The sequence below is a fragment of the Streptomyces sp. NBC_00683 genome (assembly GCF_036226745.1).
GTDB lineage: Bacteria > Actinomycetota > Actinomycetes > Streptomycetales > Streptomycetaceae > Streptomyces.
In genome coordinates this window covers 3,559,034-3,615,085 of the sequence record NZ_CP109013.1, presented here as the reverse complement: position 1 = coordinate 3,615,085, position 56,052 = coordinate 3,559,034, and the positions used below count along the sequence as shown (strand labels likewise).

Here is a 56,052-nt window from a genome sequence, read left to right as displayed (position 1 = left end):
TTCAAGTCCCTCCGGCCCTGCTACACACTCCTTCGCCAGGATGTGTGCGCATGTACGTACTTCAATGCATCGCCGTGCGGCTCCACCGGGCGCGGCACGGCCACGACCCGGAATCAGGTGAGTAGCGTGACGGACGCCGTGGGCTCCATCGACATGCCTGATGCCGATGATGAGGCCCCCGAGTCGAAGAAGAAGACCCGGAAGGGCGGCAAGCGCGGCAAGAAGGGCCCTCTGGGCCGGCTCGCGCTGTTCTACCGCCAGATCGTTGCCGAGCTGCGCAAGGTCGTCTGGCCCACTCGCAGCCAGCTGACGACCTACACGGCCGTGGTGATCGTGTTCGTGGTCGTCATGATCGGTCTCGTTACCGTGATTGACTTCGGTTTCGCGCGGGTCATCAAGTACGTCTTCGGCTGATCCCGCGGAGGGCGCCTCACAGGCGCCCCTTTCGCATGTTCCACCCATTTGTATCCAGGAAGAAGCAGCCATCGTGTCTGACCCGAACCTGAACGACGACGCCGAGCCCACGGCGAGCGCCGTCGAGTCCGCCGAGGACGAGCTCGACATCGTCGAGGCGGCGGACGCCGTGGCCCCGGACCAGGTCGAAGCTGCTGACGACGCCGCGGGCGAGCCCGCCGAGCAGGACGCCGTGCACGTCGAGTCCGACGAGGAAGCGGAGGCCGAGGAGGCCGCCGAGTCCGACGAGGCCGCTGACGACACGGACGCCGCCGAGGACGCTGACGCCGCCGAGTCCGACGAGGACGCCGAGGAAGAGGCCGAGCCGGCCGCCCCCGTCGACCCCGTCACCGCCCTGCGCGACGAGCTGCGCGGTCTGCCCGGCGAGTGGTACGTCATCCACACGTACGCCGGTTACGAGAAGCGCGTGAAGGCCAACCTGGAGCAGCGCGCCGTCTCGCTCAACGTCGAGGACTTCATCTACCAGGCCGAAGTGCCCGAGGAAGAGATCGTCCAGATCAAGAACGGTGAGCGCAAGAACGTCCGTCAGAACAAGCTCCCGGGATACGTCCTGGTGCGCATGGACCTGACGAACGAGTCCTGGGGCGTCGTCCGCAACACGCCCGGCGTCACCGGCTTCGTGGGCAACGCCTACGACCCGTACCCGCTGACCCTGGACGAGATCGTCAAGATGCTCGCCCCGGAGGCCGAGGAGAAGGCCGCCCGCGAGGCCGCAGAGGCCGAGGGCAAGCCGGTTCCGGCCCGCAAGGTCGAGGTCCAGGTGCTGGACTTCGAGGTCGGCGACTCGGTCACCGTCACCGACGGCCCGTTCGCGACGCTGCAGGCGACGATCAACGAGATCAACGCCGACTCGAAGAAGGTCAAGGGCCTCGTCGAGATCTTCGGTCGCGAAACCCCGGTCGAGCTGAGCTTCGACCAGATCCAGAAGAACTAGCGGTTTCCGCAGCTTCCGGACACATGCCTACCGAGCAGGTCAGACCGGCTTCGCAGCCTGTCTGACCTGCTCGGTTTTTGGTCGCGCAGCTATACCCGTTATCGTTGTGCGGTATGCCTCCATCCGGATGACCGGAATGGCGGCGAAACACTCTCACTAGGACCCGGAGAGAGCAATGCCTCCCAAGAAGAAGAAGGTCACGGGGCTTATCAAGCTCCAGATCAACGCCGGTGCGGCCAACCCGGCCCCGCCGGTCGGCCCCGCACTGGGCCAGCACGGCGTCAACATCATGGAGTTCTGCAAGGCCTACAACGCCGCGACCGAGTCGCAGCGTGGCATGGTCGTGCCGGTGGAGATCACGGTCTACGACGACCGCTCCTTCACCTTCATCACGAAGACTCCGCCGGCCGCCAAGCTGATCCTCAAGGCTGCGGGCGTGGAGAAGGGCTCCGGCGAGCCGCACAAGACCAAGGTTGCCAAGCTGACGGCTGCCCAGGTCCGCGAGATCGCCACGACGAAGCTCCCCGACCTGAACGCCAACGACCTCGACGCCGCGTCGAAGATCATCGCTGGCACCGCCCGTTCCATGGGCATCACGGTCGAAGGCTGATTCAGCCCCGTAAGCCCTCAGTGGTAGGACCAAGCGCTGGTCCGCACCACGACTCCACACTCTGATAACCACAGGAGTAGAAGTGAAGCGCAGCAAGAACCTCCGCGCTGCGGACGCGAAGATCGACCGGGAGCGCCAGTACGCCCCGCTCGAGGCCGTCCGTATCGCCAAGGACACCGCCTCCACGAAGTTCGACAGCACCGTCGAGGTCGCGTTTGCCCTGGGTGTAGACCCGCGCAAGGCCGACCAGATGGTCCGTGGCACCGTGAACCTCCCGCACGGCACCGGCAAGACCGCCCGGGTCCTGGTCTTCGCGACCGGTGACCGTGCTGCGGCCGCGGAAGCCGCGGGCGCCGACATCGTCGGCGCCGACGAGCTCATCGACGAGGTGGCGAAGGGCCGTCTGGACTTCGACGCCGTCGTCGCGACCCCGGACCTCATGGGCAAGGTCGGCCGCCTGGGCCGCGTGCTCGGTCCGCGTGGTCTGATGCCGAACCCGAAGACCGGCACCGTCACCCCCGATGTCGTCAAGGCTGTCAACGACATCAAGGGCGGCAAGATCGAGTTCCGCGTCGACAAGCACTCGAACCTGCACTTCATCATCGGAAAGACCTCTTTCGATGACACGAAGCTGGTCGAGAACTACGGCGCGGCGCTCGAGGAGATCCTCCGTCTGAAGCCGTCCGCCGCCAAGGGCCGCTTCATCAAGAAGGCGACCCTGAGCACGACGATGGGCCCGGGCATCCCGCTGGACGCCAACCGCGTGCGCAACCTCCTCGTCGAGGAGGACCCGGCCGCCGTCTGAGCCCCCGTGCTCACCCGGTAGTCGGTTTCACGGCATGGGACGGGCCCCGCGACCTTTTGAGGTCGCGGGGCCCGTCCTCGTGTGTGCGGGAGCGTCCGCGAGCACGGCAGGGCTGCTCGTACCCCCGAGAGCGCCGAAAGGCCCGCGAAGGACAGCGGCAGGGCCCGTCGGCGGGCTCGCCGCGGGCAGGGCGGCAAGGACGGCGCCGGACGCCGGGCAGCGCGGCTCGGGCGGCACCGCCGTTGCCTCCTGATACGCGGCCCAAACCTCTCGCACCGGTCGAACCGGGACGGATTTGCTCCGGGGCGCCCCGGTCGCGTACGCTCCTCAGGAAGCCAAAGACCGCTGGTCGTTGCCGCGCTCTCGCAAGAGGGACGGTGACCGAAGGATCCGTCGAGAACGGACGACCTGCGCAGGTGACTGTGGAAAGCTCCCGAATTCATTCGGTCGAGCTACGCCCTGGCGCCTGCGCCGGGGCGTTTCGTCTTTCCCGGCCCCTTCTGAGCGGTCCTCATCACCCGGAAGGAGGCCGACGCTCATGGCAAGGCCCGACAAGGCTGCCGCGGTAGCCGAGCTGACGGACCAGTTCCGCAGCTCGAACGCCGCTGTGCTGACCGAGTACCGGGGTCTCACCGTGGCACAGCTCAAGGAGCTGCGCCGTTCGCTCGGTGAGAACGCCCAGTACGCCGTGGTGAAGAACACGCTGACCAAGATTGCGGCCAACGAGGCCGGGATCAACACGCTGGACGACCTGTTCTCGGGTCCGACGGCGGTTGCCTTCGTCACCGGTGACCCGGTGGAGTCGGCGAAGGGTCTTCGTGACTTCGCCAAGGACAACCCCAACCTCATCATCAAGGGCGGTGTCCTTGACGGTAAGGCGCTGTCTGCCGATGAGATCAAGAAGCTCGCGGACCTCGAGTCCCGCGAGGTTCTGCTCGCCAAGCTGGCCGGCGCCATGAAGGGCAAGCAGACTCAGGCTGCGCAGCTCTTCCAGGCTCTGCCGTCGAAGTTCGTCCGCACCGCGGAAGCGCTTCGCGCCAAGAAGGCCGAGCAGGGCGGTGCCGGTACGCCGGCTCCCGCCGACGCCGAGGTGTCGGAGTAACACTCCGCCCCCACGGCTCGCAGCGGGCCCGTACGCCCGCCTACATATACATCCGGCACCTGCCGAATTAGTGGAAGGACGCCATCATGGCGAAGCTCAGCCAGGAAGACCTGCTCGCCCAGTTCGAGGAGCTCACCCTCATCGAGCTCTCCGAGTTCGTTAAGGCGTTCGAGGAGAAGTTCGACGTCACCGCCGCCGCCGCGGTCGCCGTTGCCGGCCCCGCCGGCCCGGGCGCCGCTGCCGAGGCCGTCGAGGAGCAGGACGAGTTCGACGTCATCCTCACCGGTGCCGGCGAGAAGAAGATCCAGGTCATCAAGGTCGTGCGTGAGCTGACCTCCCTGGGCCTCAAGGAGGCCAAGGACCTCGTGGACGGCGCCCCGAAGCCCGTCCTCGAGAAGGTCGCCAAGGAGGCCGCCGAGAAGGCTGCCGAGTCCCTCAAGGGCGCCGGCGCCTCCGTCGAGGTCAAGTGACCCTGCGAGTCATCTGACTCCTCAGGACCGTCCCTGCCGCGAGGCAGGGATGTCACATCGCAAAGGGCGATCACCCATTCGGGTGGTCGCCCTTTGGCGTACCCCCTGACGCTGCCTTGATCTTCCGTCGGCGACGAGTAGGGTGATCTTCGCCGTGCGTCTCCCAGGGGGCGTCAACGGGCGTCCTGGGGGCCCAGGTGAAGATCGCAGGATGTCCGTCCTGGACTCGGGGGCCTTGACGAACCGCACGCGGCGCGCAATTCTCAGGACGCGTCGTCATCTCGATCCGCATCCGAGGCATGGATCGAGAACGAAGAGGGCAGTAAAGAAGAGCGCACACCGCGCGAGGGCTATTCATAGGTGTTGAGAACAGCTGTTGAGAGCAACGTGGGTCTCTGAGAACCCCGACTGGACATCAGTGTGCCGCTTGGCTACACTGACCCTTTGCGCTGCCTGTTAGCTGCCTCCTGCCCGTCACCAGGGGCATGCCCACGCCTAGCACCGATGACCGACTTTTCCCTGACCTTGGGATTTCTGTCTCTGTGTGCGGCTTGGGGCCGGTACGCGCGTAGTGAGTCCGAGCCCTCGGAAGGACCCCCTCTTGGCCGCCTCGCGCAACGCCTCGACCTCGAATACGAACAACGGTGCCAGCACCGCCCCGCTGCGCATCTCTTTTGCAAAGATCAGGGAGCCCCTCGAGGTTCCGAACCTCCTCGCGCTGCAGACCGAGAGCTTTGACTGGCTCCTCGGTAACGCCGCCTGGAAGGCTCGCGTCGAGGCTGCTCTGGACAGCGGACAAGACGTCCCCACCAAGTCCGGCCTGGAGGAGATCTTCGAGGAGATTTCGCCGATCGAGGACTTCTCCGGGTCGATGTCGCTCACGTTCCGCGACCACCGCTTCGAGCCCCCGAAGAACTCCATCGACGAGTGCAAGGAGCGCGACTTCACGTTCGCCGCGCCGCTCTTCGTCACGGCCGAGTTCACCAACAACGAGACCGGCGAGATCAAGTCCCAGACGGTCTTCATGGGCGACTTCCCGCTCATGACCAACAAGGGCACCTTCGTCATCAACGGCACCGAGCGTGTCGTCGTGTCGCAGCTGGTCCGCTCGCCGGGTGTCTACTTCGACTCCTCCATCGACAAGACGTCCGACAAGGACATCTTCTCCTCCAAGATCATCCCTTCCCGGGGTGCCTGGCTGGAGATGGAGATCGACAAGCGCGACATGGTCGGTGTCCGCATCGACCGCAAGCGCAAGCAGTCCGTCACCGTTCTCCTGAAGGCTCTCGGCTGGACCACCGAGCAGATCCTCGAGGAGTTCGGCGAGTACGAGTCGATGCGCGCCACCCTGGAGAAGGACCACACCCAGGGCCAGGACGACGCGCTGCTCGACATCTACCGCAAGCTGCGCCCGGGCGAGCCGCCCACGCGTGAGGCCGCTCAGACGCTGCTCGAGAACCTCTACTTCAACCCGAAGCGCTACGACCTCGCGAAGGTCGGCCGCTACAAGGTGAACAAGAAGCTCGGCGCCGACGAGCCGCTCGACGCGGGTGTCCTCACCAGCGACGACATCATCGCGACCATCAAGTACCTGGTGAAGCTGCACGCCGGGGAGACCGAGACGGTCGGCGAGAGCGGTACCCAGATCGTCGTCGAGACCGACGACATCGACCACTTCGGCAACCGCCGTCTGCGCAACGTCGGCGAGCTCATCCAGAACCAGGTCCGCACGGGTCTGGCTCGTATGGAGCGCGTCGTGCGTGAGCGCATGACGACCCAGGACGTCGAAGCGATCACGCCGCAGACCCTGATCAACATCCGGCCGGTCGTCGCCTCCATCAAGGAGTTCTTCGGCACCAGCCAGCTGTCGCAGTTCATGGACCAGAACAACCCGCTGTCGGGTCTCACCCACAAGCGCCGCCTGTCGGCTCTTGGCCCGGGTGGTCTGTCCCGTGAGCGGGCCGGCTTCGAGGTCCGAGACGTGCACCCGTCCCACTACGGACGCATGTGCCCGATCGAGACCCCTGAAGGCCCGAACATCGGTCTGATCGGTTCGCTCGCCTCGTACGGACGCGTCAACGCGTTCGGTTTCGTCGAGACGCCGTACCGCAAGGTCATCGAGGGTGTCGTCACCGACGACGTCGACTACCTGACCGCCGACGAGGAAGACCGCTTCGTGATCGCCCAGGCGAACGCGACGCTGTCCGAGGACATGCGGTTCACCGAGCCGCGCGTCCTGGTCCGCCGTCGTGGCGGAGAGGTCGACTACATCCCCGGCGACGACGTCGACTACATGGATGTCTCGCCGCGCCAGATGGTGTCGGTCGCGACCGCCATGATCCCGTTCCTCGAGCACGACGACGCCAACCGTGCCCTCATGGGCGCGAACATGATGCGTCAGGCCGTGCCGCTGATCACGTCCGAGGCTCCGCTCGTCGGCACCGGCATGGAGTACCGCTGCGCGGTCGACGCCGGTGACGTCATCAAGGCGGAGAAGGACGGTGTGGTCCAGGAGGTTTCCGCGGACTACATCACCGTCACCAACGACGACGGCACGTACACCACGTACCGCATCGCCAAGTTCTCCCGCTCGAACCAGGGCACCTCGGTCAACCAGAAGGTTGTCGTCGACGAGGGCGCCCGGATCGTCGAGGGCCAGGTCCTCGCGGACGGTCCGGCGACCGAGCAGGGCGAGATGGCGCTCGGCAAGAACCTCCTCGTGGCGTTCATGCCGTGGGAGGGCCACAACTACGAAGACGCGATCATCCTGTCGCAGCGTCTGGTGCAGGACGACGTCCTCTCCTCGATCCACATCGAGGAGCACGAGGTCGACGCCCGTGACACCAAGCTGGGCCCGGAGGAGATCACCCGGGACATCCCGAACGTCTCCGAAGAGGTCCTCGCGGACCTCGACGAGCGCGGCATCATCCGTATCGGTGCCGAGGTCACTGCCGGTGACATCCTCGTCGGCAAGGTCACGCCCAAGGGTGAGACCGAGCTGACCCCGGAGGAGCGTCTGCTCCGTGCGATCTTCGGTGAGAAGGCGCGCGAGGTGCGCGACACCTCGCTGAAGGTCCCGCACGGCGAGATCGGCAAGATCATCGGCGTCCGCGTCTTCGACCGCGAAGAGGGCGACGAGCTGCCGCCGGGCGTGAACCAGCTGGTCCGCGTCTACGTCGCGCAGAAGCGCAAGATCACCGATGGTGACAAGCTCGCCGGCCGTCACGGCAACAAGGGCGTCATCTCGAAGATCCTGCCGATCGAGGACATGCCGTTCCTGGAGGACGGCACCCCGGTCGACATCATCCTCAACCCGCTGGGTGTCCCGTCCCGAATGAACCCGGGACAGGTCCTGGAGATCCACCTCGGCTGGCTCGCCAGCCGCGGCTGGGACGTCTCCGGCCTCGGTGACGAGTGGGCCAAGCGCCTGCAGTCCATCGGCGCCGACCAGGTCGCCCCCGGCACCAACGTCGCGACCCCGGTCTTCGACGGCGCCCGCGAGGACGAGATCACCGGCCTCTTCGAGGCCACGATCCCGAACCGCGACGGCAACCGGCTGGTCCAGCCCTCGGGCAAGGCCAACCTGTTCGACGGCCGCTCCGGTGAGCCGTTCCCCGAGCCGGTCTCGGTCGGCTACATGTACATCCTCAAGCTGCACCACCTGGTCGACGACAAGCTCCACGCGCGTTCGACCGGACCGTACTCCATGATCACGCAGCAGCCGCTGGGTGGTAAGGCACAGTTCGGTGGGCAGCGATTCGGTGAGATGGAGGTGTGGGCCCTTGAGGCTTACGGCGCCGCATACGCCCTCCAGGAACTGCTGACGATCAAGTCCGACGACGTGACCGGCCGCGTGAAGGTCTACGAGGCGATCGTCAAGGGCGAGAACATCCCCGAGCCCGGCATTCCCGAGTCCTTCAAGGTGCTCATCAAGGAAATGCAGTCGCTCTGCCTCAACGTGGAGGTGCTGTCCTCGGACGGTATGTCCATCGAGATGCGTGACACGGACGAGGACGTCTTCCGCGCGGCGGAGGAGCTCGGTATCGACCTGTCCCGGCGCGAGCCGAGCAGCGTCGAAGAGGTCTGACGGGTTGGCCGGCCGGATCCCTGTGATCCGGCCGGCTCTCCCCGGACCCGTTCAGACCATTGCTGAAGTGCCCCGATTTCTCGCTCAGGCGAGGGGGCTCGAACCCCCGAAAGAGGGATTGACGACAAGTGCTCGACGTCAACTTCTTCGACGAGCTGCGGATCGGCCTTGCCACCGCGGACGACATCCGGACCTGGTCCCACGGCGAAGTGAAGAAGCCGGAGACCATCAACTACCGCACGCTCAAGCCCGAAAAGGACGGACTCTTCTGCGAGAAGATCTTCGGTCCGACCCGGGACTGGGAGTGCTACTGCGGCAAGTACAAGCGTGTCCGCTTCAAGGGCATCATCTGTGAGCGTTGTGGCGTCGAGGTCACGCGCGCCAAGGTGCGCCGTGAGCGTATGGGCCACATCGAGCTTGCCGCTCCCGTAACCCACATCTGGTACTTCAAGGGCGTCCCGTCGCGCCTGGGCTACCTGCTGGACCTCGCGCCGAAGGACCTCGAGAAGGTCATCTACTTCGCCGCGTACATGATCACGTTCGTCGACGAGGAGCGCCGCACGCGCGACCTCCCGTCGCTGGAGGCGCATGTCTCCGTCGAGCGCCAGCAGGTCGAGAACCGCCGTGACTCGGACCTCGAGAACCGTGCCAAGAAGCTCGAGACCGACCTGGCCGAGCTCGAGGCCGAGGGTGCCAAGGCCGACGTGCGCCGCAAGGTGCGCGAAGGTGCCGAGCGTGAGATGAAGCAGCTGCGCGACCGTGCGCAGCGCGAGATCGACCGTCTCGACGAGGTGTGGAGCCGCTTCAAGAACCTCAAGGTCCAGGACCTCGAGGGCGACGAGCTGCTCTACCGCGAGCTGCGTGACCGTTTCGGCACGTACTTCGACGGCTGCATGGGTGCTGCTGCCCTGCAGAAGCGCCTTGAGTCCTTCGACCTCGACGAGGAGGCCGAGCGCCTCCGCGAGATCATCCGTACCGGCAAGGGCCAGAAGAAGACCCGTGCGCTCAAGCGCCTCAAGGTCGTCTCCGCGTTCCTGCAGACCAGCAACAAGCCCAAGGGCATGGTGCTCGACTGCGTGCCGGTCATCCCGCCGGACCTGCGTCCGATGGTGCAGCTGGACGGTGGCCGCTTCGCGACCTCCGACCTGAACGACCTGTACCGCCGTGTGATCAACCGCAACAACCGCCTCAAGCGTCTCCTTGACCTCGGTGCCCCCGAGATCATCGTGAACAACGAGAAGCGGATGCTGCAGGAGGCCGTCGACGCACTGTTCGACAACGGCCGCCGCGGTCGCCCGGTCACCGGTCCCGGTAACCGTCCCCTGAAGTCCCTCAGCGACATGCTGAAGGGCAAGCAGGGCCGTTTCCGTCAGAACCTCCTCGGCAAGCGTGTGGACTACTCCGCGCGTTCCGTGATCGTCGTCGGTCCGCAGCTCAAGCTGCACCAGTGCGGTCTGCCGAAGGCGATGGCGCTGGAGCTCTTCAAGCCGTTCGTGATGAAGCGCCTGGTGGACCTGAACCACGCGCAGAACATCAAGTCGGCCAAGCGCATGGTCGAGCGTGGCCGCACCGTCGTGTACGACGTCCTCGAAGAGGTCATCGCCGAGCACCCGGTGCTGCTGAACCGTGCGCCCACCCTGCACCGCCTCGGCATCCAGGCCTTCGAGCCCCAGCTGGTCGAGGGCAAGGCCATCCAGATCCACCCGCTCGTCTGCACCGCGTTCAACGCGGACTTCGACGGTGACCAGATGGCCGTGCACCTTCCGCTCTCCGCGGAGGCGCAGGCCGAGGCCCGCATCCTGATGCTGTCCTCGAACAACATCCTGAAGCCGGCCGACGGCCGTCCCGTCACCATGCCTACCCAGGACATGGTGCTGGGCCTCTTCTTCCTCACCACGGACGAGGAGGAGCGCAAGGTCATCGGTCAGGGCCGTGCGTTCGGTTCGACGGCTGAAGCGATCATGGCCTTCGACGCCCGCGAGCTCTCGCTCCAGGCGCGGGTCGACATCCGCTTCCCGGTGGGCACCATCCCGCCGCGTGGCTGGGTGCCGCCGGTCGCCGAGGAGGGCGAGCCCGAGTACCAGCCGGGTGACACCTTCCGGCTGCGTACGAGCCTGGGCCGCGCGCTCTTCAACGAGCTGCTGCCCGAGGACTACCCGTTCGTCGACTACTCGGTGGGCAAGAAGCAGCTCTCCGAGATCGTCAACGACCTGGCAGAGCGCTACCCCAAGGTCATCGTGGCGGCGACGCTCGACAACCTGAAGGCAGCCGGCTTCCACTGGGCGACCCGTTCCGGGGTCACCGTCTCTGTTGCCGACATCGTCGTCCCCGAGGCCAAGAAGGCCATCGTCAAGGGCTACGAGGAGCAGGACGAGAAGGTCCAGAAGCAGTACGAGCGCGGTCTGATCACCAAGGACGAGCGCACGCAGGAGCTCATCGCGATCTGGACCAAGGCGACCAACGAGGTTGCCGAGGCGATGAACGCGAACTTCCCGAAGACGAACCCCATCTTCATGATGGTTGACTCGGGTGCCCGAGGAAACATGATGCAGATGCGTCAGATCGCGGGTATGCGTGGTCTGGTGTCGAACGCGAAGAACGAGACCATCCCGCGTCCGATCAAGGCGTCCTTCCGTGAGGGCCTCACCGTTCTGGAGTACTTCATCTCCACGCACGGTGCCCGTAAGGGTCTGGCGGACACCGCCCTGCGTACCGCCGACTCGGGTTACCTGACCCGTCGTCTGGTGGACGTCTCGCAGGACGTCATCATCCGCGAGGAGGACTGCGGCACCGACCGCGGCCTCAAGCTGAAGATCGCCGTCAAGGGTGCGGACGGTGTGCTCCGCAAGACGGAGGACGTCGAGACCTCGGTCTACGCCCGCATGCTCGCCGAGGACGTCGTCGTCGACGGCAAGGTCATCGCGCCTGCCAACGTCGACCTCGGTGACGTCCTGATCGACGCCCTGGTGGGCGCCGGCGTCGAGGAGGTCAAGACCCGCTCGGTCCTGACCTGTGAGTCCGCGGTCGGCACCTGTGCCTTCTGCTACGGACGCTCGCTCGCCACCGGCAAGCTGGTCGACATCGGTGAGGCGGTCGGCATCATCGCCGCCCAGTCCATCGGTGAGCCCGGTACCCAGCTGACGATGCGTACCTTCCACACCGGTGGTGTGGCGGGTGACGACATCACGCAGGGTCTGCCCCGAGTCGTCGAGCTCTTCGAGGCCCGTACGCCCAAGGGTGTCGCCCCGATCTCGGAGGCCAAGGGCCGTGTCCGGATCGAGGAGACCGAGAAGACCAAGAAGCTCGTCGTCACGCCGGACGACGGCAGCGAGGAGACGCCGTTCCCGATCTCCAAGCGTGCCCGTCTGCTGGTCGGCGAGGGCGACGCGGTCGAGGTGGGCCAGAAGCTCACCGTCGGTGCCACGAACCCGCACGACGTGCTGCGGATCCTCGGTCAGCGCGCGGTCCAGGTCCACCTGGTCGGCGAAGTCCAGAAGGTCTACAACTCGCAGGGCGTGTCGATCCACGACAAGCACATCGAGATCATCATCCGGCAGATGCTGCGCCGAGTGACGATCATCGAGTCCGGCGACGCTGAGCTGCTGCCGGGCGAGCTCGTCGAGCGGTCGAAGTTCGAGGTCGAGAACCGTCGTGTGGTCACCGAGGGCGGTCACCCCGCCTCCGGCCGTCCGCAGCTGATGGGTATCACCAAGGCCTCGCTCGCCACCGAGTCGTGGCTGTCGGCGGCGTCCTTCCAGGAGACGACCAGGGTTCTGACCGACGCGGCGATCAACGCCAAGTCGGACTCCCTGATCGGCCTCAAGGAGAACGTCATCATCGGTAAGCTCATCCCGGCCGGTACGGGTCTGTCCCGCTACCGCAACATCCGGGTCGAGCCGACCGAGGAGGCCAAGGCCGCGATGTACTCGGCCGTCGGCTACGACGACATCGACTACTCGCCGTTCGGCACGGGCTCCGGCCAGGCCGTTCCGCTGGAGGACTACGACTACGGTCCGTACAACCAGTAAGCGAGTCGCTTGATACGACCGAAGGGCGGTCACCCCGTTTCGTACGGGGTGGCCGCCCTTCGGCGTGCGGGCCGGCGGACCGTGAGGTGCCTCACCCGGGGCGGCGGTACCGGGTGAGGGTCCGGCGTGGGGCGCGTGCGCCGGCGGGCGGGCGCGCGGTGGGCCGTTTACGCTGGTGGGAAGCGCTGTACCGGCCGTACGGGTGCGGCCGGGCCCCTGGCGTCCGGGGGATGCGCACCCGGTGGCGGAGGCCGGTGCGGGCCTCTGTGTGCCCTGTGGCGACAGGCAGGGCTTCGGGCCGGGCCGTGCCCCGGGGCATTTGTTTTGACCGGAGTCCGTGAGGTAGGTACGCTCAAGCCTTGTGCCTGGGGTGTGCCTGGGCTCGGGTGCGTGTCCTCAACCGCATCGCGAGTCCGTAAGTGGCCACCGCAATCTGCGCTCCTTCTGCCTCAGGGCAGGAGCTTGCAGTATTCGACACACCCGACCGCGTGGGTCGGCGAGTGTTCCAGGTTAGTTTCACCGACGGCACACAGAAACCGGAGAAGTAGTGCCTACGATTCAGCAGCTGGTCCGGAAGGGCCGGCAGGACAAGGTCGAGAAGAACAAGACGCCCGCGCTCGAGGGTTCGCCCCAGCGTCGCGGCGTCTGCACGCGTGTGTTCACGACCACCCCGAAGAAGCCGAACTCGGCCCTCCGTAAGGTCGCGCGTGTGCGTCTGACCTCCGGCATCGAGGTCACGGCCTACATTCCGGGTGAGGGACACAACCTGCAGGAGCACTCCATCGTGCTCGTGCGTGGTGGCCGTGTGAAGGACCTGCCGGGTGTTCGTTACAAGATCATCCGCGGCTCCCTTGACACCCAGGGTGTCAAGAACCGCAAGCAGGCCCGCAGCCGCTACGGCGCCAAGAAGGAGAAGTAAGAATGCCTCGTAAGGGCCCCGCCCCGAAGCGCCCGGTCATCATTGACCCGGTCTATGGTTCTCCTCTTGTCACCTCGCTGATCAACAAGATCCTGCTCAACGGCAAGCGTTCCACTGCCGAGCGGATCGTGTACGGCGCCATGGAAGGCCTCCGCGAGAAGACCGGCGCTGACCCGGTCATCACGCTGAAGCGCGCGCTTGAGAACGTCAAGCCCTCGCTCGAGGTCAAGTCCCGCCGTGTCGGTGGCGCCACCTACCAGGTGCCGATCGAGGTCAAGCCCGGTCGCGCCGCCACCCTCGCTCTGCGCTGGGTCGTCGGTTACTCCCGCGCCCGTCGCGAGAAGACCATGACCGAGCGCCTCATGAACGAGCTGCTCGACGCCTCCAACGGTCTTGGCGCAGCTGTCAAGAAGCGCGAGGACACCCACAAGATGGCCGAGTCGAACAAGGCCTTCGCGCACTACCGCTGGTAGTCGCTTACCCCATCGAGACCGAGAGAAGATTGAGCCTTATGGCCACCACTTCGCTTGACCTGGCCAAGGTCCGCAACATTGGGATCATGGCCCACATCGACGCGGGCAAGACGACCACCACCGAGCGGATCCTCTTCTACACCGGCGTTTCGTACAAGATCGGTGAAGTCCACGACGGCGCAGCCACGATGGACTGGATGGAGCAGGAGCAGGAGCGCGGCATCACGATCACGTCGGCCGCGACGACCTGTCACTGGCCGCTCAATGAGGTTGATCACACGATCAACATCATTGACACCCCGGGTCACGTCGACTTCACCGTCGAGGTGGAGCGTTCGCTCCGCGTCCTCGACGGTGCCGTCACCGTGTTCGACGGTGTGGCGGGCGTCGAGCCCCAGTCCGAGACTGTCTGGCGTCAGGCGGACCGCTACGGCGTGCCGCGTATCTGCTTCGTCAACAAGCTCGACCGCACCGGTGCAGAGTTCCACCGCTGCGTCGACATGATCATCGAGCGCCTCGGCGCTGTTCCGCTGGTCATGCAGCTTCCCATCGGCGCCGAAGCCGACTTCAAGGGTGTCGTCGACCTCGTGTCGATGAAGGCCTTCGTGTGGTCGGAAGAAGCCGCCAAGGGCGAGATGTACGACACCGTCGACATCCCGGACACGCACGTCGAGGCAGCCGAGGAGTGGCGCGGCAAGCTGCTCGAGGCCGTCTCGGAGAACGACGACGCGATGATGGAGCTGTACCTGGAGGGCGTCGAGCCCACCGAGGAGCAGCTGCACGAGGCGATCCGTCGGATCACCCTCGCGTCGAAGGGCACGGCCGACTCCGTCACCGTGACCCCCGTGTTCTGTGGCACCGCGTTCAAGAACAAGGGCGTTCAGCCCCTGCTCGACGCGGTCGTCCGCTACCTGCCTTCCCCCCTGGACGTCGAGGCCATCGAAGGCCACGACGTGAAGGACCCGGAGCAGGTCATCAAGCGGCAGCCTTCGGACGACGAGCCGTTCTCCGGCCTGGCGTTCAAGATTGCGAGCGACCCGCACCTGGGCAAGCTCACCTTCGTCCGGATCTACTCCGGTCGCCTCGAGGCCGGCACCGCGGTGCTGAACTCGGTCAAGGGCAAGAAGGAGCGCATCGGGAAGATCTACCGCATGCACGCGAACAAGCGTGAGGAGATCCCCTCGGTGGGCGCCGGTGACATCGTCGCCGTCATGGGCCTGAAGCAGACCACCACCGGTGAGACGCTGTGTGACGACAAGAACCCGGTCATCCTGGAGTCCATGGACTTCCCGGCGCCGGTCATTCAGGTCGCCATCGAGCCCAAGTCCAAGGGTGACCAGGAGAAGCTGGGTGTAGCCATCCAGCGTCTCTCGGAGGAGGACCCCTCCTTCCAGGTGCACTCCGACGAGGAGACCGGCCAGACCATCATCGGTGGTATGGGCGAGCTTCACCTCGAGGTGCTCGTCGACCGCATGAAGCGCGAGTTCCGCGTCGAGGCGAACGTCGGCAAGCCCCAGGTCGCGTACCGCGAGACGATCCGCAAGACCGTCGAGCGCATCGACTACACGCACAAGAAGCAGACTGGTGGTACCGGCCAGTTCGCGAAGGTGCAGATCGCCCTCGAGCCCATCGAGGGTGGCGACGCCTCCTACGAGTTCGTCAACAAGGTCACCGGTGGCCGCATCCCCCGTGAGTACATTCCCTCGGTGGACGCGGGTGCCCAGGAAGCCATGCAGTTCGGCATCCTGGCCGGTTACGAGATGGTCGGCGTCCGCGTCACCCTTCTCGACGGTGGTTACCACGAGGTCGACTCCTCGGAGCTCGCCTTCAAGATCGCCGGTTCGCAGGCGTTCAAGGAGGGTGCCCGCAAGGCGTCCCCCGTGCTCCTCGAGCCGATGATGGCCGTCGAGGTCACCACGCCCGAGGACTACATGGGCGATGTCATCGGCGACCTCAACTCCCGCCGTGGCCAGATTCAGGCCATGGAGGAGCGCAGCGGCGCTCGCGTCGTGAAGGGCCTCGTGCCCCTCTCGGAGATGTTCGGCTACGTCGGAGACCTCCGCAGCAAGACCTCGGGTCGCGCAAGCTACTCGATGCAGTTCGACTCCTACGCCGAGGTTCCGCGGAACGTCGCCGAGGAGATCATCGCGAAGGCCAAGGGCGAGTAACTCTTCCGAGTCAACGCTTTAGGCTTGTCACCGGAGCCTGGCCGGGCATTCGTCGCAGCGCGCAAGCAATGCGGCGAATGCCCCCGGCACCGGCATTCCAGCAAAGATCACCTGGCGCCGATGAAGCAAGGCGTACAGAACCACTCAGGAGGACCCCAGTGGCGAAGGCAAAGTTCGAGCGGACTAAGCCGCACGTCAACATCGGCACCATCGGTCACATCGACCACGGTAAGACGACCCTCACGGCCGCCATTACCAAGGTGCTGCACGACGCGTACCCCGACCTGAACGAGGCCTCGGCCTTCGACCAGATCGACAAGGCTCCCGAAGAGCGCCAGCGTGGTATCACGATCTCGATCGCTCACGTTGAGTACCAGACCGAGTCGCGTCACTACGCCCACGTCGACTGCCCCGGTCACGCGGACTACATCAAGAACATGATCACGGGTGCCGCGCAGATGGACGGCGCGATCCTCGTGGTTGCCGCCACCGACGGCCCGATGCCGCAGACCAAGGAGCACGTGCTCCTGGCCCGCCAGGTCGGCGTTCCCTACATCGTCGTCGCCCTGAACAAGGCCGACATGGTGGACGACGAGGAGATCCTGGAGCTCGTCGAGCTCGAGGTCCGTGAGCTCCTCTCCGAGTACGAGTTCCCGGGCGACGACCTTCCGGTCGTCAAGGTCTCGGCGCTCAAGGCGCTCGAGGGCGACAAGGAGTGGGGCCAGACCGTTCTGGACCTCATGGCCGCCGTCGACGAGTCCATCCCGCAGCCCGAGCGTGACGTCGAGAAGCCGTTCCTCATGCCCATCGAGGACGTCTTCACGATCACCGGTCGCGGTACGGTCGTCACCGGCCGCATCGAGCGTGGTGTCCTGAAGGTCAACGAGACCGTCGACATCGTCGGTATCAAGACCGAGAAGACCACCACCACGGTCACCGGCATCGAGATGTTCCGCAAGCTGCTCGACGAGGGCCAGGCCGGTGAGAACGTCGGTCTGCTTCTTCGTGGCATCAAGCGCGAGGACGTCGAGCGCGGCCAGGTCATCATCAAGCCGGGTTCGGTCACGCCGCACACCGAGTTCCAGGCGCAGTCCTACATCCTGTCGAAGGACGAGGGTGGCCGTCACACCCCGTTCTTCAACAACTACCGCCCGCAGTTCTACTTCCGTACCACGGACGTGACGGGCGTTGTGACCCTCCCCGAGGGCACCGAGATGGTCATGCCGGGTGACAACACCCTCATGGACGTCGCGCTGATCCAGCCGGTCGCCATGGAAGAGGGCCTGAAGTTCGCCATCCGTGAGGGTGGCCGGACCGTGGGCGCCGGCCAGGTCACCAAGATCATCAAGTAATTACTTGATCGTCTGACCTGGTAGCTCCGCACAGAGCACCAAGAAGGGCCCCGGCCCGCCGCGCAAGCGGTGGACCGGGGCCCTTCGGCATGCCCGGGATTCCGTGACGGCCGTTCCGTCCGCCTACGGCCGCCAGATCCACGGCACGGCGTCCGGTCCCAGGCCCACCACCGCGGGGCGGCCGTCCGCGCCGAGGTGGAGCGCGGTTCCGTCGAGGGCCGCGGGCCCCCGGGTCCGTACGGAGAGGCCCCGGCCGGTACGGAGCTGGATCAGGCCCTCCTCGGTGCGGCCGAGCAGCATCGGGCCGAGCGGGGCGGGGGCGGCGGCCACGGGCCCGTACCCGTCGAAGTCGTCGCGGTCCGCGGCGGCCCCCGCCCGCACCGCCGTCAGCCGGGACGACGCGCGGGCCCGGTAGAACAGCTCCACGGACCCGTCGGCGCCCACGAGCGCGGTCGGCGGGTCTCCGGGTACCGGCGCCCCGGTGAGCTCGGCGCGGGCGGTCAGCCCGTCGCCGGGCGCGTCCTGGGTCCAGTGGTGCACGGCGTGACGGCCGGCCGCGTGGACGTGGACGCGGCCCGCTCCGTCCACCGCCGTGCTCAGCCCGTCCTGGACCGCGCCGCCGCCCAGGTCCCGCCAGCCGCTCCAGCGGCCCGCCGCGTCGCGCACCCGCGTGCTGAGGCCCTTCTCGGCGTTCCTCACGAAGAGGTGGACCCGCCCGTCGGGGGCCGTGACGGCCACCGGGACGCCGATGCGGCGCCCGTGGTCCTGACCCCGGGCGGGGTTGCCGAGGCCCCGCCAGGCACGGAAGCCGCCGCCGGGGGAGCGCTGCTCCAGCAGCACTATCTCGCGCTCGTTGTCGCTGCCGTGGCCGCCGAGCGCGGCGAAGCGCAGCCCGAGGAGCAGCTGCCTGCCGTCGGGCAGCACCGCCGAGCCCAGGGACGGGGCGAGCGGGCCGCCGCCGAGGTCGTCCGGTTCGTCCCAGACCCCGCTGCCGGGTGCGCTCTCGCGCCACCGGACCGCGCGCAGCCCCAGTACCCCGTAGGCGACGAGTCGCCCGTCCGGCTCGGCGGCGACGGCGGGGCGGGCCCCCGGGTAGCGGTGGTGGGTGGAGCGGACCCAGCCCTTCCTGTTGGTCAGGGGGCGGTCGCCGCCGACGTTGTAGTCCCCGCACCCGGACGGATTGCCGCACTCCCAGTCCGGGGACCCGCCGTACGGGACGAGGTGGCCGGCCTTCTCGGCCAGCACACCGGGCGGCAGGTTCTTGGGCCAGTGGCGGTTGTAGTACCCGCGGAACGAGGTGACGGCGAAGCCGGGTACGGCACCGCCGTCCCCGGTCGACCGCGCCACCCAGCGGATCATCGCCGCCCAGGCGAAGCAGCCGGCCGCCGTGTGGTCGGCGTGGTCGGAGTAGCCGCGCTGCTCGCTGTCCCGCCGGCGGACCGCCTCGGGGCTGTGCTGGATGTCCGGGTCGGGGTCCAGGGTGTGGACGACGGTGGGCCGGTAGCGCTCCAGGAGCCCGGCGATGACGTCGACGAGACCCTCGTACGTGTAGGAACCGGCCCTGCGCAGCGGTGAGTCGGCGGCGACGACGGTACGCAGGACGAGGTGGCGGTCCCGCCAGAGGCTCGGCAGCCCGAGACGGCCGTGCGAGGTGTGCATGGCGGTGTTGAGGAAGATCAGCTCGACCCGGCGCGCGCCGTTCGCGAGGACGTTGATCTCGGCCCGGTGGCGGCCGTGCAGGGTGACGACGGACCGCTGCCAGGGGGTGAACCTGCCGAGCCCGAGGAGGGTCGCGTACGCCTGCCGGAGGCCCTGATGGCGTGAGGAGGAGTACGCGGCCCGGTCCGGGGCCGGCCGCCCGGCACCGGGGACCTTGTTGACGCCGTCGGCCTCGCCCGCCGTGAGATAGACGCAGACCAGGGGCGTCCCGGCGTCGAGCAGCTGCCGGGTGTCCGGGTTCATGAAGTACAGGTCGTCGTCCGGGTGGGCGAGTATCTGCATGAGCAGGGCCCGCCGCGTACTGCTGATCGGGAAGCCCGGGGCGGGGTTCGGCGTGGGGTTGCGGCGCCGGGGGGCCGGTACGGAACAGGCGCTGAGGGCGGCCGTCGCGGTGGCCGCCAGCAGGGCGGTGCGCCGGGGCACCCCTCTTCCGGGCAGGGCAGATCGATCCGTCACGCCGCGCACTCCGTCCGCTTCCGCTTCCCCCGCAGCGGACGCATGGGCGACCCTGTGCTGCGTACGACCAACTCGGTGCAGGTCAGGGTCGGTCGGCCCGGTCCTGCGGGGGGATAGACGGAGATGCGCGCGGGCAGGTTGCCCCGGTCAGGTCCTCGGTGCGCGGACCATGAAGACGTCGACGGGGTCCTCGTCCTCCAGGACGAAGCCGTGGCGCTCGTACAGACGCCTTGCCGCGCTGCCCTGGAGCACGTTCAGCCGGACGGTGGTGCCCTCGGCGTCCGTGCGGGCCAGGAGTGCGCGCAGGACCGCGGAGCCGAGCCCGCGGCCCTGGAGAGCGGGGGAGAGGTAGAAGTGCTCCAGCCAGAGGCCGCCGCCCTCACGCGGGCGCAGGGCGACGCAGCCCGCGAAGACCCCGTCGGCCTCCACGACCGAGGTGTGCGCGGGGACGTAGGCGTCCCGCAGGCGCTGTCGTACGCGATGTTCGTCGTAGCGGCCCAGACGCTCCAGGTCGGGGCGCATCACGGCCGCCCGGAGCTCCACGATCGTCTCGAGGTCCCGCAGGTCAGCGAGCCGCAGCGTCCAGGCAGGGGCCGTGTTCGTATCCACGGGGAGAGTTTCGCAGGAGGGGTACGGGGGCCCGGTGACAGCCCCGGGCGTGCCCGCGTTTGACCATCCGACCACGGGGGGTAAGATCCTCCGCCCGATTGGCCAGGCCTGCGACCCGTATGGCACACTAGCCAGGTTGCTCGGTTGAGTGTCAATGCTGCGCGCCTCCCGCCGGGAGGACCGGAAGCGAGTCCCACAGTACTCGTCGACCCCATGCGGGTCGGACGTACGGGAATCTTTCGGGAAGTTCAGCAGGGCGCAGACCAGGCACCCGGTGGGTGTTTCGCCCCCGGCCGCGAGGTCTCAGGCCCGCACCCCCTTGGTTGGGATTTCCTTCGGGAGATTTTCGTAGAGGGGATGCGACACGCCCGACCGCGTGGGTCGGAGGTGGAGTTCTTAGAACTCCCGGGTTCCAGAGCGTTATGAGAGACAGGACTACTAGTAGCCATGGCGGGACAGAAGATCCGCATCCGGCTCAAGGCCTACGACCACGAGGTCATCGACTCCTCGGCGAAGAAGATCGTCGAGACGGTGACCCGCACTGGTGCGTCGGTCGCAGGCCCGGTGCCGCTGCCCACTGAGAAGAACGTGTACTGCGTCATCAAGTCGCCGCACAAGTACAAGGACTCTCGCGAGCACTTCGAGATGCGCACGCACAAGCGCCTCATCGACATTCTCGACCCCACGCCGAAGACGGTTGACTCGCTGATGCGCCTCGACCTGCCGGCTGGCGTCGACATCGAGATCAAGCTCTGAGGGGACGGGCCGAGATGAGCAAGAACATCAAGGGCGTCCTGGGCGAGAAGCTCGGCATGACCCAGGTCTGGGACGAGAACAACCGGGTTGTCCCGGTGACCGTCGTCAAGGCCGGTCCGTGCGTCGTGACGCAGGTCCGCACCAACGACAGCGACGGCTACGAGTCGGTCCAGATCGCCTTCGGCGAGATCGACCCGCGCAAGGTGAACAAGCCCCTCAAGGGCCACTTCGCCAAGGCCGACGTGACCCCGCGCCGCCACCTGGTGGAGCTCCGCACCCCTGACTCCAGCGAGTACACGCTGGGCCAGGAGATCACTGCCGAGGTGTTCGAGTCCGGCGTCAAGGTTGACGTCACGGGCAAGAGCAAGGGCAAGGGCTTCGCCGGTGTCATGAAGCGTCACAACTTCAAGGGCCTCGGCGCCGGCCACGGCGTCCAGCGCAAGCACCGTTCCCCCGGTTCGATCGGTGGCTGCGCCACCCCTGGGCGTGTCTTCAAGGGCATGCGCATGGCCGGCCGGATGGGCAACGAGCGCGTCACCACCCAGAACCTGACCATCCACGCGGTTGACGCGGAGAAGGGTCTGCTGCTCATCAAGGGCGCAGTCCCCGGTCCGAACGGCGGCCTCGTCCTGGTCCGTACCGCGGCCAAGGGGGCTTGAGGTAATGAGCACCATTGACATCCTTTCGCCGGCAGGCGACAAGGCCGGTACCGTCGAGCTCCCCGCGGAGATCTTCGACGCGAAGACCAGCGTTCCGCTGATCCACCAGGTCGTTGTCGCACAGCTGGCAGCTGCCCGTCAGGGCACGCACTCGACCAAGCGCCGCGGTGAAGTCCGCGGTGGTGGCCGTAAGCCTTACCGCCAGAAGGGCACCGGCCGCGCCCGCCAGGGTTCGACCCGTGCGCCGCAGTTCGCGGGCGGTGGCGTCGTCCACGGCCCGAAGCCGCGTGACTACTCGCAGCGCACCCCGAAGAAGATGAAGGCCGCCGCCCTGCGCGGTGCCCTCTCCGACCGGGCGCGTCACTCGCGCATCCACGTCGTCACCGGCGTGGTCGAGGGTGGAGTTTCCACGAAGGCCGCCAAGACGCTGTTCGGCAAGATCTCGGAGCGCAGCAACCTGCTCCTGGTCGTCGACCGCGCCGACGAGGCCGCGTGGCTGTCCGCACGCAACCTGCCCCAGGTGCACATCCTGGAGCCGGGCCAGCTGAACACGTACGACGTGATCGTCTCTGACGACGTGGTCTTCACTCAGGCCGCTTTCGAGTCCTTCGTGTCTGGCCCCCAGACCGCTGAGACCGAAGGGAGCGACGCCTGATGAGCGAGGCGACCGTTACCAGCTCGACCATCACGAGCAAGACCTACTCGGACCCGCGCGACGTTCTCGTCAAGCCGGTTGTGTCCGAGAAGAGCTACGCGCTGCTCGACGAGAACAAGTACACGTTCATCGTCGCGCCGGGCTCCAACAAGACCCAGATCAAGCAGGCCGTGGAAGCGGTCTTCTCGGTCAAGGTCACCGGGGTCAACACGATCAACCGGCAGGGCAAGCGCAAGCGGACCAAGACCGGCTTCGGCAAGCGCGCTGACACCAAGCGCGCCATCGTGACCCTCGCCGAGGGCGACCGTATCGACATCTTCGGCGGCCCGACCTCCTGACGGAGGTCGAGTCGTCCGGAATCGGACGAGGACTGAGAAATGGGTATCCGCAAGTACAAGCCGACGACCCCGGGCCGTCGTGGCTCCAGCGTCGCCGACTTTGTCGAGATCACGCGGTCCACGCCGGAGAAGTCGCTGGTCCGCCCCCTGCACAGCAAGGGCGGCCGTAACAACGCCGGTCGTGTGACCGTTCGCCACCAGGGCGGTGGCCACAAGCGCGCCTACCGAGTGATCGACTTCCGTCGTCACGACAAGGACGGCGTGCCGGCCAAGGTCGCGCACATCGAGTACGACCCGAACCGCACTGCGCGCATCGCGCTGCTGCACTACGCGGACGGCGAGAAGCGTTACATCGTCGCTCCCCGTGGTCTGTCGCAGGGTGACCGCATCGAGAACGGGCCGACCGCAGACATCAAGCCGGGCAACAACCTGGCGCTGCGCAACATCCCGGTCGGTACGACCATCCACGCCATCGAGCTGCGGCCCGGCGGCGGCGCGAAGTTCGCCCGTTCCGCGGGTGCCTCCGTGCAGCTGCTGGCGAAGGAGGGCACGATGGCCCACCTTCGTATGCCTTCCGGAGAGATCCGGCTGGTCGACGCCCGCTGCCGCGCCACCATCGGTGAGGTCGGCAACGCCGAGCAGTCGAACATCAACTGGGGCAAGGCCGGCCGTATGCGCTGGAAGGGCGTACGCCCGACCGTCCGCGGTGTCGCGATGAACCCGGTTGACCACCCGCACGGTGGTGGTGAAGGCAAGACCTCCGGTGGACGTCACCCGGTCTCGCCGTGGGGTCAGAAGGAGGGTCGTACTCGCTCGCCGAAGAAGGCATCGAGCAAGTACATCGTCCGCCGCCGCAAGACGAACAAGAAGCGCTAGGAGCGGGTTTAGATGCCGCGCAGTCTCAAGAAGGGGCCCTTCGTCGACGGCCACCTCATCAAGAAGGTGGACGTACAGAACGAGGCAGGCACCAAGAACGTCATCAAGACCTGGTCCCGTCGCTCGATGATCATCCCGGCCATGCTGGGCCACACCATCGCGGTGCACAACGGCAAGATCCACGTCCCGGTGTTCGTCACCGAGTCGATGGTCGGCCACAAGCTCGGTGAGTTCTCGCCGACTCGCACCTTCCGCGGCCACGTCAAGGACGACCGGAAGTCGAAGCGCCGCTAGCGCGGGGTGGAAACGACTATGACTTACACCGAAGGGACAACCATGGAAGCCAGGGCCCAGGCGCGGTACATCCGCGTCACGCCCATGAAGGCCCGCCGAGTGGTGGACCTCATCCGTGGCATGGATGCCACGGAGGCTCAGGCGGTCCTGCGTTTCGCCCCGCAGGCCGCGAGCGTGCCGGTTGGCAAGGTGCTTGACAGCGCCATTGCCAACGCTGCACACAACTACGACCACACCGACGCCTCTTCGCTGGTCATCAGCGAGGCGTACGTGGACGAGGGCCCGACCCTGAAGCGGTTCCGTCCGCGTGCTCAGGGCCGTGCCTACCGGATCCGTAAGCGGACCAGCCACATCACCGTGGTCGTCAGCAGCAAGGAAGGAACCCGGTAATGGGCCAGAAGGTTAACCCGCATGGGTTCCGGCTCGGCATTACCACGGACTTCAAGTCCCGTTGGTACGCCGACAAGCTGTACAAGGACTACGTCAAGGAAGACGTTGCCATTCGTCGCATGATGACGAAGGGCATGGAGCGTGCCGGTATCTCGAAGGTTGAGATCGAGCGCACCCGCGACCGCGTCCGCGTTGACATCCACACTGCCCGCCCGGGCATCGTCATCGGTCGCCGTGGCGCCGAGGCCGACCGCATCCGTGGCGAGCTGGAGAAGCTGACCGGCAAGCAGGTCCAGCTGAACATCCTCGAGGTCAAGAACCCCGAGGTGGACGCTCAGCTGGTGGCCCAGGCCGTCGCCGAGCAGCTCTCCTCCCGCGTCTCCTTCCGTCGTGCCATGCGTAAGAGCATGCAGAGCACGATGAAGGCCGGCGCAAAGGGCATCAAGATCCAGTGCGGTGGCCGCCTCGGCGGCGCCGAGATGTCCCGCTCGGAGTTCTACCGCGAGGGCCGCGTGCCCCTGCACACGCTCCGTGCGAACGTCGACTACGGCTTCTTCGAGGCCAAGACGACCTTCGGCCGCATCGGTGTGAAGGTCTGGATCTACAAGGGCGACGTCAAGAACATCGCCGAGGTCCGCGCCGAGAACGCAGCGGCTCGCGCCGGCAACCGTCCGGCTCGTGGCGGCGCTGACCGCCCGGCCGGCCGTGGTGGCCGTGGTGGCGAGCGTGGCGGTCGCGGCCGCAAGCCGCAGCAGTCCGCGCCGGCAGCAGAGGCCCCCAAGGCCGACGCTCCCGCCGCCGCTGCTCCGGCTGAGAGCACCGGAACGGAGGCCTGACCGAAATGCTGATCCCCCGTAGGGTCAAGCACCGCAAGCAGCACCACCCGAAGCGCAGCGGTATGTCCAAGGGTGGCACGCAGGTTGCGTTCGGCGAGTACGGCATCCAGGCGCTGACCCCGGCGTACGTGACGAACCGCCAGATCGAGGCAGCTCGTATCGCGATGACCCGCCACATCAAGCGTGGCGGCAAGGTCTGGATCAACATCTACCCGGACCGCCCCCTGACGAAGAAGCCTGCCGAGACCCGCATGGGTTCCGGTAAGGGTTCTCCCGAGTGGTGGATCGCGAACGTCAAGCCCGGTCGGGTGATGTTCGAGCTGTCCTACCCGAACGAGAAGATTGCTCGTGAGGCGCTCACCCGCGCTGCTCACAAGCTTCCGATGAAGTGCCGGATCGTTCGGCGCGAGGCAGGTGAGTCGTGATGTCGGCCGGTACCAAGGCGTCCGAGCTGCGCGAGCTGGGCAACGAGGAGCTCCTCAACAAGCTCCGCGAGGCCAAGGAAGAGCTGTTCAACCTCCGCTTCCAGGCGGCGACGGGCCAGCTCGAGAACCACGGTCGGCTCAAGTCCGTCCGTAAGGACATCGCCCGGATCTACACCCTGATGCGCGAGCGCGAGCTGGGCATCGAGACGGTGGAGAGCGTCTGATGAGCGAGAAGACTGTGACTGAGACCAACACTGACCGCGGTTTCCGCAAGACCCGTGAGGGTCTGGTCGTCAGCGACAAGATGGACAAGACCGTCGTCGTCGCTGTCGAGGACCGCGTCAAGCACGCGCTGTACGGCAAGGTCATCCGCCGTACGAACAAGCTCAAGGCCCACGACGAGCAGAACGCTGCAGGCGTCGGCGACCGCGTCATCATCATGGAGACGCGTCCGCTGTCCGCTTCGAAGCGCTGGCGCATCGTCGAGATCCTCGAGAAGGCCAAGTAATTCCTGAAGGGCTTCCCCCTCAGGCAAGTTCCGCCAGGCTCGGCGGGGGCTCCTTCACCGGAGCCCCCGCCGGGAACCGGCAGACGATCAGGAGATAGACGTGATCCAGCAGGAGTCGCGACTGCGCGTCGCCGACAACACGGGTGCGAAGGAAATTCTCACCATCCGTGTTCTCGGTGGCTCGGGTCGCCGCTACGCGGGCATCGGTGACGTCATCGTCGCCACCGTCAAGGACGCGATCCCCGGTGGCAACGTGAAGAAGGGTGACGTCGTCAAGGCCGTCATCGTTCGCACCGTCAAGGAGCGTCGTCGTCAGGATGGCTCGTACATCCGCTTCGACGAGAACGCCGCTGTCATTCTCAAGAACGACGGCGACCCCCGCGGCACCCGTATCTTCGGCCCCGTGGGCCGAGAGCTGCGCGAGAAGAAGTTCATGAAGATCATCTCGCTCGCGCCGGAGGTGCTGTAAGCATGAAGATCAAGAAGGGCGACCTGGTTCAGGTCATCACCGGTAAGGACAAGGGCAAGCAGGGCAAGGTCATCGTTGCCTTCCCCGCTCAGGACCGCGTCCTCGTCGAGGGTGTCAACCGGGTCAAGAAGCACACCAAGGCCGGTCAGACGGCTCGCGGCTCGCAGACGGGTGGCATTGTCACCACCGAGGCCCCGATTCACGTCAGCAACGTTCAGCTGGTCGTGGAGAAGGACGGCAACAAGGTCGTCACCCGCGTCGGCTACCGCTTTGACGACGAGGGCAAGAAGATCCGCGTTGCCAAGCGGACCGGTGAGGACATCTGATGACGACCACCACTGCGCCGCGTCTCAAGACGCGCTACCGCGAGGAAATCGCCGGCAAGCTGCGTGAGGAGTTCTCGTACGAGAACGTCATGCAGATCCCCGGTCTGGTCAAGATCGTGGTCAACATGGGTGTGGGCGACGCCGCCCGCGACTCCAAGCTGATCGACGGTGCCGTCAAGGACCTCACCACGATCACCGGCCAGAAGCCGGCCGTCACCAAGGCCCGCAAGTCGATCGCGCAGTTCAAGCTGCGCGAGGGGCAGCCGATCGGCTGCCACGTCACCCTCCGTGGTGACCGCATGTGGGAGTTCCTGGACCGTACGCTGTCGCTCGCGCTTCCGCGTATCCGTGACTTCCGTGGCCTGTCGCCGAAGCAGTTCGACGGCCGTGGCAACTACACCTTCGGTCTCACGGAGCAGGTCATGTTCCACGAGATCGACCAGGACAAGATCGACCGGGTCCGGGGCATGGACATCACCGTGGTCACCACGGCGACCAACGACGACGAGGGTCGTGCCCTGCTTCGTCACCTCGGCTTCCCGTTCAAGGAGAACTGACCGTGGCGAAGAAGGCTCTGATCGCTAAGGCCGCCCGTAAGCCGAAGTTCGGCGTGCGCGGGTACACCCGCTGCCAGCGCTGCGGCCGGCCCCACTCCGTCTACCGCAAGTTCGGCCTGTGCCGCGTGTGCCTTCGTGAGATGGCTCACCGTGGCGAGCTGCCGGGCGTGACCAAGAGCTCCTGGTAATTCTCCTTCGCCCCTAGGGGCTTGGGAGGACCAGAAAGCTCTCGGTAAGTATCTGGTCGGCAGGAGCCCCGCTCTTCATGCCGTAGGCTTGAAGGGTTGGGCGCCTGCCGCCCTGACCGACTTACTACGCCGTAGGTCCCCGCACCGCACCCGTCCCGCCACTGAGTGGGGAGAGGGATGGCGCATACAGGAAACCCCGGCGAGAGAGGCCGAAGGCCAACTCATGACCATGACTGATCCCATCGCAGACATGCTCACGCGTCTGCGTAACGCGAACTCGGCGTATCACGACGATGTCGCAATGCCGCACAGCAAGATCAAGTCGCACATCGCGGAGATCCTCCAGCAGGAGGGCTTCATCACCGGCTGGAAGGTCGAGGACGCCGAGGTCGGTAAGAGCCTCGTCCTCGAGCTGAAGTTCGGGCCGAACCGCGAGCGTTCGATTGCCGGCATCAAGCGCATTTCGAAGCCGGGTCTGCGTGTATACGCAAAGTCCACCAATCTGCCGAAGGTTCTCGGCGGCCTGGGCGTGGCGATCATCTCCACGTCCCACGGTCTCCTGACCGGCCAGCAGGCCAGCAAGAAGGGCGTAGGTGGGGAAGTCCTCGCCTACGTCTGGTAGTCGGGAACGGAGGAATAGCTCATGTCGCGAATCGGCAAGCTCCCCATCCAGGTTCCCGCCGGTGTGGACGTCACCATCGATGGCCGCACGGTCGCGGTGAAGGGCCCCAAGGGTTCCCTCTCGCACACCGTTGCCGCGCCGATCGAGGTCACCAAGGGTGAGGACGGCGTGCTCAACGTCGTCCGCCCTAACGACGAGCGTCAGAACAAGGCCCTTCACGGCCTGTCCCGCACGCTGGTGGCGAACATGATCACCGGCGTGACCGCGGGATACAGCAAGGCGCTCGAGATCAGCGGTGTCGGTTACCGAGTCCAGGCGAAGGGCTCCAACCTGGAGTTCGCCCTGGGCTACAGCCACCCGATCCTCATCGAGGCTCCGGAAGGCATCACCTTCAAGGTCGAGTCGCCCACGAAGTTCAGTGTCGAGGGCATCGACAAGCAGAAGGTCGGCGAGGTCTCCGCGAAGATCCGCAAGCTGCGGAAGCCCGACCCGTACAAGGCCAAGGGCGTCAAGTACGCCGGCGAGGTTATCCGCCGCAAGGTCGGAAAGGCGGGTAAGTAAGCCATGGCATACGGTGTAAAGATCGCCAAGGGTGACGCCTACAAGCGTGCCGCCCTCAAGCGCCGCCACATCCGCGTCCGCAAGCACATCTCCGGTTCGCCGGAGCGGCCGCGCCTGGTTGTGACGCGTTCCAACCGCCACATGGTGGCTCAGGTCATCGACGACGTCGCGGGCCACACGCTCGCGTCGGCATCGACCCTGGACGCTTCCATCCGTGGTGGCGAGGGTGACAAGAGCACCCTGGCCAAGCAGGTCGGGGCCCTGGTCGCCGAGCGCGCCAAGGCCGCAGGCGTCGAGGCCGTCGTGTTTGACCGCGGTGGTAACCAGTACGCCGGGCGGATTGCCGCTCTGGCTGACGCCGCCCGTGAAGCCGGGCTGAAGTTCTAAGCCCCGGTTCCTACGCACAGCGGACGTAACAGAGAGAGGTAATTCCAATGGCTGGACCCCAGCGCCGCGGAAGCGGTGCCGGTGGCGGCGAGCGGCGGGACCGGAAGGGCCGTGACGGTGGCGCCAGCGCCGCCGAGAAGACCGCGTACGTCGAGCGCGTCGTCGCGATCAACCGCGTCGCCAAGGTTGTGAAGGGTGGTCGTCGCTTCAGCTTCACCGCGCTGGTCGTGGTGGGCGATGGTGACGGTACCGTCGGTGTCGGATACGGCAAGGCCAAGGAAGTTCCCGCGGCCATCGCCAAGGGCGTTGAAGAGGCCAAGAAGAGCTTCTTCAAGGTTCCGCGTATCCAGGGCACCATCCCTCACCCGATCCAGGGCGAGAAGGCTGCGGGCGTTGTCCTGCTCAAGCCTGCTTCCCCCGGTACCGGTGTGATCGCGGGTGGCCCGGTGCGCGCCGTTCTGGAGTGCGCCGGCGTTCACGACATCCTGTCGAAGTCGCTCGGTTCTTCGAACCCGATCAACATCGTGCACGCGACCGTGGCGGCCCTCCAGGGCCTGCAGCGTCCCGAGGAGATCGCGGCTCGCCGTGGTCTGCCCCTCGAGGACGTCGCCCCCGCGGCTCTGCTTCGTGCACGTGCGGGAGCGGGTGCGTAATGGCTCGCCTCAAGATCACGCAGACGAAGTCGTACATCGGCAGCAAGCAGAACCACCGCGACACCCTGCGTTCGCTCGGGCTCAAGCGCCTGCACGACGTAGTTGTCAAGGATGACCGCCCCGAGTTCCGCGGAATGGTTCACACCGTCCGCCACCTCGTGACGGTTGAGGAGGTTGACTGATATGGCGGAGAACAGCCCGCTGAAGGCCCACAACCTCCGGCCTGCCCCGGGCGCCAAGACCGCCAAGACCCGTGTGGGTCGTGGTGAGGCGTCCAAGGGTAAGACCGCAGGCCGTGGTACCAAGGGTACGAAGGCTCGTTACCAGGTTCCGGAGCGCTTCGAGGGTGGCCAGATGCCCCTCCACATGCGTCTCCCGAAGCTCAAGGGCTTCAAGAACCCGTTCCGCACGGAGTACCAGGTCGTGAACCTGGACAAGCTCGCGACGCTCTACCCCGAGGGTGGAGAGGTCACGGTGGCCGATCTGGTCGCCAAGGGCGCTGTGCGCAACAACCACCTCGTCAAGGTCCTCGGACAGGGCGAGATCTCCGTGGCACTGCAGGTTTCGGTTGACGCCGTTTCCGGCTCCGCCAAGGAGAAGATTGCCGCCGCAGGCGGCACCGTCACCGAACTCGTCTGAGACAACACGGACAATTCGGTGGTCTGAACATCCGACCGGGGATGCCTCTCATATGGGGCATCCCCGGTTGGTCGTTCCTAGGGGGGCATGTCCGCCGGTAAGGTGGCGTCCACTGTTGCTGTGGTAAGCCCTGGGCAAGCGCCCGGGGACCATTGACTGTTACCTAATCGTCGATCCTCAAGACCGTCACCTCTACGCATTGCGCGGGGGTCGCAGGAGGCACCGTGCTCACCGCGTTCGCCCGGGCGTTCAAGACGCCCGACCTGCGCAAGAAGCTGCTCTTCACGCTCGGCATCATCGTGCTCTACCGTCTCGGGGCGCACATTCCCGTACCCGGGGTGAGCTACGAGAACGTCCAGATTTGTGTTGACCAGGCAAGCAAGGGCAATAACAGCCTCTTCGGCCTGGTGAACATGTTCAGCGGTGGTGCACTGCTGCAGATCACGATCTTCGCGCTCGGCATCATGCCGTACATCACGGCCAGCATCATTCTTCAGCTGCTGACCGTCGTCATCCCCCGACTGGAAGCCCTCAAGAAGGAGGGGCAGTCGGGCCAGGCAAAGATCACGCAGTACACGCGTTATCTGACCGTGGCGCTGGCGATCCTCCAGGGCACCGGCCTGGTGGCAACCGCCCGCAGCGGGGCGCTGTTCAGCGGCTGCCCCGTCGCCGACCAGATCGTCCCCAACCAGTCGATCTTCACGACCGTCGTCATGGTGGTCACCATGACCGCCGGAACTGCCGCCGTCATGTGGCTCGGTGAGATCATCACCGACCGCGGCATCGGCAACGGCATGTCGATCCTGATGTTCATCTCGATCGCCGCCAGCTTCCCCGGCGCCCTGTGGGCCATCAAGCAGAGCGGCAAGCTCGCCGACGGCTGGATCGAGTTCATCACCGTCATCCTCATCGGCTTCGTCATGGTCGGCCTCGTCGTCTTCGTCGAGCAGGCCCAGCGACGGGTTCCGGTGCAGTATGCGAAGCGCATGATCGGCCGCCGGTCGTACGGCGGTACGTCCACTTACATCCCGTTGAAGGTGAACCAGGCGGGTGTGATTCCCGTCATCTTCGCTTCTTCGCTGCTCTACATCCCGGCTCTGATCGTCCAGTTCTCCAACTCCACTGCGGGCTGGGCGACCTGGATCCAGGACCACTTCGTCAAGGGTGACCACCCGTACTACATCGCGACGTACTTCCTGTTGATCGTGTTCTTCGCCTTCTTCTATGTGGCGATTTCGTTCAACCCCGAGGAAGTCGCCGACAACATGAAGAAGTATGGTGGCTTCATCCCGGGTATCCGGGCTGGTCGCCCGACCGCCGAGTACCTGAGCTACGTGCTCAACAGGATCACTTGGCCGGGCTCGCTGTATCTGGGTCTGATCGCACTCGTGCCGACGATGGCGTTGGCAGGCTTCGGCGGTGCCAACCAGAACTTCCCGTTCGGCGGGACAAGCATCCTCATCATCGTGGGTGTGGGTCTGGAAACCGTGAAGCAGATCGAGAGTCAGCTCCAGCAGCGCAATTACGAAGGGTTCCTCCGCTGATGCGAATCGTCCTCGTCGGGCCGCCCGGTGCCGGCAAGGGAACGCAGGCTGCGTACCTTGCCAAGAACCTGTCGATTCCGCACATCTCCACGGGCGACCTCTTCCGCGCCAACATCAGCCAGGGCACCGACCTTGGCAAGCAGGCCCGCGCCTACATGGACGCGGGACAGCTGGTGCCGGACGAAGTCACCATCGGAATGGCCAAGGACCGCATGTCCCAGCCGGACGCCGTGAACGGCTTCCTGCTCGACGGCTTCCCCCGCAACGTGGGGCAGGCCGAGGCGCTTGACGAGATGCTCAGGAGTGAGAGCGTCAAGCTGGACGCGGTGCTCGACCTGGAGGTCCCCGAGGACGAGGTGGTCAAGCGCATCGCGGGCCGCCGCATCTGCCGGAACGAGAGCGCTCACGTCTTTCACGTGACGTACAACCCGCCGAAGACCAGCGGAGTCTGCGACGAGTGCGGCGGCGAGCTGTACCAGCGCGACGACGACAGCGAAGAGACGGTGCGTACCCGGCTCGAGGTCTACCACACGCAGACCGAGCCGATCATCGACTACTACCGGGCCCAGGGCCTGGTCGTGACGATCTCGGCGCTCGGCAAGGTCACCGATGTGACCGAGCGGGCCATGGAGGCTCTCAAGAGCTCCGACGAGGGCTGACGCCCCCGCGTTTCACCACTGCAGCCGGCCGCGGCGCCTCAGGGCGTCGCGGCCTGCTGTTTGCGCCGTATCGTGGAGTACGGCCCGACCGTCCCCTTCGAACGCAGAGAGGCGCCGAGCAATGGTGCAGATCAAGACCCCCGAGCAGATCGCGAAGATGCGCGAGGCGGGCCTGGTGGTCGCTGCCATTCACGCCGCGACGCGCGAGGCGGCCGTCCCCGGAGCCACCACGAAGGACCTGGACGAGGTCGCACGCAAGGTGATCGCCGATCACGGAGCGAAGTCGAACTTCCTGGGCTACGGCGGATTCCCCGCGACGATCTGCACCTCGGTCAACGAGGTCGTCGTCCACGGCATCCCGGACGAGAAGACCGTCCTCAAGGACGGCGACATCATCTCGATCGACGCCGGGGCGATCATCGACGGCTGGCACGGGGACGCGGCCTACACCGCCTTCGTGGGCACCGGTCACGCTCCGGAGCTCGTCGAGCTCTCCCGGGTGACCGAGGAGTCCATGTGGGCCGGGATCGCCGCGATGAAGCTGAACAACCGGCTCGTGGACATCTCGAAGGCCATCGAGTCCTACATCCGCCGCCAGCCCCGGCCGGCGACGGGCAAGTACGGGATCATCGAGGACTACGGCGGCCACGGCATCGGCACCGAGATGCACATGGACCCGCACCTGCTGAACTACGTCTCCCGCAAGCGCGGCAAGGGCATCAAGCTGGTCCCGGGCGTCTGCCTGGCGATCGAGCCGATGGTCTCGCTGGGTACGGCGCAGACGAAGGTCCTCGCCGACGAGTGGACCGTCCTCACGACGGACGGCAGCTGGTCCTCCCACTGGGAGCACTCGATCGCACTCACGGAGCAGGGGCCGCTGGTCCTGACGGCACCGGACTGCGGACGGGCGAGGCTGGCGCAGTACGGCGTCGAGGTGGCGCCCGACCCCCTCGGCTGAGCCTCTCGTGACGTGTCCCGGCGCCGGGTCCGCAAGGACTGCGTCGGGAATACGTGTCTAAGGATCAGTCCGAGTGGGCAAACTTGACGGATTCGTCTTTTGGAGTCCGCTGACGTAGACTGACTCGTCGGCTCTCGTGCATCCGTGTGTCCGCATACGGCGGCCGAAGTCGATCAAGGTAGCCGATTCGAAAGGCGAAGCGTGGCCAAGAAGCAAGGTGCCATCGAAATTGAGGGCACCGTGATCGAGTCCCTCCCGAACGCCATGTTCAAGGTGGAACTCCAGAACGGTCACAAGGTCCTCGCGCACATCAGCGGCAAGATGCGGATGCACTACATCCGTATCCTCCCGGATGACCGGGTCGTGGTGGAGCTGTCTCCGTACGACCTGACGCGTGGCCGGATCGTCTACCGGTACAAGTAGATCTTGCCGCCACCGCTGCTACGGCGCGGTGAGGGCACTGACCCGGAGAACCTGACATCCCATGAAGGTCAAGCCGAGCGTCAAGAAGATCTGCGACAAGTGCAAGGTGATCCGCCGTCACGGCCGGGTCATGGTCATCTGCGACAACCTGCGCCACAAGCAGCGCCAGGGCTGACGCACGACCACCTGCATCTCGCAGCTCTTCGCGCGACGCACGTAAACGTACATACGCAGTGCCCGTCCAAGCTTCGGCTGACGACACCTCCGGCGGGGGCCGGGGACCCGGACGTACCACCTCTTCCAGCACGGATGAGGTCGGCGTTCGGGAGTGGTACTGCGGAAGACCCCCGAAATAACAACTGGAGCCATTGAATGGCACGCGTTTCAGGTGTTGACATCCCGCGCGAAAAGCGCGTGGAGGTTGCCCTCACCTACGTCTTCGGTATCGGGCGCACCCGGTCCAAGGAGATCCTCGCCACCACCGGCGTGAACCCCAACACCCGCGTTCGTGACCTGGCCGAAGAGGACCTGGTCAAGATCCGCGAGTACGTGGACGCCAACCTCCGCACCGAGGGTGACCTTCGCCGCGAGATCCAGGGCGACATCCGCCGCAAGATCGAGATCGGCTGCTACCAGGGCATCCGGCACCGTCGCGGTCTGCCGGTCCACGGTCAGCGCACCAGCACCAACGCGCGTACCCGCAAGGGCCCGCGTCGCGCGATCGCCGGTAAGAAGAAGCCGGGCAAGAAGTAGTCCTCAGCGGACGCACTGCGGGTGTCCGGGCCACCGGAACCTCGCAGCAACCAGCGGTCTTCGCTGTAGGACCGATCACCTCCCCTCTCCATCTGGAGTCAAGACATGCCCCCCAAGGGTCGTCAGGGCGCAGCCAAGAAGGTGCGTCGCAAGGAAAAGAAGAACGTCGCTCACGGGCACGCGCACATCAAGAGCACGTTCAACAACACCATCGTCTCGATCACGGACCCCTCGGGCAACGTGATCTCCTGGGCCTCCGCCGGCCACGTCGGCTTCAAGGGCTCGCGCAAGTCCACCCCCTTCGCCGCGCAGATGGCCGCCGAGTCGGCCGCCCGCCGCGCGCAGGAGCACGGCATGCGCAAGGTTGACGTCTTCGTGAAGGGTCCGGGCTCCGGCCGCGAGACCGCGATCCGCTCCCTGCAGGCCACGGGCCTCGAGGTCGGTTCGATCCAGGACGTCACCCCGACGCCGCACAACGGCTGCCGTCCGCCGAAGCGTCGTCGCGTCTGATGTTCGACGGCCGGTAACGGCCGTCGGTCAGTAGTGCGGGTCCGGGCGGTACGCCTCTTCGGGGGTGTGCCGCCCGTACCCTTGTTACATCTGTCGGGCATCAAATAGTGGGTGCCCACGACTGAAGGATTCCTTCATGCTTATCGCTCAGCGTCCGTCGCTGACCGAAGAGGTCGTCGACGAGTTCCGCTCCCGGTTCGTGATCGAGCCGCTGGAGCCGGGCTTCGGTTACACCCTCGGCAACTCCCTGCGTCGTACCCTCCTCTCCTCGATCCCCGGTGCCGCTGTCACCAGCATCCGGATCGACGGTGTCCTGCACGAGTTCACCACCGTGCCGGGCGTCAAGGAGGACGTCACCGACCTCATCCTCAACATCAAGCAGCTGGTCGTCTCCTCGGAGCACGACGAGCCGGTCGTGATGTACCTGCGCAAGCAGGGTCCCGGCCTGGTCACCGCTGCTGACATCGCCCCGCCGGCCGGTGTCGAGGTCCACAACCCGGACCTCGTCCTGGCCACGCTGAACGGCAAGGGCAAGCTGGAGATGGAGCTGACCGTCGAGCGCGGTCGCGGCTACGTCTCCGCCGTCCAGAACAAGCAGGTGGGCCAGGAGATCGGCCGGATTCCGGTCGACTCCATCTACTCGCCGGTGCTCAAGGTCACGTACAAGGTCGAGGCGACCCGTGTCGAGCAGCGCACCGACTTCGACAAGCTGATCGTCGACGTCGAGACCAAGCAGGCCATGCGTCCCCGTGACGCCATGGCGTCGGCCGGTAAGACCCTGGTCGAGCTGTTCGGTCTGGCGCGCGAGCTCAACATCGACGCCGAGGGCATCGACATGGGCCCGTCCCCGACGGACGCCGCGCTCGCCGCCGATCTGGCGCTGCCGATCGAGGAGCTCGAGCTCACGGTCCGTTCGTACAACTGCCTCAAGCGTGAGGGCATCCACTCCGTGGGTGAACTCGTCGCCCGCTCCGAGGCCGACCTGCTCGACATCCGCAACTTCGGTGCGAAGTCGATCGACGAGGTCAAGGCGAAGCTGGCCGGCATGGGCCTGGCGCTCAAGGACAGCCCGCCCGGATTCGACCCGACGGCCGCCGCCGACGCCTTCGGCGCCGACGACGACGCGGACGCCGGTTTCGTGGAGACCGAGCAGTACTGATCCGCCTCCCGGCTGGGGTGCCCGTTTCGATGGGTGCCCCGTGCCGGGGCTGAGGGCTTTGTCCTCAACCGCCGGACGGGCTCGAACGAGCCCCGCTCGGCTTGATCCAGAACTTCCGTGGGGCAGCCGCCTCACGGGAACTGACACCGGTACCTGATACGGCCGGTGCAGCACACAAGGAGAAAAACCATGCCTCAGCCCGCCAAGGGTGCCCGTCTGGGCGGCAGCGCTGCGCACGAGAAGCTTCTTCTCATCAACCTTGCGAAGTCGCTGTTCGAGCACGGCCGCATCACCACGACCGAGGCCAAGGCCCGCCGCCTGCGTCCGGTCGCCGAGCGTTTCATCACCAAGGCGAAGAAGGGCGACATCCACAACCGTCGCCTGGTGCTGCAGTCGATCACGGACAAGGGCATCGTGCACACGCTCTTCACCGAGATCGCCCCGCGGTACGAGAACCGCCCCGGTGGTTACACCCGCATCACCAAGATCGGCAACCGTCGTGGCGACAACGCCCCGATGGCGGTCATCGAGCTCGTCGAGGCCCTGACCGTGGCGCAGGCCGCCACCGGTGAGGCCGAGGCTGCGACGAAGCGTGCGGTCAAGGAAGACGCCCTCAAGAAGGACGAGGCTCCGGCCGAGACCGTCGAGGACGCCAAGCCGGCCGACGCCGCTGCTGAGGAGTCCAAGGACGCCTGAGCGTCCTGAGACCCCGGTACGGGTCCGCATCACCCTTCGGGGCGGTGCGGGCCCGTTCTGTTTTGAGAGGATGCGCTGGTGAGTGATGAGGCAGAGCCCGGATTCGTACGGGTACGGCTGGACCTTTCGTACGACGGGAAGGACTTTTCCGGCTGGGCGAAGCAGACCAGCAGGCGCACGGTGCAGGGTGAGATCGAGGACGCGCTGCGGACCGTGACGCGGTCCTCGGTGACGTACGACCTGACGGTCGCCGGGCGCACCGACGCGGGCGTGCACGCGCGCGGCCAGGTGGCGCATGTGGATCTTCCGGCCGAGGTGTGGGCCGAGCACGAGGAGAAGCTGCTGCGGCGGATGGCCGGGCGGCTGCCGCTGGACGTCCGGATCTGGCGGGCGGCCGAGGCGCCGGCCGGGTTCAACGCGCGCTTCTCCGCGCTGTGGCGCCGCTACGTGTACCGGGTGGCGGACCGGCCGGGCGGCGTGGATCCGCTGACCAGGGGTCATGTGCTGTGGCACGACCGGCCGTTGGACATCGACGCGATGAACGAGGCGGCCGCCCTGATGGTCGGTGAGCACGACTTCGCGGCGTACTGCAAGAAGCGTGAGGGCGCCACGACCATCCGGACGCTGCAGAAGCTGTCCTGGGTACGGGACGCGGAGTCCGGGGTTCTCGGCGCGACGGTGCAGGCCGACGCCTTCTGCCACAACATGGTGCGGGCGTTGATCGGCGCGGCCCTGTTCGTGGGGGACGGCCGCCGTCCGGCGGCCTGGCCGGCCGAGGTGCTGGCGGCGAAGGTGCGCGATCCCGCGGTGCACGTGGTGCGGCCGCACGGGCTGACGCTGGAGGAAGTGGCCTACCCGGCGGACGCGTTGCTGGCGGCCAGGGCCGAAGAGGCCCGGAACGTCAGGACGTTGCCGGGGGCGGGCTGCTGCTGATCCGGCGGCGGCGCAGGGCCCGTACGAGCCTGGCCGCGAAGTACACGGCGACGAAGCTGGACATGGTGGAGCGGAACCAGCCGATGTCCGGGGTCCACCAGGCGTAGACCGCCGCCGCGGTGAACAGCAGCAGGCCCAGGACGCGCAGGACCCACCACAGGGGCGGGTGCGGCTCGGCCGGGGCCGGGGTCTCGGGGTGGACGCCGTCCTTCGTGGACATCGTGTCCCGCATGCCCGCCAGGAAGCCGCGCCGGGCCAGGACGCGGGCGCCCGGGAGGCCTGCGAGGATCTCCTGCTCACCGCCGTAGCCCGTGGGCAGGGGCGGGAGGCCCAGGGCCGCGACGAGGCCGCTCTGGTGCCGGGCCGGGTCGCCGGTGGCGCGCAGGAGGTGGATCAGCGGGCGGGGGTCGGGCAGCCCGTAGACCCGGGCCAGCGCCGCCGCGGTCTCGGTCACCTCGGCGTGGTCGGCGGCCGGGGCCGCCGTCTCCCAGGAGTGGGCCGCCACCTTCCTGCCCCGGTGCAGGAGGGTGAAGCTGCTGCGCTCCGGGGTGCGGTGCAGGACCAGGGCGGGCCAGTCCTCACCGGTCGTGAAGTTGTCGGCCGCGGAGGTGAGGGGGTCCTCGGGGAGCAACGCCGCGCGCTTGCCGCGTACGGGGTCAGGGACGATCTCGACGTACGTGTGGCCGCTGCCCGCCGGGGCGGTGCGCAGGCTGTGGCCGCAGATCAGGGCGGCCTGGGCGACCTCGGTGGGTCCGGTGGCGGCGATGGCCAGCGACCGGGGTGCCAGTTCCCGTTCCCAGTCGGGGATCTCGGCGGCCGGGGGCTTCGGCGGGGAGCGGAAGAAGGGGACCTTCATCGCCAGCTCGACCCGGGTGTCGGAGCGGGCTTCGAGGAACTCGGCGCGGGCGTCGCCGAAGTAGGTCCAGGGGTAGGTGGTGGCGTGCACCCCGATGGAGCGGAAGACGGTGAGGGCTTCCTCGAAGCGGTTCATCGACCACAGGATCATGGCCAGGTGGTTGCGGAAGCCGGCCGCTTCCCGGTCTCCCGGGGCGTAGCTGTCCGACAGTGCCTGCGCGCGGGTCACGGCCGCCTCGGCGCGGGGCGTGAACGGGTCGGGGCCCTGCACCTCGTCGTCGGAGATGAGGTACTCCACGACCGCCTGGAGAGGCAGGGCGTGGAGTCTGGAGCCGGGTGGTGCCTGTTCCGCCGACCGCTCGGCGAAGTCGAACATCTCCTCGTGCGAGCCGTACCACTTGGCGCAGAGGTACTGGAGCGCCTGGATGTGGCAGCCCTCGTGGTGCGGGTCGCAGTCGGCCGCTTCGGCGAGGTAGGAGTCGAAGACCTCGCGCGGGGCCTGGATGCCGCGGGCCTGGGTGAGGGCGATGCGCCACGGGACGGGGTCACCGGGATTGAGCTCGGCGGCCTCGGAGATGACCGGGACGGCGTCCCGCAGGACGGCGTGGAACGCCTGGAACTGGTCGTGCTCGATGTGCTTGGCGCGCGCACCGGTGCGTATCTGCCAGGCCTGGTGGACGTACTGGTCCGCCTTGACCAGTACGGCGTCGGGGTCCTGCGGCGACTCGTCGAGCCAGCTGTCCAGCCAGCCGGGGTGGTGCAGCGAGGCCCGTGCGAGCCGGGAGACACAGGCGTCCCTGCGCTCCCACTGGGCGTGTTCGCGGGTGGCGGCGAGCAGTTCGGCGGCAGGGGCGTGGTCACCGGCCGCGGCGGCGGCCAGCGCGTCCCGCAGCGAGGGGTCCGGTGCGTCGAGGACGACGGCCTCGTCCGGCGGCAGGTCGGCGCCTATCGCGTCGCTGTGGCGCAGGACGCGCGGGATGGTGAACAGGGCGGTCAGACGCACGGCGGCGGGTCCTCGGGGCGGGGGAGGGACGGGACTGGTGCGTGGGGGGAGCGGTGGCGCGGCGTCAGGCGGTGGGAATCCCTGCCGCTGCCGATGCCTGTACCTCGCCGCGGTGGCGGATCTGACGGAACGTGAACTCCGTCAGGTCGTCGCCCACCGCGTACACGTCCTTGCTCGCGGTCGTGACGTTCTTGCCGCTGGTGTAGCCGCCGACGGTGAAGTAGGCGTAGCGCCCGTAGGAGTTGGCGGTGCGGCGGCAGACGGCGCCGGCGCGGCAGAACGTGGGGACGCCCGCGCCGCTCAGGGAGGCGATGCCGCCGGACGCCTGCTGGGCCGCCTTCTTCGCCTCGGCCTCGGTGCCGAACACGGCGAGGCCGACAGTGACCGCGACGCCGTTGTTGCTGTACGTGGCGCGGATGACCTGGTCGCAGCCGTTCGACGTGAGGATCGAGCCGAGGGCGCCCTGGGTGGTCGCGGCGCAGCTGTTCGTGCGGTTCGTCGCGCCCTTGGCGTGGACGCGGTCGCCCGCCGTGACCTTCTTGCCGGGGAAGAAGGCGTCGACGGTGATCGGTGCCTTGTCCTTCCGGGCGTCGGATATGTAGTCCTTCGGGTCCGGCGGGGGCGGCGGTGCCACCGAGGAGAAGGAGGGCTGCGGCTGCGAGGTGTCCGAGGGCAGGTCGGCGGGTGCGGGCAGGTCGCTCGCGTTCTTGTCCGACCCGGGGCTGCCGGTGTCGTTCGCCGTGACGACGGCCGTGGCCACGATCGCGGCGACGGCGGCGGTCGCCAGGGCGCCGCCCCCGATCAGCAGCCACTTCCTGCGGCGGCTGCGTGCCGCGGACTCGTCGGCCAGTGCCGCCCAGTCCGGAGTCCTGCTGTCTCCCGGCCCCCAGGAGGGCCCCCCTTGCCCAAAGCTCATGCCGCGAATCCTAGAGCCTGTGTAATCCGGTTGGGCCAGGGGTTCGCCGCCCGTGACAATGCTGTGCATGGGACATCTTGAAGCGGGCCACGTGGAGTACTACCTACCGGACGGGCGGGTGCTGCTCGGCGATGCATCGTTCCGGGTGGCCGACGGGGCGGTCGTCGCCCTCGTCGGAGCGAACGGGGCGGGCAAGACGACGCTCCTGAGGCTGCTCGCCGGGGAGATCCAGCCGCACGGCGGCTCGGTGTCGGTGAGCGGCGGGCTGGGCGTGATGAGCCAGTTCGTGGGCTCCGTACGGGACGGGCGGACCGTGCGTGACCTGCTGGTGTCCGTCGCCCAGCCGCGCATCAAGGAAGCGGCGAAGGCCGTCGACGTGGCGGAGGAGCGCATCCTCACCGTGGACGACGAGGCCGCGCAGATGGCGTACGCGCAGGCCCTCAGCGACTGGGCCGAGGTGCGCGGGTACGAGGCCGAGACCCTCTGGGACATCTGCACGACGGCCGCGCTCGGGATCCCGTACGAGAAGGCCCAGTGGCGCGAGGTGCGCACACTCAGCGGGGGCGAGCAGAAGAGGCTGGTCCTGGAGGCGCTGCTCAGGGGCCCGGACGAGGTGCTGCTCCTGGACGAGCCGGACAACTATCTGGACGTCCCCGGGAAGCGGTGGCTGGAGGAGAGGCTCAAGGAGACCCGCAAGACGGTGCTCTTCGTCTCCCACGACCGGGAGCTGCTCTCGCGGGCCGCCGAGAAGATCGTGAGCGTGGAGCCCGGCGCGGCCGGCTCGGACGTCTGGGTGCACGGTGCCGGGTTCGCCACGTACCACCAGGCACGCAAGGAGCGGTTCGCGCGCTTCGAGGAGCTCCTGCGGCGCTGGGAGGAGGAGCACGCCCGGCTGAAGGCCCTCGTCCTGCGGATGCGGCAGCAGGCGGCGAACAGTCCCGACATGGCGAACCGCTACCACGCGATGCAGACCCGCTTCAAGAAGTTCGAGGACGCGGGCCCGCCGCCGGAGCCGCCGCGCGAGCAGGACATCAAGATGCGGCTGCGCGGGGGCCGGACCGGGGTGCGGGCCGTGACCTGCAAGAACCTGGAGCTGACCGGTCTGATGAAGCCGTTCGACCTGGAGATCTACTACGGGGAGCGGGTCGCCGTCCTCGGCTCCAACGGGTCGGGGAAGTCGCACTTCCTGCGGCTGCTGGCGGGGGAGGCGGTGGCGCACACCGGGGAGTGGAAGCTCGGGGCGCGGGTCGTGCCCGGCCACTTCGCGCAGACGCACGCCCACCCGGAGCTGCAGGGCAAGACGCTCGTCGAGATCCTGTGGACCGAGCACGCCAAGGACCGGGGCGGGGCCATGTCCGTACTGCGGCGGTACGAGATGGAGCGGCAGGGGGACCAGGCCTTCGAGAGGCTGTCCGGCGGGCAGCAGGCGCGGTTCCAGATCCTGCTGCTGGAGCTGGCCGGCACCACGGCGCTCCTGCTGGACGAGCCGACGGACAACCTGGACCTGGAGTCGGCGGAGGCCCTGCAGGACGGGCTGGAGATGTACGACGGGACGGTGATGGCCGTCACGCACGACCGCTGGTTCGCGAAGTCGTTCGACCGGTACCTGGTCTTCGGCTCGGACGGGGTCGTACGGGAGTCCACGGAGCCGGTCTGGGACGAGCGGCGGGTCGAGCGGGCGCGGTAGGGGCTGCGCGTTTTGACCCGTCCGGGGCGTGGCGGGTAGTGTCGGGGATTGTTATGCGTATTGGCTTCGTCGTTCTCACGCGAAGGGCCCTTACGTAGGTTCCCTGGAGCAGTTACCAGTGGCTCGCATACGGGCAGCGTCCCCGGCATTGTGAGCCCCAGCTGCACATCGCTTCAGGGGTGCCGTGTGTCTGGACCCCATCCACTGAAGAAGCGAAGGCTACGAAGTGCGTACGTACAGCCCCAAGCCCGGCGATGTCACTCGCCAGTGGCACATCATCGACGCCGAGGACATCGTCCTGGGCCGTCTGGCCACGACGGCTGCGAACCTCCTCCGAGGCAAGCACAAGGCGATCTACGCCCCCCACATGGACATGGGCGACTTCGTCATCATCATCAACGCCGAGAAGGTTCACCTCTCCGGCAACAAGAAGACCCAGAAGATGGCGTACCGCCACTCCGGTTTCCCGGGCGGTCTCCGCTCCGTGCGCTACGACGAGCTGCTCTCCAAGAACCCGGAGAAGGCTGTCGAGAAGGCCATCAAGGGCATGATCCCCAAGAACACCCTGGGTCGTCAGATGATCTCGAAGCTGAAGGTCTACGCGGGTGACCAGCACCCGCACGCTGCGCAGCAGCCGGTCCCGTTCGAGATCACCCAGGTCGCGCAGTAGTTCCGGCCTCCCCCCTAAGACGTACAGAAAGATCTGAGGAGAATCGTGGCCGAGACCACTGTTGAGACGCCCGTCGAGGGCACCGAGGGCGAAGAGACCTTCGCCGAGGTGACCACCTTCGAGTCGGAGGTCCCCGTCGAGGGTGAGTACACCTCCGAGTCGCTTGCAGGCCGCTTCGGCGACCCGCAGCCCGCGGCCGGCCTGGGCCGTCGCAAGAACGCCATCGCCCGCGTCCGGATCGTTCCGGGCACCGGCAAGTGGAAGATCAACGGTCGCACCCTTGAGGACTACTTCCCCAACAAGGTGCACCAGCAGGAAGTCAACGAGCCCTTCAAGGTGCTCGAGCTCGACGGCCGCTACGACGTCATCGCCCGCATCTCGGGTGGCGGCGTCTCCGGTCAGGCCGGCGCCCTGCGCCTCGGCGTGGCCCGCTCGCTGAACGAGGCGGACGTGGACAACAACCGCGCCACGCTGAAGAAGGCCGGCTTCCTCTGCCGTGACGACCGTGCGGTCGAGCGCAAGAAGGCCGGTCTCAAGAAGGCCCGTAAGGCCCCGCAGTACAGCAAGCGCTAAATCGCCTGCTCGTCTGCTTTACACGTTCGCCCCGGCGGCACACCTCGTGCTGCTGGGGCGTTCGTTTATCGGCGCCCGCGGGCGTATAACGGCTTAAGACGTTTATAGGGACAGTGGCCTCTAGCGCGCCTCACTTTGCTGCGCCTTGCCTTGCTCTGCCCTGTTTTGAGTACTTTGGTTTTGCGGTTTCGGAGCACCTTCGGAGGACACCAGTGGGACGACTCTTCGGCACGGACGGCGTGCGCGGTGTCGCCAATGCGGACCTGACGGCCGAGCTTGCGCTCGGGCTCTCGGTCGCTGCGGCGCACGTACTGGCCGAGGCAGGCACCTTCGAGGGACATCGGCCGACGGCCGTCGTGGGCCGCGACCCCCGGGCCTCTGGAGAGTTCCTGGAGGCCGCCGTCGTGGCGGGCCTGGCCAGCGCGGGCGTGGACGTCCTGAGGGTCGGCGTGCTGCCGACCCCCGCCGTGGCGTATCTCACCGGCGCGCTCGGCGCCGACATCGGCGTGATGCTCTCCGCGAGCCACAACGCCATGCCGGACAACGGCATCAAGTTCTTCGCGCGCGGCGGCCACAAGCTGGCCGACGAGCTGGAGGACCGCATCGAGACGGTCTACGAGCAGCACCGCACCGGCGAGCCCTGGGCGCGTCCGACGGGTGCCGGAGTGGGCCGGGTCACCGACTACACCGAGGGCTTCGACCGGTACGTCGCGCACCTCATCGGGGTCCTCCCGAACAGGCTCGACGGGCTGAAGGTCGTCCTGGACGAGGCGCACGGCGCCGCCGCCCGCGTCTCGCCCGAGGCGTTCACCCGCGCCGGGGCCGAGGTCGTCACCATCGGTGCCGAGCCGGACGGCCTGAACATCAACGACGGCTGCGGCTCCACCCACCTCGGTCTGCTGCGGGCCGCTGTCGTCGAGCACGGCGCCGACCTCGGTATCGCGCACGACGGCGACGCCGACCGCTGCCTGGCCGTGGACGCCGCGGGCGAGGAGATCGACGGGGACCAGATCCTGGCCGTGCTCGCCCTCGCCATGCGCGAGGCCGGGCAGCTGCGCAAGGACACCGTCGTCGGCACGGTCATGTCGAACCTCGGCTTCAAGATGGCGATGGAGCGCGAGGGCATCGAACTCGTCCAGACCGCCGTCGGCGACCGCTACGTCCTGGAGTCGATGAAGGCCGAAGGCTTCGCGCTGGGCGGCGAGCAGTCCGGCCACGTCATCGTCCTGGACCACGCCACGACGGGTGACGGCACGCTGACCGGGCTGATGCTCGCGGCACGGATCGCCGCCACCGGCCGTACGCTCGCGGACCTGGCCGGTGTGATGCAGCGCCTCCCGCAGGTGCTCATCAACGTGCCGGACGTCGACAAGTCCCGCGTCGACACCTCGCCCGAGCTGGCCGCCGCGGTCGCCGAGGCCGAGCGCGAGCTGGGCGACACCGGGCGCGTACTGCTGCGCAAGTCGGGCACGGAGCCGCTGGTACGGGTCATGGTCGAGGCCGCCGACATCGAGCAGGCGCGCTCCGTGGCCGGGCAGCTGGCCGACGTGGTGAAGTCCGCCCTCGGCTGACGGGCTACCGCACCGTGGACGGGTCCGGCCGCGAGGCCGGGCCCGTCCGGCGTTGTGCGGCCCACAGCGCCTTCTGGAGCAGCAGCGTCAGCGTTCCCGCGAGCACGATGCCGCCCAGGTTGGCGAGGAGCTGCGCCGTGGAGCCCCAGGTCTGCTGGAGGTCCTGGTAGCTGAAGGCGACCGCGGCGTTGGCGGCGGCGGGCACGGTGGTCACCGAGATCGCCACGCCGATCAGAGCCCCGGACTTCGCCGAGGTCAGCGAGAGCGTTCCGGCGATACCCGCCAGGAGCGCCACGACGAACGACATCCAGTCCGGGTGCCAGATGAATCCGGTGTTGGGCCGGTCCGCCGTGACCATGCCCTCGTTGAACAGCCCGAAGGCGTCCAGCAGCCAGGCGAACCCGGCCGTCAGCACCATCGCCACCGCGAACCCGCCGATCAGCGCCCACAGCGACCTCGCGACCAGCCGCGGTGCGCGCTGCACGAGCGCCGTCGAGATCCCCGCCAGGGGGCCGAACTCCGGGCCCACCGCCATCGCGCCCACGATCAGGATCGCGTTGTCGAGCATCACGCCGCAGGCGGCCAGCATCGTCGCCACGGAGAGGAACGCCACATACGTGACGCTGAACGTCGACTCCTCGTGGGTGACCTCGGTCAGCTCCTCCCACAGCACCGCGTCCGCGCCCTCGCCGGGAGCGTCCTCCTCCGCCTTGTCGGCGTGCGCGGACAGGGTGAGGTCCATGTTCTCGACGGTGATCGAACCGGACTTGTCGATGCCGAGTTTCCGCAGTCCACCGATCAGTTCGTCGCCCGCCTCGCGCGCGACGTCGCACAGGACCACATCGCCCGCCGGGCTGCGGGCGGCACCGCTGAGCACCGCGAGATGCGCGGTGCCCACCGTGTGCTCCAGCAGCTCCAGCACCTCGTCGGTGCGGTCGGCGGGCACTATGAGGCGCAGATGCAGCACGGTGCACCCTTTCGGAGTCAGAGTTTGCGCAACGACAGACGCTGGACCTTGTGGTCCGGCCCCTTGCGCAGCACCAGAGTGGCACGGCCCCGTGTCGGCGCCACGTTCTCCAGGAGATTGGGCTTGTTGATGGTCCGCCACATGGTGCGCGCGTAGTCCAGCGCCTCCTCCTCGGAGACCTGGGTGTACTTGCGGAAGTACGAGAACGGGTTCTGGAACGCCGTCTCGCGCAGCCGTCGGAAGCGGTGGAGGTACCAGGTCTCGATGTCCTCGGGGCGCGCGTCCACGTACACACTGAAGTCGAAGTAGTCGGCGAGGCCGACCCTGGTCCGGCCGTCCTTGCCGGGCAGTGCGGGCTGCAGCACGTTCAGCCCTTCGACGATCAGGATGTCGGGACGGCGTACGGTGAGCCGCTCACCGGGCACGATGTCGTAGATCAGGTGCGAGTAGACGGGCGCCGTCACCTCGTCCTTGCCGGCCTTGATGTCGGCGACGAACCGGGTCAGGGCCCGCCGGTCGTAGGACTCCGGGAACCCTTTGCGCGACATCAGCCCGCGCGCCTGGAGCTCCTTCATCGGCAGCAGGAACCCGTCCGTGGTCACCAGCTCGACCCGGGGATGCTCCGGCCAGCGTGCCAGCAGCGCCTGCAGGATGCGGGCGCTGGTGGACTTGCCGACGGCGACGCTGCCCGCGACCCCTATGACGAACGGGGTGCCGCGCTGCTCGCCGTGACCGTTTCCCGCGTCCCCGAGAAAGGTGTTCAGCGCACCGCGGAGACCGGAGGTGGCCTGGACGTACAGGTTCAGGAGCCGGGAGAGGGGCAGATAGACGTCCCGCACCTCGTCGAGGTCGATGACGTCGCCGAGCCCGCGCAGCTTCTCGACCTCGTCGGCGGAGAGCGGCAGCGGGGTCTTGTCGCGCAGAGCGCTCCACTCCGCCCGGGTCAGGTCGACGTAGGGCGTCGGCGCGTGCTCGGTGCGACGGGAGCTCCGTGCGGGCGAAGTGATCACGTACTCATTGTTGCGGGAGTTTTAACGGAGTGGGGGGTGGGCTCGGTCACGTGGGGGACGGGGCGGGGCCTGTGGTGTGTTCGCCCGGAGCAGGGTGGCACCGAGCGCGTGCCACGGTGACCGTGCGGGGCGTGGGTCACCGGGCTCGGCGGAGACCGCGGTCGACACGGATTCGCGGGCAGCCCGCGACGGCCACGCCCTCACCTTGCCCAGGACGGAGAGCCGCGCGCCGCTTTTGTTGGTGCCATACAATTCTTTGTACATGACCATGCTCGCGGGAGGTGCTGGATGTCCGTGACCCAGATCGACATAGACGATGACGCGCTGGAGCGCACCATGGCGTTGTCCAAGGCCAGGACCAAGAAGGAAGCGGTGAACCTGGCCCTCCGGTACTACGCGGACCAGCAGGACCGCGCGGTGCGGATCAGCCGCCACTTCGAGCGGGCTCGCCAGTGGGGAGCGGTGGAGGACGCGAAGCGCCGGCATCGGGCGGAGAAGGACGGGCAGTGATCTATCTGCTCGACACGTCCGGGCTGGTCCGTCTGCTCGGCGACACCGCCCTGCAGTCCGCCTGGTACGACGCGATCAGTGCCGAGGCGTTGGCTTCCTGCTACCCGCAGCGCACGGAGTTCCTCCACAGCGCCCGGACCGGTCGTGAGTACGACGAGATCGTGGACATGTTCGCCGATCTCTACCCGGACGTCTCCGTGCCCAAGAACGCGGGACGCTGGATCAGTGCGGTGCAACAGCGTATGGCGCGGGCCGGGGAGCACCGCAGCGCCTCGGCCGTGGACCTGATGGTCGCCGCAACTGCTGCCCATCACGGGCTGGTTGTTCTCCACGACGACGCCGACTACCGCACTGTCGCCCGGCACGCGCCCGACCTGAGAGAGCACTGCGTCCGCGACGTGGGCTGACTCGGCCGGCCCGCGAGGTCTCGCCGTTCCCGTCCGCGGTCGTGGACGCCGGGGACTTTCGGGCCAACGACTGGGTGGCCCCCTTTGCGCAGGTGGGTCTTGTGCCGAACCTTCTGGTGCCAGGGCTCTTTGCAGGAGCTTTGGGTTGCTTTGCGAGCGTTAACGCTTACGTGACGCGCTGGATCCCGGGCCCGGTCGTTGTCGCGAGGCTGAGTCTGCCGATCACGCGCAGGGCCTGCAGCAGAGTACTCGGAGGCCACCGGTGAGGGCCCGAGCGGCAGCGTTCGGAGGGGCCTGAGGTTGCCTCAAAACCGTGGTCGCACAGGAAATACTGTTTGCTAAGTTGCGTAGGTGTGTTCTGCACGTGGTGCCGACGGGGGAAAGTGATCAGACATGGCTTGGGACGAGTGGGAGCAGTTGAAGACGGCGGCGCAGGGCCGAGCGACCCACACGCAGCTCAACCAGGCGTCGCAGCAAGGTGGAGGTGAGCAGGGCGACCTGACTGTCGACCAGCAGGACCTGGCTGCGATAGGGGACAGTGCGTTCAAGCTGTTCGAGGACCTGGGGCGGTACGGCCGGGATGCCTGGTCGAGTAGTCAGACGGCAGCCAAGGATCTGACCACACAGGAGTTCGAGGTCGGCGGTGGCCTGGATGTTGTGCAGAAGAAGTGGGAGAAGCAACTGCAATCGCTTGTCGATGCCTGTGCCCATATTTCGAACCACATGGACTTCACCAAGAAGGCGCACCGGGGCGATGAGTATCACATCGCGTCCACGGTCAGCAGCATTGCGACGCTGGACAAGGGCTTCGACGAGGGGACCAAGTCCTGATGGACATCGAGGCACTTCGTCACGGAAATTTCGCCACGCTCGGCACTGCGGTCGAGGACTGGACCGGAGTGATCCAGCACCTCACCGAGATGGAGAAGAGGGCGCGGGACGATCTGAGGGCCAAGGCGAACAGGGCGAACTGGGCCGGTGTGAATGCCACCGTTTCAAGGGAGTTCATCAACAGGACGGCAGGCGAGTTCACCGACGCCGTCAAGCAGGCCACGAGTATCCGCAACATCCTTCGCGACACCAGGAACGAGCTCGTTGGCTACCGCGATGAGCTCAACAGGGCGATCGACCGGGGCTGGGACAAGCATCTCTCCGTCATCGGCGCGAAGGGCGGAGGCTTCACCGTCTACGTGAACGTGCACCCGGAACCCGCCGGCAGTAAAGAAGCGATGGTGCTGCTGAGGGACGAGCTGCAGGGCATCCTCACCAAGGCCGCTGAGAGTGACAGCACTGCCGGTCAAGTGCTTAAGGCACTCGCGAACCACGCCGAGTACGGCTTCTCCGGTGGTGCGTCTTACAAGGACCGTGACGCCGCAGCCGATGCGATCAAGACGGCGGAGGACATGGCCAAGATCGTCAAGAAGGATCCTCAGGATCGTACGGCTGCAGACCTGGCCAAGATGAACGACCGCCTGAAGCAGTACAGCCAGGACCCTCTGTTCTCGGAGCGGTTCGCTCTTGCGGCGGGGCCGAAGGAAACACTGCAGTTCTGGGCGGAGGTCACCGACCGGTACGCGGGCGTGAAGGGCTCCCAGCTGGATGATCTCCAGGATCTCCAGAAGAACCTGAGCCTGACCCTTGCTTCGGCGACCTACTCCGATTCCGCTCCGATGAAGGAGTGGAAGCAGGACCTGATCAACGAGGGGAACACCAACTTCCGGGCAGATCCGGCCAGTCCTCTCAAGGGCCCCGTCGGGGCCATCGGTTTTCAGGTCATCAGTAGCCTGATGGGCCACGGTAAGTACGACAGTGAATTCCTCGACGAGTACGGGAAGCGAATTCTCAAGTCGGATATGGCTCCGACGGGCAGTGCTGGAATGAACACCGACGATGTGTGGACGGCCCCGGACCAGTCGGCGGACCTGGTATTCGGGAAGGGTAACGGGCGCGACCCTCTGATCGGTTTCATGGATGCCCTCTCGCACAATGCCGAAGCGGCGACGAATACCTTCGACGACAAGTCCACCCTTGATCATGTACTCCAGAGCACCAAGTACACGGACCGGGGGGAGTCGGTGGGACACGCACTCGAAGTGGCCGTAAGCGGTGTGGCATTCGGCGATGTATCGAACGAGCCGTCCCCGCACAGTAAGACGCAAGTGGAAATTATGCAGAACGTTATGCATGCCGTAGCCCAGCCGGGTGGCGGTGCCGACCTCGTGGACAAGTCAATTGGCGCGAGCTTTGGGCATATGGCATCGGGGTACATGCCCGAGATCAGTCAAGCGTTGACAGGGCAAGGTTCCGACTCGATCTTCCTTTCTAATAGTGCCGCTTCGTACGGGCTGGAAAAATCCGATGTTGAAAGGTTCCTGTACGAGGTCGCGCAGGATGATAACGGAAGGGCGGCAATTCGGCTGGGTGAGACTATTTACACCAGCAGTCTGCTTGAAGCCCACATTTCGGATCCATCCCTCTTTCGCGGCGAAGAGAGCATTCCCGTCAAGGCGATTGCGATCAATGCGGGACTTATTGAGGGGATCGTCGGTCATGCGGCTGCTGACTTGGAGATCTCAGGGAGCCTGGAGGCGCAGAAGAGTGAAAATGAGGCCTTGAAGACCCAAGGTGATTTCTATAAGGCCGTCGCTTCTGCGGGGGTAGGGATGGCGGCCGTCGCGCTGGCTCCCGAGCACCTGTCCGGTCAAATGGTAGGAGCGGCCGGCGGCGGGTTCTTCGGGGGTGTCGTCGGTTTGGCGGTTGACCGAATGATGGACGGACGTGAGGCCGAGGGCGCGCTCGATGAGAGTCTGTATGCCTCAGGCAAGGGTCTTGCTCATGCGCAGGAATCGGTCGTTTCGCAGACACAGAATGCGGCAAAAGATGTCGCATCCATGCATGGATCAAAGATGACTGAAGATTCTAGAGCGTATTGGATTCTGGAAGGCGTTAATGCCGGGTGGACTCGCAGTGATCAGGTTTTGGAGGACATTCATGCTCGGCCCGGTGCCTGATATGGACAACAGTGAGGGTGGCCGTGGAAGCAATTGAGAAAAAGATGGCGAAGCAGGCGCTTGTCGGCTTGGCTGTTGTGGCTGTAGGGGTCTTCGGGTACGTACAAGTTTTCACCAAAGGCGTTGACCGGCTGCCGGAACGGGTCTGCTCGGGTGCGGTGGACCGGAACATAGCGGCACATGTCCTGCCGGGCACGATGACGGCTCACGAGCGGGGAAGAAGGGTCGACGGGGCCGGAGAGACTTTTCTGTTCTCCTGCAATGTGAAAACGCGCAGCCAGGATTCCATTCTTTCCGGTGACGGTAGGATCCATGATGTTTCCGCAGATGAGTGGCGCGAAGGGGTAGAGGCGGCTGCGGACGCGAGCAAACTCGAAGTCGACTTTCAGGGCATTCGTGCGGTCTCGTATGCGAGTGAGGCCGTTATCTATGTTCCCTGTACGCCGACCGGGAAGAAGCCCGAAGAGGCACGGCAGGATTACGGGTTGATCGTCGAGTCCAGGACGATCGGCGATACGGCTGTGACCGGGGATGAACTGCGGCAGGAGGTGACGGACTTCGCCTATGAACTGCTGAAATACAGCTACAAGATCCAGGGGTGCCAGGAGGTGCGGACGCTGCCGTCCCGGTTGCCGCGGTTCGGCTGATGCCCCGACCGGGCGCGGAGCACGGCTACTGTCCCCCACCGGCCTGCGGCCTTATGGTGCCGATATGTGCGGAATCGTGGGTTACGTCGGTGGGCAGTCGGCGCAGGACGTCGTCGTTGCGGGGCTGAAGCGGCTGGAGTACCGGGGGTACGACTCCGCGGGGGTCGCCGTCCTCTCGGACGGTGGTCTGGCCGGGGCGAAGAAGGCCGGGAAGCTCCTCAACCTGGAGAAGGAGCTCAAGGAGCGGCCACTGCCGGCCGGGAACACCGGTATCGGGCACACCCGTTGGGCCACGCACGGCGGGCCGACCGATGTCAACGCCCATCCGCATCTCGACAACGCGGGGCGCGTCGCCGTCGTGCACAACGGGATCATCGAGAACTTCGCCGCCCTGCGCGAGGAGCTGACCGGGCGCGGCCACGAGCTGGCCTCCGAGACCGACACCGAGGTCGTCGCCCATCTGCTGGCGGAGGCGTACTCCTCGACCGGTGAGCTCGCCGAGGCGATGCGCCAGGTCTGCCGGCAGCTGGAGGGCGCGTTCACCCTGGTCGCGGTGCACGCCGACGAGCCGGATGTGGTCGTCGGGGCGCGGCGGAACTCGCCCCTGGTGGTCGGGGCGGGGGACGGGGAGATGTTCCTGGCCTCCGACGTGGCCGCCTTCATCGCGCACACCCGGTCCGCGATCGAGCTCGGCCAGGACCAGGTGGTCGAGCTGCGCAGGGACGGGGCCACCGTCACCGGGTTCGACGGCTTCCCCGCGGAGTCACGCGAGTACCACGTGGACTGGGACGCCTCCGCCGCCGAGAAGGGCGGCTACGCCTCCTTCATGCTCAAGGAGATCGCGGACCAGCCGAAGGCCGTCGCCGACACGCTCCTGGGCCGGATCGACGCCTCGGGTGCGCTGCGCCTCGACGAGGTGCGGATCCCGCCGAGCGAGCTCAGGGAGGTCGACAAGGTCTTCATCGTCGCCTGCGGGACCGCGTTCCACGCCGGGATGATCGCCAAGTACGCCATCGAGCACGTCACCCGGCTGCCCTGCGAGACGGAACTGGCCAGCGAGTTCCGCTACCGCGACCCGATCCTGGACCGGAACACCCTGGTCATCGCGATCTCCCAGTCCGGCGAGACGATGGACACGCTGATGGCCCTGCGGCACGCCCGCGAGCAGGGGGCGAAGGTCCTCGCCATCTGCAACACGAACGGGTCGACGATCCCGAGGGAGTCCGACGCCGTCCTCTACACCCACGCCGGTCCGGAGGTGGCCGTCGCCTCCACCAAGGCGTTCCTGACGCAGCTCGTCGCCTGCTACCTCGTCGCGCTGTACCTCGGCCAGATCCGCGGCACCAAGTGGGGCGACGAGATCCGCACCGTGGTGCGCCAGCTCTCCGCGATCCCCGGGCAGGTGGAGGAGCTCCTCGGGACGATGGAGCCCGTGCGCGCGCTCGCCCGCTCGCTCGCGCACCACGACACGGTGCTCTTCGTGGGACGGCACGTCGGCTACCCGGTGGCCCTGGAAGGCGCGTTGAAGCTCAAGGAGCTCGCGTACATGCACGCCGAGGGCTTCGCGGCCGGAGAGCTCAAGCACGGGCCGATCGCGCTCATCGACGAGGGGCTGCCGGTCGTCGTGATCGTGCCGTCCCCGCGCGGCCGTTCGGTGCTCCACGACAAGATCGTGTCGAACATCCAGGAGATCAGGGCCCGCGGCGCCCGTACCGTCGTCATCGCCGAGGAGGGCGACGAGGCGGTCGTCCCGTACGCGGACCACCTCATCAGGATCCCCGCTACGCCTACGCTGCTCCAGCCGCTGGTCGCCACCGTGCCGTTGCAGGTCTTCGCCTGCGAGCTGGCGACGGCCCGCGGCAACGAGGTGGACCAGCCGCGCAATCTGGCGAAGTCCGTGACCGTGGAGTAGGCCGTGCAGTGGATCAGGGTGAGGGTGAGTACGTGATCATCGGGGTCGGGATCGATGTGGCGGAGATCGAACGCTTCGGCGCCGCGCTGGGGCGTACGCCGCAGATGGCGGACCGCCTCTTCCTGGAGCGGGAGTTGCTGCTTCCCAGCGGGGAGCGGCGGGGGATCGCCTCGCTGGCCGCCCGCTTCGCCGCCAAGGAGGCGCTGGCCAAGGCGCTCGGGGCGCCGGGCGGGCTGCTCTGGACGGATGCCGAGGTGTGCGTCGAGGACAGCGGGCAGCCCCGGCTGGAGGTCCGCGGCACGGTCGCGGCCCGCGCCGCCGAGCTGGGGGTGCGCAGCTGGCACGTGTCGCTCAGCCATGACGCGGGGGTGGCGTCGGCCGTGGTGATCGCGGAGGGTTGAGCGTATGCGACAGGCGTACAGCGTTTCGACCGTACGGGCCGCCGAACAGGCGCTGATGGCACGGCTGCCCGAGGGCGCCCTGATGCAGCGCGCCGCCGCGGGCCTGGCGGTGGCCTGCGGCGACCTGCTCCGGCGCAACGGCCGGGTGTACGGGTCGCGGGTGCTCCTGCTCGTCGGCAGCGGCGACAACGGCGGCGACGCGCTGTACGCGGGGGCCCGGCTGGCCCGGCGCGGAGCGGGCGTACGGGCCCTGCTGACCGCGCCGGACAAGGTCCACCGGGGCGGTCTCGCCGCGCTGCTCGCGGCGGGCGGCCAGGTCCTCGACTCCCCGGACCGCATCGGCCACGCCTTCGGTCCCGTCGACCTCGTCGTCGACGGGATCACCGGAATCGGAGGCCGGGGCGGTCTGCGCCCCGAGGCGGAGCAGCTGGTCCGCGCGGTCACCGGCGGGCGTGCGCCGGTGCTCGCCGTGGACCTGCCGAGCGGGGTCGAGGCGGACACCGGGGAGGTCCTGGGGGCTGCCGTACGCGCGGACGCCACCGTCACCTTCGGTACGTACAAGCCGGGGCTGCTCGTCGACCCTGCCGCCGAACGGGCGGGCGCCCTGCGGCTCGTCGACATCGGGCTGGGAACCGAACTGCCCGAGCGCCCCGACCTGGAGGCGCTGCAGTACGCGGACGTGGCGGCGCTCCTGCCGGTGCCGGGGGCCGAGAGCGACAAGTACCGGCGCGGCGTGGTCGGCGTCGCCGCCGGGTCGGAGCGGTACCCGGGTGCCGCGGTGCTCGCGGTCGCGGGCGCGCTGCGCGGCGGTGCCGGAGCCGTGCGGTACGCCGGTCCGGGCGCGGACGCGGTGATCGCCCGCTTCCCGGAGACCCTGGTGCACCCGTGGCCGCCGTCGAAGGCCGGACGGGTGCAGGCCTGGGTGGTCGGGCCGGGGCTCGGCGACTCCACCGCGGCGGCCGGCGCGGTGTCCGACGTGCTGGCCGCGGACGTCCCGGTGCTCGTCGACGCGGACGGGCTGCGGCTGATGGACGCCGGAGCCGTACGGTCGCGCACCGCCGCCACGGTGCTCACCCCGCACGCCGGGGAGGCCGCCGCGCTGCTCGGCGTCCCGCGCGAGGAGGTCGAGGCGGGACGGCTCGCGGCAGTACGGGAACTGGCCGCGCGCTACGGCGCGACGGTGCTGCTCAAGGGGTCGACGACCCTGGTCGCGGAGGCCGGGGGCGCGCCCGTACGGGTCAACCCCACGGGCACGTCCTGGCTCGCCACGGCGGGCAGCGGCGATGTGCTCTCCGGGCTGACCGGCTCCCTGCTGGCGGCGGGCCTCGCCCCGCGCGACGCCGCGTCGGTGGGCGCCTACCTGCACGGGCTCGCGGCGCGCCGGGTCTCGGACGGGGCGCCGGTCGCCGCGCAGGACGTCGCGGACGCGATCCCGGCGGCCTGGCGGGACGTGCGTGCCTGATCCACCCTGGCAGGAGCGGAACGGGAGCCGGAAGGGCGGTCGGACGTGGGCAGCAGCGACACCGTACGGATGCGCAGGGTGTACGACCCGCCGGAGGACGGCGACGGCACCCGCGTCCTCGTCGACCGGCTCTGGCCGCGCGGGGTGTCCAAGGAGCGTGCCGCCGTCGATGTGTGGGCCAAGGACGCGACCCCGTCGAACGAGCTCCGCTCCTGGTACCACGAGGACCGTTCCGGCAACCGCTACGACGATTTCGTGGACCGCTACCGCACCGAGCTCGGTGACCCGGCCCACACCCGGGCCGTGGACGAGCTGCTCGCCCTGCTGCGCGAGGGCGGTCCGGTCACGCTGCTCACGGCGGTGAAGGACATCCCGGTCAGCCACGTCCCGGTCCTCGCCGAGCACCTGGAACACGCCCTGGAGCACGGCTGACGCCTCACCGCGCCCAAGAGATCGAGGGCACATGCGTA

Annotated in this window: 62 protein-coding genes and 1 tRNA gene (1 of these 63 running past the window's edge); 57 read left to right on the top strand and 6 right to left on the bottom strand. The window is 67.3% G+C overall.

The genetic code is table 11. The features are described from left to right. The 13 genes from OG257_RS15925 to tuf form a co-directional block, all read left to right on the top strand. Nucleotides 1-20: transfer RNA gene (locus tag OG257_RS15925), tRNA-Trp, on the top strand; it begins 53 nt to the left of the window's first position. Between the two features lie 106 nt (nucleotides 21-126). After that, the gene (secE, locus tag OG257_RS15920) at nucleotides 127-414 is read left to right on the top strand and encodes a preprotein translocase subunit SecE (protein ID WP_329208312.1); all 288 of its coding nucleotides are present in this window, start codon (nucleotides 127-129) and stop codon (nucleotides 412-414) included. Between the two features lie 73 nt (nucleotides 415-487). Further along, complete coding sequence (nusG, locus tag OG257_RS15915; protein WP_329208311.1) at nucleotides 488-1,408, top strand: transcription termination/antitermination protein NusG; 921 nt, start codon at nucleotides 488-490, stop codon at nucleotides 1,406-1,408. Between the two features lie 175 nt (nucleotides 1,409-1,583). Next, complete coding sequence (rplK, locus tag OG257_RS15910; protein ID WP_329208309.1) at nucleotides 1,584-2,018, top strand: 50S ribosomal protein L11; 435 nt, start codon at nucleotides 1,584-1,586, stop codon at nucleotides 2,016-2,018. An 82-nt stretch (nucleotides 2,019-2,100) separates the two neighbouring features. Then, nucleotides 2,101-2,823, top strand: coding sequence for a 50S ribosomal protein L1 (gene rplA / locus OG257_RS15905; protein WP_307125476.1), 723 nt, complete (start codon nucleotides 2,101-2,103; stop codon nucleotides 2,821-2,823). A 538-nt stretch (nucleotides 2,824-3,361) separates the two neighbouring features. Next, nucleotides 3,362-3,925: a 50S ribosomal protein L10 gene (rplJ, locus tag OG257_RS15900; RefSeq protein ID WP_329208306.1), complete on the top strand. Its 564-nt coding sequence runs from the start codon at nucleotides 3,362-3,364 to the stop codon at nucleotides 3,923-3,925. 86 nt (nucleotides 3,926-4,011) lie between these two features. Beyond that, entirely contained in the window at nucleotides 4,012-4,395 is a 384-nt protein-coding gene (gene rplL, locus OG257_RS15895; RefSeq protein ID WP_329208305.1) for a 50S ribosomal protein L7/L12, read from the top strand. A 601-nt stretch (nucleotides 4,396-4,996) separates the two neighbouring features. After that, nucleotides 4,997-8,482: a DNA-directed RNA polymerase subunit beta gene (gene rpoB, locus OG257_RS15890; protein WP_329208303.1), complete on the top strand. Its 3,486-nt coding sequence runs from the start codon at nucleotides 4,997-4,999 to the stop codon at nucleotides 8,480-8,482. A gap of 128 nt (nucleotides 8,483-8,610) precedes the next feature. Beyond that, a complete protein-coding gene (locus OG257_RS15885; RefSeq protein WP_329208301.1) occupies nucleotides 8,611-12,510 on the top strand; it encodes a DNA-directed RNA polymerase subunit beta' in 3,900 nt (1,299 codons plus the stop codon). A gap of 547 nt (nucleotides 12,511-13,057) precedes the next feature. Then, nucleotides 13,058-13,429 carry a 30S ribosomal protein S12 gene (rpsL, locus tag OG257_RS15880; protein WP_003948652.1) on the top strand — a complete coding sequence of 124 codons (372 nt, stop codon included), beginning with the start codon at nucleotides 13,058-13,060 and terminating at the stop codon, nucleotides 13,427-13,429. A 2-nt stretch (nucleotides 13,430-13,431) separates the two neighbouring features. Further along, the gene (rpsG, locus tag OG257_RS15875; RefSeq protein WP_014047773.1) at nucleotides 13,432-13,902 is read left to right on the top strand and encodes a 30S ribosomal protein S7; all 471 of its coding nucleotides are present in this window, start codon (nucleotides 13,432-13,434) and stop codon (nucleotides 13,900-13,902) included. Nucleotides 13,903-13,940: 38 nt separating this feature from the next. Further along, a complete protein-coding gene (gene fusA, locus OG257_RS15870; RefSeq protein WP_329208298.1) occupies nucleotides 13,941-16,070 on the top strand; it encodes an elongation factor G in 2,130 nt (709 codons plus the stop codon). 158 nt (nucleotides 16,071-16,228) lie between these two features. Continuing rightward, a complete protein-coding gene (gene tuf, locus OG257_RS15865) occupies nucleotides 16,229-17,422 on the top strand; it encodes an elongation factor Tu (RefSeq protein WP_329208296.1) in 1,194 nt (397 codons plus the stop codon). 123 nt (nucleotides 17,423-17,545) lie between these two features. On the opposite strand, the gene OG257_RS15860 is transcribed toward tuf, so the two are convergent. Both OG257_RS15860 and OG257_RS15855 read right to left on the bottom strand, forming a co-directional pair. After that, a complete protein-coding gene (locus tag OG257_RS15860) occupies nucleotides 17,546-19,564 on the bottom strand; it encodes a PIG-L family deacetylase (RefSeq protein ID WP_329215121.1) in 2,019 nt (672 codons plus the stop codon). Nucleotides 19,565-19,744: 180 nt separating this feature from the next. After that, complete coding sequence (locus tag OG257_RS15855) at nucleotides 19,745-20,206, bottom strand: GNAT family N-acetyltransferase (RefSeq protein WP_329208295.1); 462 nt, start codon at nucleotides 20,204-20,206, stop codon at nucleotides 19,745-19,747. Between the two features lie 447 nt (nucleotides 20,207-20,653). Here OG257_RS15855 and rpsJ point away from each other — a divergent pair, with 447 nt between their 5' ends. From rpsJ to truA, 31 genes are all read left to right on the top strand, one after another. Next, nucleotides 20,654-20,962, top strand: coding sequence for a 30S ribosomal protein S10 (gene rpsJ, locus OG257_RS15850; protein ID WP_003948644.1), 309 nt, complete (start codon nucleotides 20,654-20,656; stop codon nucleotides 20,960-20,962). Nucleotides 20,963-20,976: 14 nt separating this feature from the next. After that, on the top strand, nucleotides 20,977-21,621 hold the full coding sequence (gene rplC, locus OG257_RS15845; RefSeq protein WP_328905321.1) for a 50S ribosomal protein L3: 645 nt from the start codon (nucleotides 20,977-20,979) through the stop codon (nucleotides 21,619-21,621). Nucleotides 21,622-21,625: 4 nt separating this feature from the next. Continuing rightward, nucleotides 21,626-22,276, top strand: coding sequence for a 50S ribosomal protein L4 (gene rplD / locus OG257_RS15840; protein ID WP_056796592.1), 651 nt, complete (start codon nucleotides 21,626-21,628; stop codon nucleotides 22,274-22,276). Further along, nucleotides 22,276-22,614 (top strand): 50S ribosomal protein L23, encoded by a 339-nt coding sequence (gene rplW, locus OG257_RS15835; protein ID WP_031096361.1) that lies wholly within the window; start codon nucleotides 22,276-22,278, stop codon nucleotides 22,612-22,614. The genes rplD and rplW overlap by 1 nt, the downstream gene beginning before the upstream one ends. A gap of 39 nt (nucleotides 22,615-22,653) precedes the next feature. After that, on the top strand, nucleotides 22,654-23,490 hold the full coding sequence (rplB, locus tag OG257_RS15830; RefSeq protein WP_031096363.1) for a 50S ribosomal protein L2: 837 nt from the start codon (nucleotides 22,654-22,656) through the stop codon (nucleotides 23,488-23,490). A gap of 12 nt (nucleotides 23,491-23,502) precedes the next feature. Next, complete coding sequence (gene rpsS, locus OG257_RS15825) at nucleotides 23,503-23,784, top strand: 30S ribosomal protein S19 (protein WP_023539342.1); 282 nt, start codon at nucleotides 23,503-23,505, stop codon at nucleotides 23,782-23,784. Nucleotides 23,785-23,826: 42 nt separating this feature from the next. After that, entirely contained in the window at nucleotides 23,827-24,174 is a 348-nt protein-coding gene (gene rplV, locus OG257_RS15820; RefSeq protein WP_004571827.1) for a 50S ribosomal protein L22, read from the top strand. Further along, nucleotides 24,174-25,010: a 30S ribosomal protein S3 gene (gene rpsC, locus OG257_RS15815; RefSeq protein WP_014047784.1), complete on the top strand. Its 837-nt coding sequence runs from the start codon at nucleotides 24,174-24,176 to the stop codon at nucleotides 25,008-25,010. Before rplV ends, rpsC begins: the two co-directional genes overlap by 1 nt. Before the next feature lie 5 nt (nucleotides 25,011-25,015). Continuing rightward, nucleotides 25,016-25,435 carry a 50S ribosomal protein L16 gene (gene rplP / locus OG257_RS15810; protein ID WP_014047785.1) on the top strand — a complete coding sequence of 140 codons (420 nt, stop codon included), beginning with the start codon at nucleotides 25,016-25,018 and terminating at the stop codon, nucleotides 25,433-25,435. Then, nucleotides 25,435-25,659: a 50S ribosomal protein L29 gene (gene rpmC / locus OG257_RS15805; protein ID WP_014047786.1), complete on the top strand. Its 225-nt coding sequence runs from the start codon at nucleotides 25,435-25,437 to the stop codon at nucleotides 25,657-25,659. Before rplP ends, rpmC begins: the two co-directional genes overlap by 1 nt. Beyond that, nucleotides 25,659-25,943, top strand: coding sequence for a 30S ribosomal protein S17 (gene rpsQ / locus OG257_RS15800; RefSeq protein WP_073718385.1), 285 nt, complete (start codon nucleotides 25,659-25,661; stop codon nucleotides 25,941-25,943). The genes rpmC and rpsQ overlap by 1 nt, the downstream gene beginning before the upstream one ends. A 100-nt stretch (nucleotides 25,944-26,043) precedes the next feature. Then, the gene (gene rplN, locus OG257_RS15795) at nucleotides 26,044-26,412 is read left to right on the top strand and encodes a 50S ribosomal protein L14 (protein WP_003966950.1); all 369 of its coding nucleotides are present in this window, start codon (nucleotides 26,044-26,046) and stop codon (nucleotides 26,410-26,412) included. 2 nt (nucleotides 26,413-26,414) lie between these two features. Next, a complete protein-coding gene (gene rplX, locus OG257_RS15790; protein ID WP_014047788.1) occupies nucleotides 26,415-26,738 on the top strand; it encodes a 50S ribosomal protein L24 in 324 nt (107 codons plus the stop codon). Continuing rightward, nucleotides 26,738-27,295: a 50S ribosomal protein L5 gene (gene rplE, locus OG257_RS15785; protein ID WP_018101220.1), complete on the top strand. Its 558-nt coding sequence runs from the start codon at nucleotides 26,738-26,740 to the stop codon at nucleotides 27,293-27,295. The genes rplX and rplE overlap by 1 nt, the downstream gene beginning before the upstream one ends. Nucleotides 27,296-27,297: 2 nt before the next feature. Next, a complete protein-coding gene (locus OG257_RS15780; protein WP_003948630.1) occupies nucleotides 27,298-27,483 on the top strand; it encodes a type Z 30S ribosomal protein S14 in 186 nt (61 codons plus the stop codon). Between the two features lie 223 nt (nucleotides 27,484-27,706). Next, complete coding sequence (gene rpsH / locus OG257_RS15775; RefSeq protein ID WP_014154584.1) at nucleotides 27,707-28,105, top strand: 30S ribosomal protein S8; 399 nt, start codon at nucleotides 27,707-27,709, stop codon at nucleotides 28,103-28,105. 21 nt (nucleotides 28,106-28,126) lie between these two features. Beyond that, entirely contained in the window at nucleotides 28,127-28,666 is a 540-nt protein-coding gene (rplF, locus tag OG257_RS15770) for a 50S ribosomal protein L6 (protein WP_147959075.1), read from the top strand. Between the two features lie 3 nt (nucleotides 28,667-28,669). Then, nucleotides 28,670-29,053, top strand: coding sequence for a 50S ribosomal protein L18 (rplR, locus tag OG257_RS15765; protein WP_328905327.1), 384 nt, complete (start codon nucleotides 28,670-28,672; stop codon nucleotides 29,051-29,053). Between the two features lie 47 nt (nucleotides 29,054-29,100). Further along, the gene (gene rpsE, locus OG257_RS15760; RefSeq protein WP_056796577.1) at nucleotides 29,101-29,706 is read left to right on the top strand and encodes a 30S ribosomal protein S5; all 606 of its coding nucleotides are present in this window, start codon (nucleotides 29,101-29,103) and stop codon (nucleotides 29,704-29,706) included. After that, nucleotides 29,706-29,888, top strand: a complete 183-nt coding sequence (rpmD, locus tag OG257_RS15755; protein ID WP_093594204.1) for a 50S ribosomal protein L30 — start codon at nucleotides 29,706-29,708, stop codon at nucleotides 29,886-29,888. Before rpsE ends, rpmD begins: the two co-directional genes overlap by 1 nt. Nucleotide 29,889: 1 nt before the next feature. After that, complete coding sequence (rplO, locus tag OG257_RS15750) at nucleotides 29,890-30,345, top strand: 50S ribosomal protein L15 (RefSeq protein ID WP_014047794.1); 456 nt, start codon at nucleotides 29,890-29,892, stop codon at nucleotides 30,343-30,345. Nucleotides 30,346-30,569: 224 nt separating this feature from the next. Further along, on the top strand, nucleotides 30,570-31,889 hold the full coding sequence (secY, locus tag OG257_RS15745) for a preprotein translocase subunit SecY (RefSeq protein WP_329208290.1): 1,320 nt from the start codon (nucleotides 30,570-30,572) through the stop codon (nucleotides 31,887-31,889). Beyond that, nucleotides 31,889-32,548 (top strand): adenylate kinase, encoded by a 660-nt coding sequence (locus OG257_RS15740; protein WP_329208288.1) that lies wholly within the window; start codon nucleotides 31,889-31,891, stop codon nucleotides 32,546-32,548. Before secY ends, OG257_RS15740 begins: the two co-directional genes overlap by 1 nt. 121 nt (nucleotides 32,549-32,669) lie before the next feature. Continuing rightward, nucleotides 32,670-33,506, top strand: coding sequence for a type I methionyl aminopeptidase (map, locus tag OG257_RS15735; RefSeq protein ID WP_329208286.1), 837 nt, complete (start codon nucleotides 32,670-32,672; stop codon nucleotides 33,504-33,506). 201 nt (nucleotides 33,507-33,707) lie between these two features. Next, nucleotides 33,708-33,929 (top strand): translation initiation factor IF-1, encoded by a 222-nt coding sequence (infA, locus tag OG257_RS15730; protein WP_003956442.1) that lies wholly within the window; start codon nucleotides 33,708-33,710, stop codon nucleotides 33,927-33,929. 61 nt (nucleotides 33,930-33,990) lie between these two features. Continuing rightward, nucleotides 33,991-34,104 (top strand): 50S ribosomal protein L36, encoded by a 114-nt coding sequence (gene rpmJ, locus OG257_RS15725; RefSeq protein ID WP_003956441.1) that lies wholly within the window; start codon nucleotides 33,991-33,993, stop codon nucleotides 34,102-34,104. Nucleotides 34,105-34,301: 197 nt separating this feature from the next. Next, nucleotides 34,302-34,682 carry a 30S ribosomal protein S13 gene (gene rpsM / locus OG257_RS15720; protein WP_014047799.1) on the top strand — a complete coding sequence of 127 codons (381 nt, stop codon included), beginning with the start codon at nucleotides 34,302-34,304 and terminating at the stop codon, nucleotides 34,680-34,682. Nucleotides 34,683-34,787: 105 nt separating this feature from the next. Continuing rightward, nucleotides 34,788-35,192, top strand: a complete 405-nt coding sequence (gene rpsK, locus OG257_RS15715) for a 30S ribosomal protein S11 (RefSeq protein WP_003956432.1) — start codon at nucleotides 34,788-34,790, stop codon at nucleotides 35,190-35,192. Between the two features lie 136 nt (nucleotides 35,193-35,328). After that, entirely contained in the window at nucleotides 35,329-36,351 is a 1,023-nt protein-coding gene (locus tag OG257_RS15710; protein ID WP_003966937.1) for a DNA-directed RNA polymerase subunit alpha, read from the top strand. Nucleotides 36,352-36,540: 189 nt separating this feature from the next. Beyond that, entirely contained in the window at nucleotides 36,541-37,047 is a 507-nt protein-coding gene (gene rplQ, locus OG257_RS15705) for a 50S ribosomal protein L17 (protein WP_056796563.1), read from the top strand. Nucleotides 37,048-37,125: 78 nt separating this feature from the next. Continuing rightward, entirely contained in the window at nucleotides 37,126-37,980 is an 855-nt protein-coding gene (gene truA, locus OG257_RS15700) for a tRNA pseudouridine(38-40) synthase TruA (RefSeq protein ID WP_329208284.1), read from the top strand. Here the strand turns inward: truA and OG257_RS15695 are convergent. Beyond that, nucleotides 37,949-39,838, bottom strand: coding sequence for a hypothetical protein (locus tag OG257_RS15695; RefSeq protein WP_329208283.1), 1,890 nt, complete (start codon nucleotides 39,836-39,838; stop codon nucleotides 37,949-37,951). The two genes, truA and OG257_RS15695, sit on opposite strands and share 32 nt — an antisense overlap. Before the next feature lie 64 nt (nucleotides 39,839-39,902). After that, nucleotides 39,903-40,754 carry a hypothetical protein gene (locus OG257_RS15690; protein ID WP_329208281.1) on the bottom strand — a complete coding sequence of 284 codons (852 nt, stop codon included), beginning with the start codon at nucleotides 40,752-40,754 and terminating at the stop codon, nucleotides 39,903-39,905. A 67-nt stretch (nucleotides 40,755-40,821) separates the two neighbouring features. On the opposite strand from OG257_RS15690, the gene OG257_RS15685 reads away from it, so the two are divergent. The 4 genes from OG257_RS15685 to glmM all read left to right on the top strand — a co-directional run bounded on the left by OG257_RS15685 (nucleotide 40,822) and on the right by glmM (nucleotide 45,255). Further along, nucleotides 40,822-42,441, top strand: a complete 1,620-nt coding sequence (locus tag OG257_RS15685) for an ABC-F family ATP-binding cassette domain-containing protein (RefSeq protein ID WP_329208279.1) — start codon at nucleotides 40,822-40,824, stop codon at nucleotides 42,439-42,441. Between the two features lie 226 nt (nucleotides 42,442-42,667). Beyond that, nucleotides 42,668-43,111 carry a 50S ribosomal protein L13 gene (gene rplM / locus OG257_RS15680; RefSeq protein WP_031096418.1) on the top strand — a complete coding sequence of 148 codons (444 nt, stop codon included), beginning with the start codon at nucleotides 42,668-42,670 and terminating at the stop codon, nucleotides 43,109-43,111. Between the two features lie 45 nt (nucleotides 43,112-43,156). After that, nucleotides 43,157-43,684 (top strand): 30S ribosomal protein S9, encoded by a 528-nt coding sequence (gene rpsI / locus OG257_RS15675; RefSeq protein WP_329208277.1) that lies wholly within the window; start codon nucleotides 43,157-43,159, stop codon nucleotides 43,682-43,684. A gap of 212 nt (nucleotides 43,685-43,896) precedes the next feature. Next, nucleotides 43,897-45,255, top strand: a complete 1,359-nt coding sequence (gene glmM, locus OG257_RS15670) for a phosphoglucosamine mutase (RefSeq protein WP_329208275.1) — start codon at nucleotides 43,897-43,899, stop codon at nucleotides 45,253-45,255. Nucleotides 45,256-45,259: 4 nt separating this feature from the next. Here the strand turns inward: glmM and OG257_RS15665 are convergent, their stop codons facing one another. Continuing rightward, the gene (locus OG257_RS15665) at nucleotides 45,260-46,222 is read right to left on the bottom strand and encodes a DUF389 domain-containing protein (RefSeq protein ID WP_329208273.1); all 963 of its coding nucleotides are present in this window, start codon (nucleotides 46,220-46,222) and stop codon (nucleotides 45,260-45,262) included. A 17-nt stretch (nucleotides 46,223-46,239) separates the two neighbouring features. Beyond that, the gene (coaA, locus tag OG257_RS15660; protein WP_329208272.1) at nucleotides 46,240-47,232 is read right to left on the bottom strand and encodes a type I pantothenate kinase; all 993 of its coding nucleotides are present in this window, start codon (nucleotides 47,230-47,232) and stop codon (nucleotides 46,240-46,242) included. 288 nt (nucleotides 47,233-47,520) lie between these two features. Here coaA and OG257_RS15655 point away from each other — a divergent pair, with 288 nt between their 5' ends. From OG257_RS15655 to OG257_RS15615, 9 genes are all read left to right on the top strand, one after another. Continuing rightward, a complete protein-coding gene (locus tag OG257_RS15655) occupies nucleotides 47,521-47,742 on the top strand; it encodes a type II toxin-antitoxin system VapB family antitoxin (RefSeq protein WP_329208271.1) in 222 nt (73 codons plus the stop codon). Further along, nucleotides 47,739-48,149 carry a PIN domain-containing protein gene (locus tag OG257_RS15650; RefSeq protein ID WP_329208270.1) on the top strand — a complete coding sequence of 137 codons (411 nt, stop codon included), beginning with the start codon at nucleotides 47,739-47,741 and terminating at the stop codon, nucleotides 48,147-48,149. Before OG257_RS15655 ends, OG257_RS15650 begins: the two co-directional genes overlap by 4 nt. Nucleotides 48,150-48,542: 393 nt before the next feature. Continuing rightward, nucleotides 48,543-48,980, top strand: a complete 438-nt coding sequence (locus OG257_RS15645) for a hypothetical protein (protein ID WP_329208268.1) — start codon at nucleotides 48,543-48,545, stop codon at nucleotides 48,978-48,980. After that, nucleotides 48,980-51,160 carry a hypothetical protein gene (locus tag OG257_RS15640; RefSeq protein WP_329208266.1) on the top strand — a complete coding sequence of 727 codons (2,181 nt, stop codon included), beginning with the start codon at nucleotides 48,980-48,982 and terminating at the stop codon, nucleotides 51,158-51,160. The genes OG257_RS15645 and OG257_RS15640 overlap by 1 nt, the downstream gene beginning before the upstream one ends. 23 nt (nucleotides 51,161-51,183) lie before the next feature. Beyond that, nucleotides 51,184-51,807 (top strand): hypothetical protein, encoded by a 624-nt coding sequence (locus OG257_RS15635; RefSeq protein WP_329208264.1) that lies wholly within the window; start codon nucleotides 51,184-51,186, stop codon nucleotides 51,805-51,807. A 64-nt stretch (nucleotides 51,808-51,871) separates the two neighbouring features. Beyond that, nucleotides 51,872-53,719, top strand: a complete 1,848-nt coding sequence (gene glmS / locus OG257_RS15630; protein ID WP_329208262.1) for a glutamine--fructose-6-phosphate transaminase (isomerizing) — start codon at nucleotides 51,872-51,874, stop codon at nucleotides 53,717-53,719. A 32-nt stretch (nucleotides 53,720-53,751) separates the two neighbouring features. Then, entirely contained in the window at nucleotides 53,752-54,120 is a 369-nt protein-coding gene (locus OG257_RS15625) for a holo-ACP synthase (RefSeq protein WP_329215119.1), read from the top strand. Between the two features lie 4 nt (nucleotides 54,121-54,124). Then, on the top strand, nucleotides 54,125-55,582 hold the full coding sequence (locus tag OG257_RS15620) for an NAD(P)H-hydrate dehydratase (RefSeq protein ID WP_329208261.1): 1,458 nt from the start codon (nucleotides 54,125-54,127) through the stop codon (nucleotides 55,580-55,582). A 45-nt stretch (nucleotides 55,583-55,627) separates the two neighbouring features. Further along, a complete protein-coding gene (locus OG257_RS15615) occupies nucleotides 55,628-56,014 on the top strand; it encodes a DUF488 domain-containing protein (RefSeq protein WP_329208259.1) in 387 nt (128 codons plus the stop codon). The last annotated feature ends 38 nt before the right edge of the window (nucleotides 56,015-56,052 follow it).

Bases quoted from the DNA above. Each gene is read 5' to 3' on its own strand.
- rplK (WP_329208309.1), top strand. From the start codon at position 1,584: ATGCCTCCCAAGAAGAAGAAGGTCACGGGGCTTATCAAGCTCCAGATC.
- rplJ (WP_329208306.1), top strand. From the start codon at position 3,362: ATGGCAAGGCCCGACAAGGCTGCCGCGGTAGCCGAGCTGACGGACCAG.
- rplL (WP_329208305.1), top strand. From the start codon at position 4,012: ATGGCGAAGCTCAGCCAGGAAGACCTGCTCGCCCAGTTCGAGGAGCTC.
- rpsG (WP_014047773.1), top strand. From the start codon at position 13,432: ATGCCTCGTAAGGGCCCCGCCCCGAAGCGCCCGGTCATCATTGACCCG.
- fusA (WP_329208298.1), top strand. From the start codon at position 13,941: ATGGCCACCACTTCGCTTGACCTGGCCAAGGTCCGCAACATTGGGATC.
- rpsJ (WP_003948644.1), top strand. From the start codon at position 20,654: ATGGCGGGACAGAAGATCCGCATCCGGCTCAAGGCCTACGACCACGAG.
- rplC (WP_328905321.1), top strand. From the start codon at position 20,977: ATGAGCAAGAACATCAAGGGCGTCCTGGGCGAGAAGCTCGGCATGACC.
- rplD (WP_056796592.1), top strand. From the start codon at position 21,626: ATGAGCACCATTGACATCCTTTCGCCGGCAGGCGACAAGGCCGGTACC.
- rplW (WP_031096361.1), top strand. From the start codon at position 22,276: ATGAGCGAGGCGACCGTTACCAGCTCGACCATCACGAGCAAGACCTAC.
- rplB (WP_031096363.1), top strand. From the start codon at position 22,654: ATGGGTATCCGCAAGTACAAGCCGACGACCCCGGGCCGTCGTGGCTCC.
- rpsS (WP_023539342.1), top strand. From the start codon at position 23,503: ATGCCGCGCAGTCTCAAGAAGGGGCCCTTCGTCGACGGCCACCTCATC.
- rplV (WP_004571827.1), top strand. From the start codon at position 23,827: ATGGAAGCCAGGGCCCAGGCGCGGTACATCCGCGTCACGCCCATGAAG.
- rpsC (WP_014047784.1), top strand. From the start codon at position 24,174: ATGGGCCAGAAGGTTAACCCGCATGGGTTCCGGCTCGGCATTACCACG.
- rplP (WP_014047785.1), top strand. From the start codon at position 25,016: ATGCTGATCCCCCGTAGGGTCAAGCACCGCAAGCAGCACCACCCGAAG.
- rpmC (WP_014047786.1), top strand. From the start codon at position 25,435: ATGTCGGCCGGTACCAAGGCGTCCGAGCTGCGCGAGCTGGGCAACGAG.
- rpsQ (WP_073718385.1), top strand. From the start codon at position 25,659: ATGAGCGAGAAGACTGTGACTGAGACCAACACTGACCGCGGTTTCCGC.
- rplX (WP_014047788.1), top strand. From the start codon at position 26,415: ATGAAGATCAAGAAGGGCGACCTGGTTCAGGTCATCACCGGTAAGGAC.
- rplE (WP_018101220.1), top strand. From the start codon at position 26,738: ATGACGACCACCACTGCGCCGCGTCTCAAGACGCGCTACCGCGAGGAA.
- rpsH (WP_014154584.1), top strand. From the start codon at position 27,707: ATGACCATGACTGATCCCATCGCAGACATGCTCACGCGTCTGCGTAAC.
- rplF (WP_147959075.1), top strand. From the start codon at position 28,127: ATGTCGCGAATCGGCAAGCTCCCCATCCAGGTTCCCGCCGGTGTGGAC.
- rplR (WP_328905327.1), top strand. From the start codon at position 28,670: ATGGCATACGGTGTAAAGATCGCCAAGGGTGACGCCTACAAGCGTGCC.
- rpsE (WP_056796577.1), top strand. From the start codon at position 29,101: ATGGCTGGACCCCAGCGCCGCGGAAGCGGTGCCGGTGGCGGCGAGCGG.
- rpmD (WP_093594204.1), top strand. From the start codon at position 29,706: ATGGCTCGCCTCAAGATCACGCAGACGAAGTCGTACATCGGCAGCAAG.
- rplO (WP_014047794.1), top strand. From the start codon at position 29,890: ATGGCGGAGAACAGCCCGCTGAAGGCCCACAACCTCCGGCCTGCCCCG.
- OG257_RS15740 (WP_329208288.1), top strand. From the start codon at position 31,889: ATGCGAATCGTCCTCGTCGGGCCGCCCGGTGCCGGCAAGGGAACGCAG.
- map (WP_329208286.1), top strand. From the start codon at position 32,670: ATGGTGCAGATCAAGACCCCCGAGCAGATCGCGAAGATGCGCGAGGCG.
- rpmJ (WP_003956441.1), top strand. From the start codon at position 33,991: ATGAAGGTCAAGCCGAGCGTCAAGAAGATCTGCGACAAGTGCAAGGTG.
- rpsM (WP_014047799.1), top strand. From the start codon at position 34,302: ATGGCACGCGTTTCAGGTGTTGACATCCCGCGCGAAAAGCGCGTGGAG.
- rpsK (WP_003956432.1), top strand. From the start codon at position 34,788: ATGCCCCCCAAGGGTCGTCAGGGCGCAGCCAAGAAGGTGCGTCGCAAG.
- OG257_RS15710 (WP_003966937.1), top strand. From the start codon at position 35,329: ATGCTTATCGCTCAGCGTCCGTCGCTGACCGAAGAGGTCGTCGACGAG.
- rplQ (WP_056796563.1), top strand. From the start codon at position 36,541: ATGCCTCAGCCCGCCAAGGGTGCCCGTCTGGGCGGCAGCGCTGCGCAC.
- OG257_RS15690 (WP_329208281.1), bottom strand. From the start codon at position 40,754: ATGAGCTTTGGGCAAGGGGGGCCCTCCTGGGGGCCGGGAGACAGCAGG.
- OG257_RS15685 (WP_329208279.1), top strand. From the start codon at position 40,822: ATGGGACATCTTGAAGCGGGCCACGTGGAGTACTACCTACCGGACGGG.
- OG257_RS15655 (WP_329208271.1), top strand. From the start codon at position 47,521: ATGTCCGTGACCCAGATCGACATAGACGATGACGCGCTGGAGCGCACC.
- OG257_RS15645 (WP_329208268.1), top strand. From the start codon at position 48,543: ATGGCTTGGGACGAGTGGGAGCAGTTGAAGACGGCGGCGCAGGGCCGA.
- OG257_RS15640 (WP_329208266.1), top strand. From the start codon at position 48,980: ATGGACATCGAGGCACTTCGTCACGGAAATTTCGCCACGCTCGGCACT.
- glmS (WP_329208262.1), top strand. From the start codon at position 51,872: ATGTGCGGAATCGTGGGTTACGTCGGTGGGCAGTCGGCGCAGGACGTC.
- OG257_RS15620 (WP_329208261.1), top strand. From the start codon at position 54,125: ATGCGACAGGCGTACAGCGTTTCGACCGTACGGGCCGCCGAACAGGCG.